We start from the raw sequence: 57,671 nt of genomic DNA, 5'->3' as shown, positions 1-57,671 counted from the left end.
GCTAGGGATCATGCCCTTTACCTGATTGATGGCTTTATCAACCGTGGCCACCAAGGCTTCGCCCTTTTCCATCAGGCTGCTCAATGCCCGATTGGGGTGGCGCCGTGGGGGGGTCGGCTGGGCATCCCACACGCCGTCTTCGGCTTCGGTGAAAGCGGCGATGACTTGGCCCGAAGGGTCACGCAGTTCGGCCGCTGGCTGGTCCGACGGCAGGTCGCTCAGTTGGGCAACATACAGGTCGCGGTTACGCGTGCGGATGATCTTCTTGCGCCTTGCCCCTGGCACGGGTGCGGGCGGCTTGGTCCGTGGCCTGGACTTGGCGGCCGGCTGCGACAGGTCGCTCAGTTGGCCCTCGATGTGCAGATGCAGCTGTGTCAGCAATGCCTGGAGTTTTTGCAGGTAATCCACGTTGAACTTGTCCGGCTCCATGGCCCGCCAGAATTCGATCTGATCGTCGGTTTGCGCGTAGACCTGGTCAATGCTCTCCAGCAATTCGACGCGCTCCTGGTCAGTGACCTGCACGTGACGCAAGTCCGCCATGGAACGGTTGGCCCGGCGCGCCCGGTTGATGGTTTCGCTGACGCTGTCGAAGAAGGCGTCCTCCAAAGGCGGGCCTGCCACATCGATGGCGATGCTCCACAACGTGGTGAACTGCAGGGCTTGCAGGTCCTGCACCGATGGCCGTGGGGGCAAGCCTGCCGTCAAGGCCTCGGCCTTGTCGCGGCCGAGCCTGGGGACACGCAGCAGTTGGTCAAGGTGACGGTCCTCCAGGGTGCGCCAGTGTATGGCGTTGTCATGCAGCGTCGCCAATTCGCGCAGGCCCTGCCCCAACTGCACGTGGGCCTGGCGGTTGATGTCCGACTGAGCCTCTCCCTCGGTTTCGTCCTCCAACAATTTGAACACCGGATCGAGCCGTGCATTGACTGCCACCATCTGCTCGCGGGTCAGGGAGCTGAGCAATTGCGTGCCCAGCACGACTGACTCCAGGGCGCCGCACAGTTCTTCTTCATAACGCGGTCGCGGCGCCAATTCGCGCAACGCGCGCAGGGTGCGCAGTTCCTTCTGGGCAAAATCAAGGGCGTGCTCGGCTTCCTGGTGATAACGCTGCCGGGCTTGCACCCGACGTGGCTCATCAATAGCGCCTTCCGGCTGTTCGACCAGTGCACGGGCGACCGCCATCGCCTGGCGGGCCCGCATCTGGTCCTGGCGCGCCTGCTGGTAATCGCGGTTCAGGCTTTCGCGCTGTGTACTCGCTGCCTGGCGAGCGTCCTGCAGGGCATAGTCGGCCGCACCGCCACGCAGGTGCAGGCCCAGGTCGATGTCCCAACGCCCGTTGCCCAGGTGTTTGAGCCAGGGCCCGAGGATTTCGCCCGTGGCACTGACCACCCGTACCCGGCCCTGTTGGATCTGAATGCGATAGACCCGCCCGCGTACCAGCGCCTGCCAGTACCCGCCGACAGCCGATGCGGGTTTCAACAACCCCTGCAAAGGGCCGCTGGCTTCAGCCTGTTTCAGATAGTCGGGCGTGGGCTGCGACTTGAGGCTCAAGGCCGTCAGCCGCGCCTGCATGGCCGGGGTCAGGGTATCCCGTGCATTGGCCCAGCCAAGCGGCGCACTGAATGATGCCGGAGGGCTCCCCCGCACTGGCGCGGCAGGCACCGGTTCGGCGCGGGCCAATGGCGCAAACGCCGGATGCTCCAGGTCCAGATCGCGCTGCACGTCATGGGGGGCAGCCTGATGCGCCATCACCGCCATCAGGTTGACCAGCATGTCCGTGACCGCGGCGGCTCGCGCCTGGGTGTCGCTGCTGTGCAGGCTCTGAAGATCCTCTCGCACGCTGTCGGTCAACTGCAGCAGCCAACCGGCCAACGCCGCCGGCCCACGCAGCAGCGGCAGCAGGTTGGTGAACAGCAGCCAACCGAGCTGTTTCAGGGAGGCCCAGCGCTGTTCGGTATTGGACTGCGACTGGCGGTCGGCCAGGGTTACCAGTGCCTCAGCGGTTGCAACGAAGACCTGTTGCGCCGGATCGCCGTCCGCCACCTGTTTGTGCAGGTGTGCCGGAGCTGGTTTGGTGTAGACCGTGAACTCATCCGACGGTAAAAAGTGCCGGATGTGCGGCTCGATGAAACCACCGTTGGCATAGATCGCCTGGCGCCGCGCATCTATCCAGCTCAGCACCTGATCTTGCAATTCGCCCGTAGCCCTGATCGCCTCTAACAACGCCGCCAGGCTTTCATACTCCTGCAGCGTTGGACTCAGCAGTGGCCGGTACAGCAGGTGCGGTCCTTCGTGCCCGGCCTGTGGCCCGATAATGAACTGGTTGGCAACCACGTCCGCCACCTGATCGGGCGCAGCCCGGAACGCCAGCGGCCACAGGGCCATGGCTTGTCCATCGAGCAGGCGTTGGACCGGGGTAGCCTGCAACGCGGCCTGCAAGCGCAGGAAACCGTTAAGAGTCAGGCCGTGCAGGCCCTGGATCTTGTATTCCAAAGCGAGCAGCGGCAATTGGCTACGCAGCTGCCGACTGAACAACCGCTGGCGTCGAGTGGCTTCAGATACGTCGTCCACCAGCTTGCGCTTGAGCAACAGCGGATAGGATTGCCCGATTTCGACCTGCTTGATGCAGGCGCTGAGCAGGTTATATGTCAGCCCTGGCGGGGCCTTTTCGCCCTTGAGGCTGATCGACTTGGGCGTATGGGGAAAGCCGGCGAGGTTTTCCAGGGCCAATTGCACCAGGGTCACGGTGACGGGTTCGACTTCTCCAGCGATGAAGCCGCCCGGCAGCGGTACGGCAGCGCCAATCACGCGATCGAACCGGATGCTGATCTCTTGTGCTTTCAGCTTGGCCGTCACCGGCTGCTGCTGCAAACACCCCTGCAATTGCTCGACGGCAAACTGCTCGATCGTCGGGATGCCTTCCAGGTAGTCGTGTGCGCCCTCGGCATGACCGGTCAGCACCCAGCCGCGCAGCAATTGAGCGCAGGCGGCACTGTCGGTGGCATCGGCCTGGCTCAGCCACAACGGCAAACCTACACGCAATTTCTGTTGGAGCGGACTCAGGCGCGCGACAAACCAATGAAGGGGGTCAGTGATGTCGTTCAGCAACTGTTGCCAAGCCTGGGCTGTTCGTGGCAACCGTCGGTCGATGCGGTCGAGGTCACGCAATTGCCGCTCCAGGTAACTGGCTGCCAAGGCGTCGAAGGGGTCACCCTCCACCGGCCGGGAAAACCAATGTGCGACTTGCCCTGCCGGTGACGGTTCCACCTCGGCAGCCAACACCCCCCCTATATCGTCTATGTCCTCAATGGGGGTGATTCCCAAGGCCGGGTTGTAAAGCAGCGAAGACGTCCCCCCCTGCGCCAGGGTCCGCTCAAACAGCAGCCAGGGCAGCGTGCGTAACTGGTTTTGCCACAGGTGCAGCGTTTGCACGCGCAATACCGCGCTGTGCAGGCTCCACTGACGGTCGGGCCGGGTCGGGCGCAGCAATGTTTTGGGAAACAGCTCGGCGAAGCGCGCCGGGCTCATGCCGGGCGGCATGGGGGTATCGTAGAACAGCGCCAGCAATTCGTCGGACAAATACCCCCAGCGCACCATGTCCATGGGCATTGCCTCGTGCCACCACGCCTGCAATCGCTGGGCAAAAGCCTCCAGCAGAAAGGTACCGCATTCGTTGATCACTACCTCCAGCTCGGCAAGGCTCGGCCCGCCGGGCTCAAACACCTCGCGTACGCGCCGAACCACCGTGTGATAGTCCTGCACCAACAACACGGGCCGGGCAGCCGCCAGGCGTTCCACCACCATCTGCGGTAACGAGGCATAGTGCCAGGCCCCCGCGTCGAGTTGATCTTCAGGGGTCGCGATATGGAGCAATCCGGCGTGCTCCTTACGCCCACTGAAATAGCGGTCCAGGTAGGCCTGGGCACTGTCCAGGGCCACGGTCAACAAGGACGGTGGGGCGTTGAACAAGGTTTCGATCTGTTCGATATGCGCTTGGCGCAGGGCACTGGCGGCGAGGGGCATCCGGGTATCTCCGTCGGGTTGATCCCCCACGCTAGCCCCTCGTACCGCCGCCAAGGCCCTAGACAGTTACCACGCACGCCCCAGAAAACCCGCAGCACCAGATTTATCTACTGCCCCGTCCTGACCTGAGGCGACATAGCCTGATGACCTTGTCTCCTTTCATCAGGTCATCCGTCATGCCCCACCTGCCTAACCCTGCACCCGGCGCCACTCCTCCCGAGGACAAAGGCCCGCACTACGAACTGATCAAGCACAAGATTCCTCCCTGGTTGCTGTCGACCTCGCCGGCCAGGGTCGAGGCACTGCGCAAGGCCCGCCTGGACCTCGCGCCCTGGTCTCATAGCGGGACACCTCAGGCTCACGCCAGCCTCAAGACGGCCAACGCCCAGGCATGGGTCACCCAGAATACGGTGGATGAGCGCCTCAAACAGGTCCAGGACGTATATGCCTTCGCCGAACCGCTGCTGACCCAGGCGCTCAAGACAGAGTACGGCGTGGACGCCAGCGTCCGGGACACCTTCCTGTTCCTGTACAGCGTCAAGGGCACGTTCATCCAGGGCGTCACCAGCCGCAGTGTGTCCTTGCTGGACGCTGCCCTGCAAAACTTTGCCAAGGATGAGCACTTCACCGACGACTCCAGCTACATCAGCCCACCCGACGCCCGCGGCCACTTCACCCTCAAGCCCCTCAAACAGCAGATGAGCATTGCGCAGTTCACCGCCCTGTGCCGACAATTGGACCTGGGCGCCCAGTATCAACGGCACCTGCAGCAGCATTTGTTGCCGCCTAAACAAGCGGACAAAGACAGCCTCAAGGCCCAGGTCGTCGCCAGCCAGCAGGCGCAGTTTGCTGCCGCGGTCCATATGGCTTTAGCCAGGAAGGACATCACGCAGGCCACCTTTCACCTGCTGATACGCGTTGCGCAGGGCCAGCGCGGGGTGATGCAGTCGTATCGATTGCAGATGATGGACAGCCTGCTCACCGGCATCCTGCTGATCGCTGTCGACCTCGACCGGGCCAGCGAAGTGGCGCGGGTGATCGTGTATATCCCCCACGACCCGCACAGCCCGGTCAAGGACTACCCCAACGCCCAGGCGTTCATGACCGAGCTGACCGACAAACTGCGCACACCCAGCTATCGCCAGTTTTTCAGCCATTTTGTCGACCACGGGCAACGCGGGGCGTTCTTTGCCAACCTCGAACAACGCTTGAGCCGCGTGCAGTGGCATCGTCGCCAGGACCCGCTCGACCCAAGCCCGAGCTGGCGCGACACACCCGTGACGCAACCACGCCTGCAGTATGCGGCGCTGCCAATCACGGGCGACCTGTGGGAACAGCTTTACCAACAAAAACTCAACAAGATCCTCAACGATGCGCGACAGCTCGCCGTCAGTACCAACGATGTCGACAGCCGCGCGCGCTGGGCCTGGTGGGACAATGTCAGCAAGATGGTGACGCAGATCTTCAACGCGGCGCTCATGGTGATCACCCCGTTCGTACCGTTCCTGGGGGAACTGATGATGGCCTATACCGCCTACCAATTGCTCGATGAAGTGGTGGAAGGCGTGGTTGAGTTGGCAGAGGGCCAGGCACTGGAAGCGGCCGGCCATTTTCTCGGGATACTCAGCGAAGGGGTGGAGCTGGCGACATTCGGCGCTGCCGGTAAACTGGTCGAGCTGATCCCTTCGCCCTTCGTCAACCAGCTCAAGCCAGTGCAGGTGCAAGGCAAGACCCGCCTGTGGCACCCAGACCTGCGCCCCTACGCACAAAAAAACCTGGCGCTGCCAGCCGATTCCTCACCCGACACGCTCGGCCTGCACACCCATGACGGCAAGCGCCTGCTGCCCCTCGATGGCGAGCACTACGCGGTGACGGTCGACCCGGCAAATGGCGCCCACCGCATCCGCCACCCCAGCCGCGAGGACGCCTATGCACCGCGGGTGCAACACAATGGTCACGGCGCCTGGACCCACGAGGCGGAAAATCCCAGAGCCTGGGACGCACCCAAGTTGATGCGGCGCCTGGGCCCTTGGACCGACGCGCTGGACGATCCGCAGCTGGAGCAAATCCGCTGCAACAGCGGCACTGAGCCTGGGGTGCTGCGTGGCCTGTATGTGGACAACAGCTCCCCGCCGCCACTGCTGCTCGACAGTGTGAAACGCTCTCGTCTCAACCGCGAAACCGAGCAATTGGCCCAGCGCCTGCGCACCGGCGAGGCTGTCGACTCCCCCACCTACTGGAGCCCCTACCTGGCCACCGAGTTGCCCGGCTGGCCGGCGAGCAAGGCCATCCGCGTATACGAAGACACCAGCCTGACGGGCGCGCACCTGCACTACGGCGAGGCCGATGCACCTGACACCCTGGCCATCAGCCGCCAGGCACTCAACCAAGGCCAACTGGCGGAGCAGATCGTGGACGTTCTTGACGAACCCCAGTTGCAGGCGCTGTTGGGCCCGCTACCGAGCACGCGCGCGGAGCGGGTGACGGCCCTGCGCAATCACCTGGCCGACCTGCTCACCCGCCGCCACCGTTCGGTATTCGAGTACCTGTACAACGCCAGCGAACACGCGGCCAGCGCACGCCAGGTGGTGGTGCGCCAAGCAGTGCCGACGCTGCCGAAAACCCTGGCTCACACGCTGTTGGAGCAGGCTCGGCCCTCAGAGCTAAAACGCATGGACGAGCACAGCCAATTGCCTTTGCGCATGAAAAACCTGGCCCGCGACCTGGCCATTGACGCACGTGCCAGCCATGCCCACGAAGGCCTTTACCACCCAGCCCACCTTACCCTCGACACCGAGCGCATGTTGCTCAACACCCTGAAGTTTCACAGCGATGCCTTCGCCGACTTGCGCATGGAGATACGCGAACACAGCGCCCTCGGCGAGCTTCGTTGTGCGGCCGGCCCGGATGACGCTCGGCAGGTGCGTGTCCTGGTGCGCGATCCCCAAGGCCACTACACGCTTTACGACAACGAGCGCCACCTGCTCAATCCCGCAAGCGATCTCTACGCGACCCTTTTGCATGCGCTGCCGAACCCTACGGCATGGAAGGACGCGCCCGCGTTGCAAACCTGGCTGACGGAGCGCCTGGCAACCCTGCAGGAACGTCGTACCGCCCTGGACATCCCGCCCACGCCACCCGCCGTGGCCCGTGCCACTGAGCAACTGCTGCAAAAACCCAGGTTCCGCTGGGCGAGCAAACTGCTGGGCATCGGGCCGCCGTCCCTGGAAGACCGTATCAAGGCGCTCTACCCCCGGATGCACGAAGAGGCCATCCAAGAGCGGGTGCAGGCCTACAATTCACCCGAAGGCGAGCAGGCCCTCAAAGACCTTGAACGTGAAAAAAAGGCGCTGCTGGCACACCTGGAAAACTGGGTGCAATCCCCCACGCGCTACAACGGCGGCGACCGCGAAGCCCAGGAAGGCGAACGGTTGATGCGCTCGCACCTGTCTCGGGCGATTCGCAGGAGTTGGGAAAATGTGTCCGGCGGCTTTACCGACACTTTTGGCGAAAGCCATACCGGTGGCATCCTCGACCTCGAAGGCTGGCCCCTGGGCCTGCACCTGCATGGGTCGCCCAACCCGCAGTTGCCATTTGAATTCATCACCGGCCTGAACCTGAACGAGAGCGGCCTGAACGACACCCATGACGGCTTCCTGGCCTTGTTCCCCAACCTGCGGGTACTTGACCTGAGCCAAAACCAATTGACCCGGCTGCCCAAGGCGGTGACCGGCATGCCACGCCTCAACCAACTGGGCCTGGGTGACAACCCGATGCAATGGAACAGCGCCAGCCTGGAGCAGCTCAAAAGCCTGCGTAACCTCAGGGCCCTGGACCTCAGCCATCACCGGCAGATGACCACCGCCCCCGACATCAGCGGCATGCCGCACCTGCGGGAGCTGCACCTGGCCGGAACCGGCATTGCCGAATGGCCCACCGGCCTGTTTGATCACCCACGGTCCGAGCACTTCGTACTCGACCTGCAAAATACTCAGGTCAGGCACGTGCCGCAGTTCCTGCCCTGGCAACCCGAGGCCGAGGTGGTGGCGCGTACCCGACTGGACCGTAACCACCTGCACCTGGACGACGAGGAGCGCATGGTCAGCTATCGCCTGGGGGCAGGCCTTGACCCCTATCGGACGTATCCACCGAGAGGCGAAAAAGACAGCCGCTTCTGGATTGACGAAATGACGAGCACTACCCAACAGCGCAGGCGCCAGGCGCTATGGGACGAGCTGGAACAGGAGCACGGTTCACAAGGCTTTTTCGAGGTGATCCGCAGCCTGCAGCCACCAGAAGCGTTCGAAACCCAGGAAGACGGCCTGGACTACATTCGCAACCTCCCGCAACTGACTGAAAACGTCTGGCGCATGCTCGAGGCCATGCACGCCGACGACGCCTTGCGCACGCGCTTTTTCAGCATGACCAGCACCCCCGGCAACTGTGCCGACGCCAGCGCGCAAATCTTCAATAACATGGGGATCCAGACGCTGGTGCACGAGCTGCACCGCGCTCGCCCACGATTGACGTCGGTAGAATTTGCCGGACGCCTGGCCCTACTGGCCCGCCAGACCGCACGTCTGGACTTGGTCAACGAAGCGGCCCGCAAGGAAGTCGCCCGCCGCCTTGCACCACCCGAGCGCGGGGGGCTGGGACTGCGCCTGACCACCGACGTGGTTGACGGCGTGCCGGGCAGCGTTGATGAAGTACAGGTGTACGCGGCCTTGCAGACCGCTCTCAAGCACGACCTGCATTTGCCCTGGCTGTCTTCACACATGGTCTATCGTCAAACCGCCGGTGTAGACGACGCGCTGATCGCCCGCGTGCACCAGAGCATCATCAATGCCGAACGGCGTGATGGCCTGGTCGACCGTACCCTTGCGGTGGGCTTTTGGGATAAGTACCTGGAGGATACTTACGGCGATGAGCTGACGCTCAATACCCGCCAGTTCCAGGATAAAGCCCTGCGCATCGAAGACCTGCGCGATGCACAAGACGCCTGGGCCCAGGCGCAGACCCAGTCGAATCTCAAGCAGACCCTCACCGACCTGGCCGATGAACTGGGCGTGCCTCACAGCGACGTGCTGACTGGGTCATCCATGACCCACAGCACTTACCGGCGCTTGTTCGACCAGTTGGCCCACCAAGAAAAAGAACTGCGCCGACAGCTCACATCGAACGCCTTGGTCATCCTACCGGAGGGGCTGGAACCCTAGACCTCAGAGTCCCACACGACCGTGGCCGTACCGGAATAGGCATTGCCGCTGTTCTGGTCGAGCATCTGTGACACGCCGTCGGCCTGTATCTCAAAGTGCAGGGTGCTGGGCTTGCGATCCACATAACGGCTCGGCCTGAACAGCTGTGTGCCGCTGCCATCCAGGCGCAGCGGGAGGCGACTGACCGGGCGCCCGGCGCTATCGCTCAGGCCTGCAGGCAAGGTCACGGCGATATCCAGCGGCACTTGGTGACCCGCGGCGTTGCGTACGCTGCAGGTGTTGCCCAACGGGTCGCCGCACTCCAGGCTCATCTTGAAGGCGGTGCTGGCCCACAGGTTGACGGTCTGGTCGTGGAACAGGCGCGTGGGTTTGCGCCCGCTCTGCAACCAGCCCTGCCAGCCACCCTGGGGTTCCAGTTGGATACGATGGCCGCCTGGGGGGACTTCGACCTTGAGGTGATGGTCGACGGTCAGGGTGAAGTTGAAGGTCAGCGCGTTGTCATTCGGGATAATCACATCGCCGAAGTCGAAATCGGCACCCGGGCCCACGCTGTAGGTAAGGCTGCCGGTGTATTCGCCGCTGGCCATGGCCAGAGGATTGGGGGTTCTCAGCGAATAGGCGTATTCCGTAGTCGAAAACCAAAACTGTGTGATGTCCTGCCCCGGCACACGATTACAAACGCCTGCGTTTTCGGGAACCAGCCAGAAGAACAACAAATAGCTGTTCGCATTGGCTAACCAATTGACCCCCTGACACGGGGGCGGTGCGTAGTACCACTGGCGGTACCAGTTCCAGACCGGATCATCCGGACGGCTCCACACAGTGACATTCGGCCGCACATCCCAACGATGGCCGATTCCGGCAATACGCATCTGCACGGTCTCGGTCTGCCCGGTTTCACTGTGCGTGACCTCGAGATCACGCCACTCCGAGGGCACCTTCCACATGGCGCCATCGCGAGGGTTTTCGTGGTTGGCGAGGATAGGTCGACTGGCCGTGGCAAGCAAATCGGAAGTCCGGATAGTAAAAAGCCCGTTAGCTTTGCAATAGGCCGGGATATGCCCCGGGCAAATCCCGCTTTGGGGCGTGGTATTGACGAACTCATTGACCATCGGATTGCTGGGGTCGGGGCGAAAACTGGCAGTGATGTCCTGCACCGCCCCATGGGCCGGCAATACCAGCAGCATCGAGACAGCAGCGGCCAGGCCAGGTCCGTACAGTACTCGCAAAAACGGCACGACTTTCATGACGACAGTTCCTTAAAAGCGCGAGGCAATGGCATCGAACACCATATGCACAGTGCCGAAATAACGCCCCGGACGGTAATCGTCCTGGGGCTTGATGGCGGCGATTTCCAGGTGAACCCGCTTACCGGGTTTGGCATCGAGGACGGAGACCACTTCGGTGTGGTCCAGGCTAAGCTCCTGGCCATTGAAAGTAACCCGCAGGTCGATCCGGTCATTGCCGTTGTAGAGGAAAGGCTCGGCTTCGAGGCGTGCACCAATGGCACCGCCGGTGTTCTTTACATCGAACGGCGCCCGCAGCGAGCTCAACTCGGAAATGACCGGGTTGTAGTTCAGCACTTGCTCGCGTTGCACCAATTGCGGGTCCACCGGCAGCACGTAGAACTGCGGCGTGGGGATGTTAACGTAAACCTCGAAGGTTTCCCGTTCGACCGCCGCCCACCCTGGGGCGGGCAGCAGGCCGACGATAATGAAAGCGAAAAGCGCCCGTGCGTTGAACATGGTATTCACCTGTGGTGATCGAGGCTGCATCAGCCTTTGACCTCGACTTTTTTAGTCTCGGTGCCTTCAATCACGCTGAAGTGGTATTCACGCCCCGGCTCCTTGTCGAAGCCGAACGAGCGACCCGCCATCACATGGTACTTAGTGGTCGGGCGGCAGTCCTGGTTGTTGGCGGCGCAATCCTTGAACTCATCGATCACCACCACGCTGTTGCCGTTGTTACGCAGGGCGTAGCGACGCGCGTCGTTCTGGATCTCGCTGTTGAAGCGGGTTTCGGTGGGCCGCACGAAAAACACCGTGCCGTAGCCGGCCAGGATCTGCACTCCCGCCGCCAGGCTATTCTTGTACTCGGCGCGTTCCTGTTCACTGATCGCAAATTCATCTTCGGTCTGCGGCACCACTGGCACAAAACGCACGCGAAAATAACGCTCTTTGTCGCGGTTGCCCATGAACAGCAAGCGCGTTCCCTGGGTGCCATTGGCGGGCACGATCAAGCGCGCCGGGCTGGCCATCAGGCCGTCGCGGGCAGTGGCGTCGGCCTGGTTCTTCAACGGCACTTCACGGAAGGTGCCGTCGTCGTTGTAGATCATCTCCAGGATGTTGACCTTGACGAACGCCGTGGACGTGCCGCCATTGAACACCCGCTTCATGTAGGTACTTTTGCCGGCGTCCATGTAGTCGTAGACCACGCCGACATGGATCTTCGGCGTCGCCTGGCCACCCAGGCAAAACAGGCACAACACCCCAAATAACCCTAAACGTTTCATTACTTGCTACCTCATGTAGTGCAGGGAGGCCGACTGCGGCCCGTGAGTCATACGCAACCGTCAACCCGCAGTTCCGGCGCGGGAAATGGCTTCGGCCAGGGAGTCCGGTGTACAGCGCAAGTCCCCGATCATCAGCACATCACTTTCGCGCCGGCCCTGGCTCGGGTCGAGACGGAACTGGCACAGCAACTGGTTGGCGTAGCGCACTTCCAGGGTCGGTGAATTGGCGCTCATTTCCATGGAGAAGAACCCGTCCACCTCGCTGACCCCACGGCTGGCGTGGTTGATTACGTGATGGCCCTTGAGCGGTTTGCCCTGGGCGTCGAGCAGGCGACCGAGCACAGTTACGGTTTTCATCACACGGATCTGGCGGTAGTCCACGCCACCTTTGTTCAAGTGGTAACTGCTGCGCGCCGGCTGGATGCTCGCGGCGGGCGGATGGTTGCCGTCGAAATCGAACGCGAGCGTGCTGCTTTTGTAGGCGGTGATCGGCACGAAATTACGGCCTGGACGCAAGACCGAACTGCCGCCGCTCAAGTCGTCGGCGCGCAGTTGGATGTCATCCAGGTCGGTCTCCACATCCACGATCATTCCAGCGCCGTGGCCCTGGGACTGGCTGCTCATGACTATTTTTGAACCGCCCACCGCCACCGTGCTGCTCAAGTTCAGGCCACCGGTGAGATTGCCGTTGAACGAGGAGCGCTGGACGAACCCATCGCCGTATAACGCATCGGTGGCGAAACTGCCGCGACCGGACAAGCCGAGCCCGTAGGTATCAGTCAGCACCGTGGCGGAAACGCTCTGCAGCAGGTGATCGTCCAGGGTGCGCTGGTAGGTCAGCGAGCCGTTGTTATCACGGCTGCCGTCGCGGGCAGTGCGGCTACCGATACTCGCTGACCACTGCTCGCCGGGGGCACCGAGGGCCACGCTGACACTCAAATCGACCCCGCGGTTGCGTTTGTCACCGGTGCTGGCGGTGGCTGCGCGATCGAACACCGAGAACCGCCAGTTGGCATCACTATTAAGAAACTTGCCGCGTTGGTTCCAACCCAGGTCCAGGCCCAGCCCTTCGACATTGCCTTCGCTGTAGGCCAGGCGCGAACTGATCGAACTCTTGTTGCTCAGGCGATGGTTGACCGACACCGAGGAATTGCTGGTGCGCCCATTGAACACGCGCGTGGGGCGCAGCCGGGTGCCGTCGGGCAAGGTCTCGTAGGTGCGACGGGTGTCGAGCCAACTGCGGTTATGGCTGACGACCACACTGCCATGGCCGTAACTGTGCATACCTTGCACGTCCATACCGGTGCCGTGGTCCTGGGTCTGGTAGACATTGGCGTACAGGCTGGAGTTGTTGGCCAGGCTCCAGTCGATGGAGCTGCCAAACTGCATCTTTTCGCGCACCTTGCGCGTGGACAGCCCGAGAATCACCCGAGGGTGGGCCAGGTAATTGATACCGGCGCCATAAGTGATGAACCCGGTGGACTGTTCTTCCCAGTTGCTCAACAGCTTGGTTTCACGCCCAACAAAGGTGCTGTAGCGCCAGCGTTCGTCGGCGTTGCGCCAGTTGTTGGGCTTGTAGACCAGCTCCTGAGTGGTGGAGGTCACCAACCCATCTTCGACCAGACGCACTTCCACGTCATAGATGCCGCCGGGCAGCGGCCGTGTGTCGATGGACTGCAAGCCGGCTGCGACCGGCTGGCTGTTGATCAGCAGGCCATTGCGGTAGATCTCCACCGAGGCCTGGCGACTGGCGGTGACGTAGATCGGGTAGACGCTGGGCTTGGGGTTGTTGATCAGCAAGCTGTCGGAGCTGCCGAACATCATCCCTACGGCCGTGTCGGGGTTGGCGCCGAAGGAGCGGATCTGGCGCGTGAGGCCATTGGAGCCGGGCATGAAATAGCCCAGCAGCAGGAAGCGACCTTCCATTTCGCGTTGTGTATACAGCTCATGCACGGCATGGCGCAGTGACGTGTCGCCACCGCCAAAACGTGAGACCTGCAAGTTCAGTGCCTGGGTCCAGTTACCCAGGCTGGCACTGGCTTCCAGGCCGTAACGGCCGCCGACATCTTCGTCCTGGCCACCGTTGAGATTGAGTTGGTTGTTGACGATCAAGCCCAGGCTGCCCGCCTCGGGTTGGTCGTAATAACGTTTGATCTGGGCGTTGCGCTCCACGTTTTCCGTGAGGATCGAGACCAGGGATTCCTGCAAGTTGTAATGCACCGCCAGTAACTGCGCAGGGCAACTACGCTCACAATTACCCAGTGGCATGCCCTGTTGTAATAGTTGCTCCCAACGGCCGCGTTCGGCAGCGGATACGGTACTTTCATCGGTCTCGGTAAACTCCAGCAGTGTAATACGGTCATCCCGGCCAAGCACAATCATGGCTTCACCCAGTGACTGCTGATCAAGTTCTACCCGAACTGCCAACGGCACATCGAAAAAGTGTTCTTCGAAATCTTTTGGCAACCCCTTGGACTGCGATAACAAACTTCCCGGCGTTGTGCCGGGCGCAGTGGTGGCCAACGCGCTGGCACTCACCATGAGCGCCAGCGCACCTGCAATTGACGTCTTCGAAAACATGAGCGCAATACTCGTTAATGCTGAAAGTTGGCACGAGATAAACAAGGCCGGCAGCCAGAACGGCTGGCCGGCCTTACACCAAGCGCCCCTGATCTTCGCGATCAAAGGCGGTGATTTACACGGTGGTGCTTAGGGCGCCGAACGTGGCTCGGAGTAGAACATCAGGGTGTAGGCCGCGGTAAACAGGCCGTTCTGGGTATCCAGCGGCTTGGCGGGAGTGACCACCAGGTCGGCCTGAGTGCCGGGGGTGGATTGAGGATCGTCGACCACTTCCTGCGGGGTGGCCGTCAGCACAACGCCATTGAAAGTGTTGGTCAGCGCGATGGTTTCGCTACCGTTATAGAGCGCGGCAGCCGTTGGACCCCCTTCGATAAAGGCATGCACCGAGCCTTCTGTGTTTTTCACATCGAAGGTCGCACGCAGGCCGCTCAGCTCACCGCTCACTGGGTTGTAGTTCATGACCTCGTTCTTACCGAAGTCCGGGTTGCGCGGCTTTACGTGGAACTGCTTGTTCGGGATGTCGGCGACGATGTTGACGGTGCTACGCGCATCATCCGCAGCGAGGGCTATGGAAGCATCCAGAACGACCGCAACCAACGATGCCGCTACGGCAATTTTTTTGAACATAGTTCAATACCTGTTTTGTTGATAATTCACGATTTCGGGTAACAACTAGAAAGTAGGGAGCTTGCACTTTCCAATTACTTGCATTGAGGCAAGCCGTTGCCCGCACTCAAACGCCCGACAAGTATCCAGCGATTGAAATGACAAGTAAGCAGGCAAACGCCTTGTATTGCGTAGCTTGGTGCCGATCAACTTAATAGGAATAAGATGGCATTTAGCCAAAACTTAAAATGCATCTGTAAGAAATGAACTACATTCACTTAATGAGAATGTTTTATTAACGAAGTTCTCTGAGGGAATGGTATTACACGCCGTTTAAATCAGGTAATAACACGCCGCTGAAAGTTGTGTAGGACACCGCCAAAGATCAACTTGAGTAGTTGCTCTAATAGGTATAGACCCTCCGTTGCAGACCACGCCCATAGCGACCGCACATAGCGTGCCGTTGGTCAGAAAAGCTTGCTCACGCCATAAGATATATCTTACGTTGTATCTAACCATGACGGAGAGCGAAGCAATGAGAGAGCACCACCCCCACCCTCCCCACAGCCACGACGGCTTCGACAAGCGGCCTGGCCGCGAGCGCGGCAGCCGTGGCCCACGGGTATTTGCCCCAGGCGACCTGAAACTGTTGCTGCCGGCGCTGATCGCCGAGCAGCCCTGCCACGGCTATGACTTGATCCGCCAGATCGAAAGCCTGTTCGACGGCGCCTACACCCCCAGCCCCGGCGTGATTTACCCGACCCTGACCTTCCTCGAAGAAAGTGAGTTGATCAGCGGCGACGCCGAAGGCGGAAAAAAACGCTACACAATCACCGACGCCGGTCGTCTCTTCTTAAGCGAACAGGCGGTTGCCCTCGAAGGCATCCGCGTGCGCATCGACGTGAGCAAGCGCTCATTGCGCGGCCAGGACCGCCCACCGGAAATCCACGAGGCGGTGCACAACCTGCGCCACGCCCTGCATTCGCACCACGGGCGCTGGAGCCCGGAAGAAATCGTTCGTGTCGCGGCGCTGCTCAACAGCACCGCCCAAGCCATTGCCGACGGGAAAGCCCAATGAATACTCAAGCCATCCATCGCGTTACCCACGAAATCAAACGTCGCCGCCTGCAAGTACTGCGGGTGGTGGACATCACCCCGCGCATGCGCCGCATCACCCTCGGCGGGCCGGAACTGGCAGGGTTTGTCAGCCTGGGCAGCGATGACCATATCAAGCTGCTGTTCCCGCAGAACGCGGCCGAACAGGCCGCGCTGGAAAGCCCGACCTTCACCATCAAGGGCGACGGTCCACAGCCGGCCATGCGCGACTACACGCCTCGACGTTTCGACCTGAGCATCGGCGAGCTGGATATTGACTTCGTGTTGCACGGCGATGGCCCTGCGTCGACCTGGGCCGAGCAAGTGCAGGTCGGCCAGCACCTGTACATCGGCGGGCCACGGGGCTCGATGATCGTGCCGGATATCTTCGACAGCTACTTGTTGATCGGTGATGAAACGGCGATCCCGGCCATCGCCCGCCGCCTGGAAGAATTACCCGCCGGGCGCACCGTGCTGGCGGTGATAGAAATCGCCGACGCAGCAGAACAGCAGGCCCTCAACAGTGCCGCCGATGTGCAAGTGAAATGGGTGGTGCGCGGCAAGGATGACTTGCTCGAAACCGTGCAAAACCTGACCCTGCCGAGCGGCTCGCTGTACAGTTTTGTGGCGACGGAAAGCAAGCGGTCGCGCCAGGTGCGGCGTGTGTTGCTGGACACGCACAAGGTCAACGAGGAATTCCTCAAGGCCGTCGGTTACTGGCAAGCCTAACCCAGACCTGGCAGGAGCCGGTTTGCCGGCTCCTTCGGTTTTACCGTGCCCGCTCGAGGTAACGGTCCATCCCCACCACCGCCAGCGCGATCACGACAAACCCCGCCAGAATCCCCCCGGCATTCACGAATACTTGTGGATAACCCAGGGTGCTCACGTCTATGAACGGGTACTGATACTGCCCGAGCAAGTCCCCGCGCAGCAGGGCATAGGCGAAGTACACCAGTGGGTAGATCACCCACGCGCCAATGTGCTTGAGCCGCAAACTGCCCTTGGGCACACACCGCCACCAGTAGATCAAGAACAGCACCGGCATCACATCGTGCAGCAACTCATCCGCGATGAACTGAAAACCCGTGGGCGTCCATAAATGCCGTAGCAGCAGGTTGTAGGCCAGGCTCACCACGACGATGCTCGTGGCAATCCCACTGCTGATCGAGGGCGCCAGGAAAAACCGCTTTGCCGCTGATTCGCGCTCGACCAGCGCATAACTCAGCACCACCACCGCCAAGGTGTTGGTGAGCACGGTGAAGAAACTGAAAAAGTTAATCAGCCCGCCGAGCAGGCTGGCGCCGGTCGACCAGCGCGAATAGAAAATCAGGTATTGCTGGATCGCCAAGCCCACCCAACCGGCCAACGCTGCCGCCGTAACAAACCGCTTCATGGGGTCAATCCAGCGGGCGTTTGGTGCGCATCAGCTTCACGTACAAGCCTTCGACTTTCTCCCGCGCCCACGGGGTTTTGCGCAAAAAGGTCAGGCTCGACTTGATGCTCGGGTCGCTCTTGAAGCAGCGGATATCAATGCGCTCGGCCAGGCCTTCCCATTCATAGTGCGCCACCAACGTGGTGAGAACGTGTTGCAGGGTCACGCCGTGGAGGGGGTCGTTGCTTGTCGCGGTCATGCCGGGCCTATCAAAAAAGGGTCACGAAGGTGCACACCTTATCACCCGCCTGCCGAGTTATAAAAAGTTCCCGTTCCCAGCGAAAAAGAGATGTTATATTGTAACTATAGTTAACCAATCTCTTTGCCCGATCTGCCAAGGAATGTCCGATGTCCCTCTCTTCTCTGTGGCGCCTGTCCCCGCTCGCTGCCGCCCTGCTGATCTGCTCCGAAGCCCACGCCCTTGAACTGCAACCCCAAGTCATCACCGGCAACCCGCTGGGCAGCGAACAACTCGCCTCGCCCACCACCGTGCTCGAAGGCGATGACCTGACCCTGCAACAAAAAGGCAGCCTCGGCGAAACCCTCAACAAGCAACCTGGCGTGTCGTCATCGTATTTCGGCCCTGGCGCCAGTCGGCCGATCATCCGGGGCCAGGATGGCGACCGCATTCGCATTCTGCGCAATGGCGTGGGTGCGCTGGATGCGTCGTCGCTGTCCTACGACCATGCGGTGCCACTGGACCCGGTCAACGTTGACCGCATCGAAATCGTGCGCGGCCCCGCCGCCCTGCTGTATGGCGGCAGCGCCATTGGCGGCGTGGTCAACACCTTTGACAACCGCATCCCCACCGAAGCCATCGAAGGCATCCACGGTGCCGGTGAACTGCGCTACGGCGGCGCTGACACCACACGCAGCAGCGCCGGCAAGCTGGAAGCCGGCAACGGCACCTTTGCCTTGCACCTGGACGCCAACGCGCGGGAATTCAACGACCTGAAAATCCCCGGCCAGGCCCGCAGCCGCCACGCCCCGGAAACCGAAGACGCACCCGGCAAAAACGGCCGCCTGGGCAATAGCGACGGGCGCCAGGACGGCGGCGCCGTGGGTGGTTCCTACACCTGGGACGACGGTTACGCTGGGCTGTCCTACAGCAATTACGACGCCAATTACGGCTCGCCCGCCGAGCAGGACGTGCGCATCCGCATGAAGCAGGATCACTACGCGTTTGCGTCCGAGATCCGCAACCTGCAAGGCCCGTTCACCTCGGTGAAACTCGATGCCGGCTACACCGACTACGAGCACCGCGAGATCGAAGGTGGCGAAACCGGCACGATCTTCAAGAACAAAGGCTACGAAGCCCGCGTTGAAGCCCGTCACCAGCCGATCGGCCCATTCGATGGCGTGGTCGGTGCCCAGGTGACCCGCAACGAGTTCTCGGCCCTTGGTGAAGAAGCCTTCGTGCCACAGACCGACACTAACGCCGGCGCGCTGTTTATCCTCGAAGAGATGCAGGCCACCGAGCGCCTGAAACTCAGCCTCGGCGGGCGGGTGGAGCACACCAGCGTGGACCCGGACGCCAAGGGCAACGCGCGTTTTGCCGGTGCGGACAAATCCAACGATTTCACCGCCGGCAGCCTGTCGTCGGGGGCGGTCTACACCCTCACGCCCATCTGGTCCCTGGCCGCGACCCTGGGCTACACCGAGCGCGCGCCGACCTTCTACGAGCTGTATGCCAACGGTGCCCACGTCGCCACCGGCACCTATGAACTGGGCAACGCCAACTTGAAGAAAGAAAAAGCCGTGTCCAGCGACCTGGCCCTGCGCTTTGACAATGGCACCCACAAGGGCAGCTTCGGTGTGTTCTACAGCCGCTTCTCCAATTACATCGGCTTGCTGGGCACCGGTCGTACCTTGAACGACGAAGGTGAAGAGGACGCCGCCGGCATCCCTGAGTACGAATACTCCGGCGTGCGTGCCCGTTTCGCCGGCTTCGAAGCCCAGGATCACTGGAAGCTGGGTGAAGGCGCCTACGGCAAGTTCGCCCTGGAGCTGTCGGGTGACTACACCCGCGCCACCAACCTCGACACCGGCGAAGCCCTGCCGCGCATTGCACCGCTGCGTTTGAACAGCGGCTTGCTGTGGGAGCTGGATCGCTGGCAGGCGCGCATCGATGTGGAACATGCCGCAGGGCAAGGACGTGTGCCAGATAACGAAAGCGGCACCGACGGCTACACCACCCTGGGGGCAAGCGCGGGGTATCGGTTCAATGTCGGTGGCAGCCAATGGCTGGCGTTTGTGAACGGCGAAAACCTCACCAACCAGACGGTGCGCTATGCCAGCTCGATCCTGCGTGACATTGCGCCGGCACCGGGTAGAAGTGTGCAGTTCGGCGTTCGAACCACCTTTTGAAAACACCGCAACTCTAACCTGTAGGAGCCGGCTTGCCGGCGATGGCGTCCTTGAAATCGCCATCGCCGGCGAGCCGGCTCCTACGGGTTTTGCAGTGCCCTTTGCAGCGACGTTCTGTCACTGTTACCAAATCGGAAATGATGCATCTTGCGATTTGCGCTTTCTCTTGGCGCGTCAGCACCTTATCCTTGCCGCAACAAACTGAAACGTTTCACGTCCGCGGTCGACCCCATCTTGCCGAATTCCCCACTTTTCAAAGACAGCGCTGTCTGACACCGACCTGCGCGTGGGGATAACTCGCCCGCCTGTGGATAACCCTGCTATCCCCAGAAAAACCGAATTAACGCTGAACCAAGCCCGCGCCGAATCGTCATCTACAGTGAAGCACGGGGTTACATAATTCCAACGTAACGGAGAAACACAACTATGAGCACTGACGGTGCCTCAACGCCAAGCCGCCTGCTGCCCAGGCTGCTCGGAGTCTTGCTGCTGATCATGGGCCTGGCCTTGCTGGCCGGGGGTATCAAGCTGACGATGCTCGGCGGGTCGCTGTACTACCTGCTGGCCGGTATCGGCATCACCCTGACCGGCATCCTCTTGCTGGCCACCCGCCGCGCCGCACTCGGCCTGTACGCACTGGTACTGTTCGCCAGTACGGTGTGGGCTTTGTGGGAAGTCGGCCTGGACTGGTGGCAGTTGGTGCCGCGCCTGGCGCTGCTGTTCGCCCTGGGCATCGTCATGTTGCTCCCGTGGTTCCGCCGTCCGTTGCTGCGTGGCCAGCCGGCCCCGCTGGGCACTGGCGCGCTGAGCGTGGCTGTGGTGCTCGCCGGTGCTGCCGCCGTTGCCAGCCAATTCACCAACCCGGGTGAGATCAAAGGCCAACTGGACCGCGACGCGGTACCCGGCATGGCCAGCGCTGCACCGTCCCAGGCCGATGGCGACTGGAACTCCTACGGCCGTTCGGCCTTTGGCGATCGCTACTCGCCGCTGGCACAGATCACCCCGGAAAATGCTCACAAGCTGGTCCCGGCGTGGACCTTCCGTACCGGTGACATCCCTGGCCCGAACGACCCAGGTGAGACCACCGCGGAAAACACCCCGCTGAAAGTCAACGGCATGCTCTACGTGTGCACGCCGCACAGCCAAGTGATTGCACTGGACCCGGACACCGGCAAGGAAATCTGGCGCTTCGATCCGAAGATCAGCAGCCAGGGTGCCGAAAACTTCAAGGGTTGGGCACACATGACCTGCCGTGGCGTGTCGTATCACGATGACGCTGCCTACGCTTCCGAGCAGAGCCCGACCGGCAGCGCCAGCCCCGCCGCTGCACCGAATGCCTGCCCGAAACGGATTTTCGTACCGACTGCCGACACCCGTCTGATCGCCCTCAACGCCGACACCGGCAAGATGTGTGAAGACTTCGGTGACAAAGGCCAGGTCGACCTGCGTGCCAATATCGGCAGCTTCGCCCCAGGCGGTTACTACTCCACGTCGCCACCGGCCGTGACTAAAAACCTGGTGGTGATCGGCGGCCACGTCACCGACAACGTGTCCACCGACGAGCCAAGCGGCGTGATCCGCGCATTCGACGTGCACACCGGCAAGCTGGTGTGGAACTGGGACAGCGGCAACCCGGACGACACCACCCCGTTGGCCGAGGGCAAGACCTACACCCGCAACTCGCCGAACATGTGGTCCATGTTCGCCGTGGATGAAAAACTCGGCATGCTGTACCTGCCGATGGGCAACCAGATGCCCGACCAATACGGCGGCGACCGTACCGAAGACTCGGAAAAATACAGCGCCGGCCTGACCGCTCTGGACATCGACAGCGGCCATGTGAAGTGGACCTTCCAGTTCACCCACCATGACCTGTGGGACATGGACGTGGGCGGCCAGCCTTCGCTGATCGACATCAAGACCGCTGATGGCGTGAAGCAAGCAGTCATGGCGTCGACCAAGCAAGGCAGCATCTACGTGCTGGACCGTGCCACCGGCCAACCCGTGGTGCCGATCCACGAAGTGGCGGTGCCGCAAGGTGCAGTCGCTGGCGACCACACGTCGCCAACCCAACCGAAGTCCGACCTGAACTTCATGCCGCCGCCGCTCAAAGAGCGCGACATGTGGGGCGTGACGCCGTTCGACCAGATGCTGTGCCGGATTGATTTCAAATCCATGCGCTACGACGGTGCTTTCACCCCGCCTTCGCTGCAAGGCTCGATCGTTTACCCAGGCAACTTCGGCGTGTTCGACTGGGGCGGCATTTCCGTCGACCCGGTTCGCCAGATTGCCTTCGTGAACCCAAGCTACATGGCGTTCAAATCGAAACTGATCCCGGCCGCTGACATCGCCAAGCAAGGTCCACGCGTCAGCGAAACCGAAGGCGTGCAGCCGAACAAAGGCGCGCCGTACGGCGTGATCCTCGAAGCCATGCTGTCGCCAATGGGCCTGCCGTGCCAGGCACCGGCGTGGGGTTACGTGGCGGCGGTCGACCTGACCACCCACAAGACCCTTTGGATGCACAAGAACGGCACCGTGCGTGACAGCTCGCCGGTTCCGATCCCGCTGACCATGGGCGTGCCTAGCCTGGGCGGCACCTTCACCACCGCCGGTGGCGTGTCGTTCCTCAGCGGTACCCTGGACCAGTACCTGCGTGCCTACGACGTGAAAAACGGCAAGCAACTGTGGGAAGGCCGCCTGCCTGCAGGCGCGCAAACCACCCCGATGACCTACACCGGCAAGGACGGCAAGCAGTACGTGCTGGTCATGGCCGGCGGTCACGGTTCCCTGGGTACTAAACAGGGTGACTACGTGATGGCGTTCAAACTGCCGGATTAAGATCGACTGGCAGCCAAACAAAGGCGGCTACCCTCACAGGTAGCCGCCTTTTTCATACCCGTCGGAGCCGGCTTGCCGGCTCCTACAAGTGGGGGGGGTCAGACGGGGGAGCGTTCGCGGCGCATCCACATTTCGAACGCCATCGCATTTAACGGCCGGCTGATGAGGTAGCCCTGCGCGGTGTCGCAATTCCACTGCTTGAGCAGCTTGAGGCTGGGGGCAAATTCGACGCCTTCGGCCACCACCTTGAGCCCCAGGTTGTGGCTCATCTCAATGGTGGAACGCACGATCACCCCGTCACTGCTGGTGCTGTTGAGGTTACGCACGAAGGACTGATCGATCTTCAACTCCTGCACCGGCAGCCGCTGCAATTGCGCGAGCGAGGAATAGCCGGTGCCGAAGTCATCCACCGACAGGCTGATGCCACAGTCGCGCAGTTGCTCCAGCACGCTGAGCGCCTGTTGCGGGTTGTGCATGATCGCGCTTTCGGTGATCTCGAAGATCAGTTGCTCGGCCTCCACCTGATACTGCATCAACAGCGCGGTGACGCGGATCGCCAGGTCATCATCGGCCAGGTCGTCCACCGAGATATTCACCGACAGCTGGATCAGCATGCCGCGCTGCGCCCACTCGGCGATTTGGCGGATGGCTTCCTCAATGACCCACAGGGTCAGGCTGCTCATGCTGCCGGTGCGTTCGGCCAGCGGGATGAATTCGGCGGGCGACACCTGGCCCAGGGTCGGGTGCTGCCAGCGCAACAGGGCTTCGGCCTGGCGGACATGGCCGTGCTTGAGGTCGAGTTTGGGCTGGTAGCACAGGAACAACTCGCCCTCGATGGCGGCACGCCGCAAGTCACGGATAAGCGTGATCTGGCGTTGATGGGCGAGGTCGCGGTCCTGCTGGTAGATCTGCAAATGCCCCGGCAGGCTCGCGGCGTCATGCCGGGCGATGGCTGCGCGGCTGATCAACTCTTCCACCTGTTGACCGTCGGCGGGGTAAGCGGCGATGCCGATGCTGACTTCGTGGCGCAGCTCATCATTGCCGATGCGCTGGGGCTCGGTGAGCAGTGCGTAGAGGCGGTCGGCGCGGGCCACGGCGCGGTCGATCTCGGTGTTCTCCAGCAACAACAGGAACTCGCTGCCGGTAATGCGCGCCGCCGTGTCGCTGGCCAACAGGCTCATCGACAAGCAGCGACTGGCTTCGCGCAACATTTCTTCCACGCCCTGGGGACCAAAACCTTCGTTGATCACCCGGTAATTCTCGATCCCCAGGTACAGCAACACCACCGGCCGCCGCGCACTGATCGCACTGCCCAGGCGTTCCATGGCCAGGGCACGATTGGGCAGGCCGGTGAGCGGGTCGTGCAGCGCGTTGTGGGCCAATTGCCGCTCGCGCACGGCGATGCCGCTTTGCATGGCGTTGAACGCGCGGGCCAGCAGCCCGAATTCATCATGGCTGCGCACGCGCACCGGCGTGCGGTAGTCGCCGGCACCAATACGCTCAGCCGCCTGCACCAAGGCATTGAGCGGGCGCGATACCCGTCGCGCCAGGAACAACGCACCGGCCAGCGACACCAGCAGCACCGCCAGGGCGATCCCGAGGAACTGCCGGTCCAGCGGCGCGAAGGATTCCAGGGCGTGGTCAAGCGGGCTTTGCAGTAACACCCGCACTTCATCGCCATCGCCGGTATTGGCCAGCGGCAAAACCTGGCTGAGCACACGTTCGCCATAGAACAGGTGGATCTTTGGTTCGGGGTCGACGTGCCCTTCGCGCAACAGGCTGAGCGTAGCGGCCTGGTAGGCATCCGGCTGCGTACTGAACAGCGGGCCGGGCTCGCCGTTTTGCACGCTGAGGAACGACACCTCCAGGTTGCTCATGGAGCGCAGTTCATTGGCGAACAGTTTGTCCATGGGAAAGCCCATGACGACACGGGCGATGGGCAGCGGGTTGAGCACTTCATCCTGCACCAGCAGATAGGGGCGCCCGTCCATGGCCACGATCAGCATTTGCAACCCCGTGCGCCGCGCGTGGCGCAGGGCATCGTCGTAGGGGAAGAACTGACCGCGCATGAGGATGGGCAAGGTGCTGACCATGACCTTGCCATCCAGGCCCAGTACGAACACTTCGCTGGAGCGGATACCCGTGCCGTGGCGACGCAGGGCGGCGAGGATCGGCGCGGTCTTGCCTTCGACCACGGCCTGTTTGAAGGGGAGATCGGCGGTCAGCCAGTCCAGGCCGTATTGCAGGCGACGTCCGCGCAGGTCGAGCAGACGTTCGAACACTTGGCTGCCGGTTTTGAGTTGGAATTGCGCCTGGTTTTCAACGGCGCGGGAGGTGGCGGTCTTGACGGCGAAATAGGTGGCGGCGACGACGACCAGCAGCAACAGCGCGAGCACCCCCGCGATACGGGTTTGAAACGTGTGGCGCCACCTCATTGCAGTGCCCTCTGGCGGCGTGCGCCTCTCTCTGCCACTGCGTCCTTTTGTCATGTGCATTCCTTGCGACAGCTGACCTGGCGTCAAAAAAACATCAATTTTAATGGAGTATTGGGTCTGAGGAGATTAGCTGGGAGTAGGGTTAAGTGCACCCAATAAAACCGGGGAATTTGGTGGTGGTTTTTTGGCGACAGAGGGTTGGCTTGATGGATCGGGCGTTGGTTACATATCCAGTATTTGGGTGATGGCTGACAGGGGCTCCGCCCTGATTGGATCAAAAGCAGGTAGGTGTAGGAGCTGGCTTGCCAGCGATGCAGGCGATTCGGTACATCAGGCCCACCCAGGTGATGCCATCGCCGGCAAGCCGGCTCCTACACGTTGACCGAGATCGGCTTTCAATATCGGTCGGCTACAAGGCCGCCGCGTTTGCTTTTGATCCTAGGCGCCCCGTTAAACACGCTGGCCGAACGCAGCAACGGATATGCACTCAATCAAACACAACGAGCCCGCATAAAATCCCCCCACCGCCGCACCAAATAGTTATGCTCATCCATCACCGAATTCCACACCGCAATATGCCCCATACGCTGCTCATAAGACCCCCCATCCCGCACTTCCCCCACATCAATCAACGGCAACCCATCACTGCCCAACAACTCCTCCCGCGCCGGCTTGCCCGCGTACCAGTAATCCCACTCCGCACTGCTCAAGTGGTCACGGCTACGCGCCGGGTTACCAATGTAATACCCCTGCCGCGCCATCACCGCCCCCGGCCAACCGGACAGCCACCAATTCAGATACGCATAGGCCGCATCCAGCACCGGCCCCTTGGCATGCCGCGACAACGACAACCCACCAAACCACGCCCGATACCCCTCGCGCGGCACCGCCAGGCGGTATTTCACCCCGGCGCGATGCAGGCGCATCAAGGTCGGTGACCATAGGCTCTGGATATCGATACTCGGGCTCAGCATCAACTGCGCCGCCTCTTCATCGTCGGACCAGAACGCTGCGAAGTGTCCTTCTTTCTGTTTACGCACTAGGATGTCAGCGAGTACATCGATCTCTTCGATGCTCATGTTGCCGATGTCCCTGAAGCTGGCCAGCCCCGCGCCCTGCACCGCCAGCGCGGCATCCAGGGCGCCGATGGCGGCGTCGCTCTGCAAGGCGGTGCGCGCACGCCACGCGGGGTCGAGCAGCCAGCCCCAGCTTTCGTTGCCGTGGCAAAAACCTTCGGGCAGGCGCTCGGGGCGATAGGCGAAGCTGTCGGCGTTGTGGGTCAGGGGCAGCATGCTGATGCGCTCGGTGACCGTGCTGCCGAGGCTGCCATCGTGCTGCACGAATAGCCGCTCGCTGGGCACGCTGCCACTGCCCAAACGGTCGTCGGCCGACAGGCGCCCGCGCTTGGGCAGGTCATTGATTTCGTGCCACAGCGCGATGCGCCGCGTGTCGATGGGCTGGATCGCCCGAGCCGGCCACACGAAGTCAACGTTGTGAAACCACTGGTCGTACAGGTCATAGCTCTCGGGCTGCATCACCGCGATACGCTGGGCCTGTTCGACGTCGTGCACCTGGTAGACCAAGCGAATGCCCAGCTCCTCTTCAGCGCGCACGCGCAGGCATTCAAGCAGGGTGACCGACGTACCGAGAACGCGGAGTGTGATCATGCCGCGAACCGCCGCGAGAACGCTTCAAACGAACGCTTGAGCAGCGCAGGCTCGAGGCCACGTAGGATAAACACCAGGCGTGATTGGCGGTCAGTGCCCGGCCACGCGGGCAAATGCACCGGCGCATGCAGGCAATGCTGCACGCCATGAATGACGATGGGGGCGTTACTGGCGTTCACGTTGAGCAGCCCTTTGACGCGGAGAATTCGTTCGCCGTGGCATCTTAACAGCATCGACAACCATACCCCGAAACCCACCCAATCCAGGGGCTGGTCGAAGGTCAGGCTGCACACTTGCGCGGCGCCGTGGGTGGCCGTGGTGGTTTGATGCAGCTGCCAGCGGCTGACTTCCATGGCGGGTTCGGCACTGCGCAGGCCTTCGCCCAGCAGCAGTTGGTCGCCGCTGTGGATGTCATGGGTATCGAGGATCGGCGTGCCGGCATTGAGCGCTTGCAGATGTGCGCGCAGTGCAGCGCAGTCACCCGCCAGATCAGTCTTGCTCAGCAGCAAGCGATCCGCCGCCGCCACCTGGGCCAGCCATTCCGGGTGCAGGCGTTCTTGCAGGACGGCATGGCTGGCGTCCACCAGGGTGATCACCAAGCCAATATGAAAACGCCCGCGTAACTGCACGTCGTTGTTCAGGGTGGCCAGGATCGGCGCCGGGTCGGCCAGGCCGGTGGTCTCCAGGATGACCCGCTTGAACGCCGGGATCTCACCGCGCTCACGGCGTTGCAACAAGGTCAGCAAAGCCTCTTTCAACTCGCCACGGATCGAGCAACACACGCAGCCGCTGGGCAGCAGCACCGTATCCGGCGCCACTTCTTCCACCAGCAGATGGTCGATACCGACATCACCGAATTCGTTGATCAGCAACGCGGTGTCGCCCAGGCTTTCACCCTGCAGCAGGCGCTTGAGCAAGGTGGTTTTACCGCTGCCGAGAAAGCCGGTGATGACGTTGAGGGCAATACTCATGAGGCTGACTCCAAGTGGTCCAACAAGCGCGGATCAAGGGGATCCAACGGGCGGCCGAGCATGGTTTCGGCCGCCTGCCAGAGTTGATCCAGACCGCTGGCCAATGCCTGCTTGCCAGTGGCGCCGAGCAGCAGATACGACGCGCCCTGGAAGTCTTCGACCTTGAGCCGGAACACCGCCAGCACCTGATTGATCGCCGCGATCCGGCGCAGGCGTTCGCGGCGCCGGGGTAATTCATCGCCCAGGGGATCGCTCCAGTGCAGGTCTTCGCCGAGCAGTCCGCAGAGTCCGCACATGGCTACACCTCACTCATGGCATGACATCGCCGGAGTTCGGGCCCAGTGTCTGGCCAACGAACAGATTGCCGCCGGGCTCGCTGGCCAGCAGCACCGCAACCGGCGCCACTTCATCGGCCAGGCCGAAGCGGCCCAGGGGCAACTCCTTGGCCTTGGCGCGTTTCCATTCTTCGCTGATACCGCCCACCAATGGCGTTTCAATCGGGCCCGGTGCGATGGCGTTGACCAGCACGTTGTCCTTGGCCACTTCCAGCGCCAGGGACTTGGTAAAGCCGATCATCCCAGCCTTGGCAGCCGCATAGTGAGTCAGTTCGGCGCCACCCTTGATGCCCAGTTGCGAGGCGACGTTGATGATCCGGCCCCAACGCTGCGCAAGCATGTGCGGCAAGGCGCGTTGGCTGGCGACGAACACACTGGTGAGGTCGACGCGCAGCATGTCGTTCCACATCTCGATGGTCAGGTCGACACAGCGCGCCTGGGTGAGCATGCCGGCGTTGTTGACCAGGATATCGATACCGCCGAACTGTTCGACGCAACGGTCGACGCTGGCCTGGGCGCCTTCGACGGTGCCGACGTCGGCCAGGCATTCGAACACCTCGGCGCCAAGGTTGCGGCAGGTGATCGCGGTTTCGGCGAGGCTGGCGGCGTTGCGGTCGGCCAATACCAGCCGCGCGCCTTCGGCGGCGTAGGCACGGGCGATGGCGGCGCCGATGCCGCTGCCGGCGCCGGTGATGACGGCGCGGCGGTGAGTCAGTTGAGGCATGTAAATTCTCCCGAGACAAACACGGTTCTAATGTGGGAGCTGGCTTGCCTGCGATGGCGGCGGGTCAGCCACACATGTGTTCACTGATACACCGTTATCGCAGGCAAGCCAGCTCCCACCTTTTTAAATGGGGTGCAGTCAGTCGGGCCAGCGTACGGTCAGGCCGCCGTCGATGACGATGCTCTGCCCGGTCAGGTAACTCGACGCTTCACTGGTCAAAAACTGCACCAGCGACGCGACTTCATCCGCCCGCCCTACCCGCCCCAGCGGAATCGCGCGCGCCGCCTTGGCCAAACCTTCCGGTCCCAGCGAGTTCTTTGCATCCAGCGACTGCGGCGTTTCAATCAACCCCGGGATCACCGCATTGCAACGAATCCCCAGTGGCGCCAACTCCACCGCCAGCGACCGGCACAACCCCGGCACACCCGCCTTGGCGGCTGCGTAATGGCTGTGTTCCTGCCAGCCATACACACCACCGGCAATCGATGAAATCGCCACCAGCGCACCGCCTTCGCTCATGTGTCGGGTCGCTGCGCGGAAGGTGCGCATCACCCCCGTGAGGTCGACATTGAGCATCTCGTCCCACAGCGCGTCGGTCATCTCCAGCAAGGGTGCGCGGCGCAGCAAACCGGCGTTGGCCACTGCGTAATCCAGCCGGCCAAAATGCTGAATAGCTTGTTCGGCCAGGGCGTCCACCGAGGCGGTGTTGCCCACGTCCAACGGCAGCATCAGGCATTCGCCACCCGCCTCTTCCACCCGGCTGACGGTGGTCTGCGGGTCATGGGGATCGGCCGGGAAATACCCGCCCACCACCGCCACGCCATGACGGGCATAGGCCACGGCGAGGGCTTGGCCGATGCCACTGGCGGCACCGGTAATCAACGCAACTTTACGGCTCATCGATCACTCCTTACTGAACGGTTTCCGGACGCACATGGCGTGCGGCAAACATCAACGCGCCGGAAAGGAAGCACGGCAGCGCGCCGAACCACAGCGCGGCGGTCTGCCAGTCGCTGCCGGCGGACAACACTTGGGTCGCACCAAAGCCTGCGACCACCGCACCAATCGGGCCCATGGCATGGATGATCGCGCCGCCGGTGGCGCGGATGCTGGTGGGGAAGCTTTCACTGATAAAGAACAGCGCCGCCGAGTACGGCCCGATCAGGAAGAACAGGCCCAGGCTGTACAGCCCGACCACCATCGGCATATTGCTGGGGCCAAACAGCATCCCGGCGAACGACAGGCCGCCAAGCATCCAGCCCAGGCCGATCACGTTGCGGCGGCCGATCTTGTCGCCCATCCAGCCGTGGCTGAGGTAACCGCAGTAACCAACCAGGTTCGACAGCACAAGGATGATCAGCGAGTTCTCGAACGAGATGTGGTGCACGCTGACGATCACCGAAGTCCCCAGCACGCTGAATACTTGGATCGCGGCCCAGTTGAGCAACAGTGCCGCGCCGATCACCAGGGTGGCGCGCCGCGCCGGGCCACGGAATGCCGCTTTCAGGCCGGCCTTGCTGTGTTCGTCGTAGTCCACGCCGTAGGTCACGGCGACGTTCTGCGCTTCCTTCACCGCGCCGCTTTTACGCAGCTCGCTGATGCGCTGGTGAATCTGGAACTGCGGGCTCTCCTTGAGCTTGCGCGCCATGATCGCGATCACCACTGCCGGGATGGCGGCAAAGATGAAGCACCCCTGCCAGCCGATGATCGGCAGCAACAGCGCGGTCAACCCGGCAGCGATCAACGCACCGACCGGCCAGCCACCCTGCACCAGGCTGTAGATAAACCCACGGCGCTTGGTCAGGCGCGGGTCTTCCGAGGCGCCGTACAGCTCGCTCAGGTAAGTGGCGTTGACGGTTTCCTCGGCATAACCCAGGCCGCCCAGCGAACGGATCAGAATCAGCGGCGACTTGCCCCACGCGCCGCCAATCGCCGTCAGCGCCGAACACAGCGCAGAGCCGGCCACGGTGAAGATAATGCCTTTGCGCCGGCCCAATTTATCGACGACGGGGCCAATGGCAAAGGCGACCACCGCCGTACCCACCGCCACCCAGGTCGCGATTTCAGCTTGCTCCACTTCACCCCAGCCAAAGTGCCGGCCAATCTCCGGCAGCAAAGTGCCGAAGAGGATGAAGTCATACACCGCAAACACCCAGGCGAAAAACGCGATCCAAGTGGCGAAACGCACCTCCTTGGACGTCAGTTGCCGGGGTTTCCAACCAGTCAGGTCAAGCTTGTTGTAGATGGACATGGGTCGCGCCTCAGGGGGGGCTGTGTTTTAAGGGTCAGGTACGGGGTTGGCGGCGGATGAAATCGTCGGCGATTTCGTCGAAGGTGACGAAGCGCACGCCGGCATGGCTCTGGATGTGTTCGATCAGGCGCTCCAGCATCAGCAGCACTTGCGGGCGGCCGGAAACGTCGGGGTGGATGGTCATGGTGAACACCGCGTGTTCGTGTTCGCGGTAGACCCAGTCGAACTGGTCGCGCCACATTTCTTCGAGGTGACGCGGGTTGACGAAGCCATGGCTGTTGGGGGCTTTCTTGATGAACATCATCGGCGGCAGGTCGTCCAGGTACCAGTTGGCCGGGATCTCCACCAGGTCGGTTTCTTCGCCGCGTACCAGCGGTTTCATCCAGGTGTCGGGATGCTGGCTGTAGTCGATCTTGGTCCAGCTGTCGCCCTTGCGCACGTAGTAGGGGTGGAAGTCGTTGTGCATCAGGCTGTGGTCGTACTTGATGCCTTTTTTCAGCAGCAGTTCGTTGGTGACCTTGCTGAATTCCCACCACGGCGCCACATAGCCCGTCGGGCGCTTGCCGGTGACCTGGGTGATCAACTCGATGGATTTATCGAGGACGATTTCTTCCTGCTCGGCGGTCATGGCGATGGGGTTTTCGTGGCTGTAGCCGTGCACACCAATTTCGTGACCGGCGTCGGCCACGGCCTTCATCTGCTCGGGGAAGGTTTCCATCGAATGGCCGGGGATAAACCAGGTGGTGCGCAGGCCGTAGCGTTCGAACAACTTGAGCAGGCGTGGCGCGCCGATTTCACCGGCGAACAGGCCACGGGAGATGTCGTCCGGCGAATCTTCGCCGCCGTAGGAACCGAGCCAGCCGGCGACGGCGTCAACGTCGACGCCAAATGCACAGAGGATGTCTTTAGCCATGGTGTGTCTCCTTAAACGTTAAGTACGGTTTCGACGGACAACGCGGCGCGCAGCAGGCGTGCGTCTTCTCCCGTCGGGGCGCTGAGCAGCAACCCGGTGGGCAGGCCCTGGGCATCGCGGCCGCTGGGCAGGTTTACGCCGGGCATGTCGAGCAGACTGCCGGGCATGGTCAGGCGCAGGGTGGCGAGGTTGGTGTTGACGAACAGGTCGTCGTCGCCCGCCAGAGGCGCCAATGGGGGCGCGACGTGGGCGACGGTGGGTGTGATGAGGATGGCGCCGTCGAGGTCGTCGACCAGTTGCTGTTGCAGGCGGCGACGTGCATCAGTCAGGTGGATGAGCTGGCTGGCTGGCAGTGAACGCGCAGTTTCGAGGCGGCGGCGCACGCGCGGGTCGAGCAGCTCGGCGTCGGGGCTGTCGAGCAGCGCTTCGTGCAGGGCGAAGGCTTCAAAGGCGCCGAGCCAACCGTGGTGTTTGATCAGGTCCAGGGTCGCCTGGAACGTTGGGCATTCGCGTTCTTCGACCAGCGCGCCCTGGGCCTTGAGTTGCTCCACCGCGCGCAGCAGATTGTTGCGCACAGCGGGTTCAGCGTCCTGTTGCGCCAACACAAAGCGCTGGCCCTTGAGGCTGCGGGCCGTGTGGGTTTGGGTGCGGCCATGCAACAGGTCGTCGATGGCCAGTGCATCGCGCACGCTGCGGGTCAACGGGCCAAGGCTGTCGAGGGTGTGGGCCAGGGGGAAAACCCCATCGCGGCTGTAGCGTCGGCTGCTGCTGCGGTAACCCACCAGGCCATTGAACGCCGACGGGATACGGATGGAACCGGCCGTGTCGGTGCCCATGGCGATAGGCACGATGCCGGCAGCGACGGCGACCGCCGAGCCGGACGACGAACCGCCCGGAATACGCGGTTGGTCAGTGCCATGGGGATTGTGCGGCGTGCCGAAATGCGGGTTCAGCCCCAAGCCAGAATAGGCCAGTTCGCTGAGGTTGGTCTTGCCGACACTGACCATCCCGGCGCGGCACAACAGGCCGACAGTGGGGGCATCGAGCAAGGCCGCGGGCGCGTTGCGGCGGTAGGCGGCGCCCGCCGTGGTGACGCTGCCGGCCACATCAAACAGGTCCTTCCAGGCCAACGGCACGCCATCGAACACGCTCACTGGCTGGCCGGCGCGCCAACGGGCGGCGGCGGCTTCGGCTTCACGGCGGGCGCGTTCGCCCGTCAGGCTGATAAAGACGGCAGGCACCTGGCTGGCTTTCTCGAGTGCCTGTTCGAGGGCTTGCACCGGGTCGCTGCGACCGCTGGCGAAATCCTCGGCCATTGAAGTGGCATCTGACATCAGAATGACCCTCACAAAACGTACATATTAATAAAATGTACATTTTACGAAGGCAGCTTTCGTGCCAGTCTTAGCCGGGATCTTGGTTCGCAAAGAGTGAATCCCGCCTAGAGCATCGGGATAGATAGCTTTAAAGAGTAGGAAAAATGCTTGCAGGTGGGCGGGAAAGCACCTTCAATGAAATAATGTATCTTTTATTAATAAGTACATTTTGGTGCAGAAAAGTAACATTCCTACCTACAAGGCCCCAAAAAAGTGCCCGCGACGTGGCGCAGAGTGACAGGCGCAACTTATGAGAGAATCCCCGGCCACCGTCCTACAGCCTCCAGAGAAAGCGATGAAAGCAGTGTCCGCCTCGGCCTCCCGTTACGCGATGATTCATCAGGTGTTGCGTGACGCGATCGTCAACGGTACTGCGCGCCACGGCCTGGTCTTGCTGGAAGCACCGCTGGCCGAATTGTTCGGCACCAGCCGCGTGCCGGTGCGCAAGGCCTTGGACCTGCTGCACGCAGAGGGCCTGATCTGCCGCTTCAACGGCCGGGGTTACCTGATCAACCCCGAAGGCCTGGCGATGGAGCCGCTGCGCCTGCCCTTGAGCCACGCTCACCTGGGCCTTAACGGTGAAGATGAGCTGGTGGACACGCGACCACTGGGCGAACGCATCGTCGAAGAGATCGGCGCGGCGTTGTCCACCTGTATTGCTTTCGGCCATTACCGCCTGGATGAGCAAGCTGCTGCCGACCACTACGGCGTCAGCCGCGCCGTGGTGCGCGAAGCGCTGATGCGCCTGCGCGACCGTGGCCTGGTGGAAAAGGAGCCCTACTCCCAATGGCTGGCGGGGCCGTTGACTGCACGAGAAGTCACCGAAGACTACGAACTGCGCGCCTGCCTGGAGCCCGAAGCCCTGCGCCAAAGTGCCCCCCACCTCGACCGCGAATTGCTGGAGGCCATGCTGCAGCGCGTGCTGGATGCCCAGGAGAGCGCGCATTGCAGCCTGGAGGCCATCGAACAGATCGAGGAAGACTTGCACCAGCGCTGCCTGGCCGGCCTGCAGAACCGCAAAATTGCGGCGTTGATTCGCCAGGGCCAGAGCCCGATGATCATCAGCCGGATTTTCTACCGTTTGCTGGGGATCGGTGCTGATCCGGCCATGTTGGCTGAGCATCGCCTGATTCTGGAGCTGTTGCTGCATGGCGCGGTGGACGCGGCGGCGCTGAACCTGCGCGAGCACCTGCAGCGGGCTCGGCAGCGGATGTTGCAGCGCTTGAAAGTGCTCTCAGTGCTGCCCGAACAGCCGCTTCCCGCCTACCTGCACAAAATCAGCTGACCGCACATAATTCCAAATGTGGAAGCGGGCTTGCTCGCGAATGCGGTGGGTCAGTCAAAGATATATTCACTGATCCACCGCTTTCGCGAGCAAGCCCGCTCCCACACTGGCCCTGCGGCGTAGTCGAGAATTTCATGCAATATGTTGCTATCTCGCCGCGACCATTGAAACCACCGCCGCCCCGCCCCATCTAAGCACCATACTTCCTTATGCAGGTGCCCCATGAGCGACCAGCAAGATTTCCCTGATTACGACTTGAACGACTACGCTGACCCCGAAAACGCTGAAACCCCGTCTTCCAATACCGGCCTGGCTCTGCCTGGGCAAAACCTGCCGGACAAGGTCTATATCATCCCGATCCACAACCGGCCCTTCTTCCCGGCGCAAGTGCTGCCGGTGATCGTCAATGAAGAGCCGTGGGCCGAGACGCTTGAGCTGGTGAGCAAATCCGAGCACCACTCCCTGGCGCTGTTCTTCATGGACACCCCGCCGGAAGACCCGCGCCACTTCGACACCTCCAGCCTGCCGCTGTACGGCACCCTGGTGAAGGTACACCACGCCAGCCGCGAGAACGGCAAGCTGCAGTTCGTCGCCCAGGGCCTGACCCGTGTGCGCATCAAGACCTGGCTCAAGCACCACCGCCCACCGTATCTGGTGGAAGTCGAGTACCCGCACCAGCCGAGCGAACCGACCGACGAGGTGAAGGCCTACGGCATGGCGCTGATCAATGCGATCAAGGAGCTGCTGCCGCTCAACCCGCTGTACAGCGAAGAGCTGAAAAACTACCTCAACCGCTTCAGCCCCAACGACCCGTCGCCACTCACCGACTTCGCCGCCGCGCTGACCTCGGCCACCGGTAACGAGTTGCAGGAAGTGCTCGATTGCGTGCCCATGCTCAAGCGCATGGAAAAAGTCCTGCCGATGCTGCGCAAAGAAGTCGAAGTCGCGCGCCTGCAAAAAGAACTCTCCGCCGAGGTGAACCGCAAGATCGGCGAGCACCAGCGCGAGTTCTTTCTCAAGGAACAGCTCAAGGTCATCCAGCAGGAGCTGGGCCTGACCAAGGACGACCGCAGCGCGGATGTCGAGCAGTTCGAGCAACGCCTGGAAGGCAAAGTGCTGCCGGCCCAAGCGAAGAAACGCATAGATGAAGAACTGAACAAACTGTCGATCCTCGAGACCGGTTCGCCGGAATACGCGGTGACGCGCAACTACCTAGACTGGGCCACTTCAGTGCCGTGGGGCGTGTACGGCGAGGACAAACTCGACCTCAAACACGCGCGCAAGGTGTTGGACAAGCATCACGCGGGCCTGGATGACATCAAGAGTCGCATCCTCGAATTTCTCGCGGTGGGCGCCTATAAAGGCGAAGTCGCCGGCTCCATCGTGCTGCTGGTGGGCCCGCCGGGCGTGGGCAAGACCAGTGTGGGCAAATCCATCGCCGAGTCCCTGGGCCGGCCGTTCTACCGTTTCAGCGTGGGCGGCATGCGTGACGAGGCCGAGATCAAAGGCCATCGCCGCACCTACATCGGCGCGCTGCCAGGCAAGCTGGTGCAAGCGCTCAAGGATGTGGAGGTGATGAACCCGGTGATCATGCTCGACGAGATCGACAAGATGGGCCAAAGCTTCCAGGGCGACCCGGCCTCGGCGCTGCTGGAAACCCTCGACCCGGAACAGAACGTCGAATTCCTCGATCACTACCTGGACCTGCGCCTGGACCTGTCCAAGGTGCTGTTCGTGTGCACCGCCAACACCCTGGATTCCATCCCCGGCCCGCTGCTGGACCGTATGGAAGTGATTCGCCTGTCGGGCTATATCACCGAAGAAAAAGTCGCCATCGCCAAGCGCCACCTGTGGCCCAAACAGCTGGAAAAAGCCGGCGTGTCGAAAAACAGCCTGACCATCAGCGACGGTGCCCTGCGTGCCTTGATCGACGGTTATGCCCGCGAAGCCGGGGTGCGACAGTTGGAGAAACAACTGGGCAAGCTGGTGCGCAAGGCGGTGGTCAAGCTGCTGGATGAGCCGGATTCGGTGATCAAGATCGGCAACAAGGACCTGGAAAGCTCGCTGGGCATGCCGGTATTCCGCAATGAACAAGTGCTGTCCGGCACCGGTGTGATCACCGGCCTGGCCTGGACCAGCATGGGCGGCGCGACCTTGCCGATCGAAGCGACGCGCATCCATACGCTCAATCGCGGCTTCAAGCTCACCGGTCAGTTGGGCGAAGTGATGAAGGAATCCGCCGAAATCGCCTACAGCTACATCAGCTCCAATCTGAAGTCGTTTGGCGGTGATCCGAAATTCTTCGACGAAGCCTTCGTGCACTTGCATGTGCCGGAAGGTGCCACGCCAAAAGATGGCCCGAGCGCCGGTGTGACCATGGCCAGTGCGCTGCTGTCCCTGGCGCGTAACCAGCCGCCGAAAAAAGGCGTGGCCATGACTGGCGAGCTGACCTTGACCGGGCATGTGCTGCCGATTGGCGGGGTGCGCGAGAAAGTGATCGCGGCGCGGCGCCAGAAGATTCATGAACTGATCCTGCCGGAGCCGAATCGGGGCAGTTTTGAGGAATTGCCGGAGTACCTGAAGGAAGGCATGACGGTGCACTTTGCCAAGCGCTTTGCGGATGTGGCGAAAGTGCTCTTCTGATAGTTATGTAGTGCCTGGTCTGGCCTCATCGCAGGCAAGCCCGGCTCCCACAGGGATCGGTGTTGTTGATGACAAATCGGTCAAGTGTGGGAGCGGGCTTGCCCGCGATGGCGTCTGTCGCAACAACACAAATCCCTCTTGTCACACCTCGTCTCATCTTCGGTTATGCTCGCCCTTCGTCGTGAATGAACGGAGCCCCCATGACCGCTGCCCGCCTGCTTCTCCCCTTGAGCCTTGCCCTACTGGCCGCGTGTGCCAGCGCACCGAAGCAAAACATCAGCGTGGACAACCAGAGCGCCTGCCCGCTTCAACTTAAAACCGGGCAAAACCTGATCCTCACCCTGCCAAGCAACCCCACCACCGGTTACCGCTGGGCCATCCAGGACTCCGCGGGCGGCGTGCTGCGCGCACTCAGCCCAGAGGTGTACAGCAGCACAGAATCCGGCGTGATCGGCGGCGGTGGCCAGTCGACCTGGCGCTTCCAGGCCTTCGCGGCAGGCCAAGGCCGTTTACGCTTGACCTCCCAGCAGCCCTGGGAACCGGAAGCCGAACCCGCCGAAACCTTCGACTGCGCCTTTACGGTGAACTGATATGCCATGGCTGATTCTTGCGTTGATGGGCGCCGGCACTTTTATCTACGGCCTTGCCACCCATGCCACCTTGTTGTGCCTGCTGGTCAAACCGTTGCCGGTACTGGCACTGCTGGGCTGGCTGCATGACGCGCCGCCCACCGACTATCGACGCTGGATCAGCCTGGGGCTTATTTTTTCCCTGGTGGGCGATGTACTGCTGGCCTGGCCGGGCGACCTGTTCATCTTCGGCTTGGGTGCCTTCCTGTTTGCGCATTTGGCGTACCTCAAAGCCTATTTCAGTGACTGTCGCCGCTTGGCGCTGCTGCCGCTGGTATTGGCGCTGGGCGTGGGCGCGATCCTGCTGAGCATCCTGATCTCCCATGGCCTGGGTGACTTGCTGATTCCAGTGGTGGTTTATGCAACCGTGATCAGTGTCATGCTCTGGCGTGCGTTGGCGCGACTGGGCAGCGACGTGCCGAAACGCTCGGCATGGCTGGCGGCGGCAGGTGCGGTGTCGTTTGTGTTTTCTGACACGCTGATTGGTATCAATCGGTTTGTGGTGGCGTTCGATGCAGCACCTTATTTGCTGATCACCACGTATTGGCTGGGCCAGTGGGGCATCACTGCCTCGGCTTTCCATCAGACAACCCGCGCACATGAGGGCCAACTTGGCTAAAATGCCGGCCTTTCCCCAATCGTCGCCGGAACAACCGTGAGCAAAGAACCCGATCGCCTTTTCGCCCAGCCCCTGCCCCAGGTGCCGGACTTCGCCTTTAACGAGGACGTGGTGCGGGTGTTCCCGGACATGATCAAGCGCTCGGTGCCCGGCTACCCGACCATCGTCGAGAACCTCGGCGTACTCGCCGCGCAGTTCGCCCAACCCAACAGCATGCTGTATGACCTGGGATCCTCGCTTGGCGCGGTGACCCAGGCCCTGCGCCGCCATGTGCGCACCGACGGTTGCCGGGTGATCGCTGTGGATAACTCGGCGGCGATGGTCGAGCGTTGCCGTGAATACCTCAATGGCCAGGACTCGATGTTCCAGGAGCTGCTGCCGGTCGAGGTCATCGAGGGCGATATCCTCGCGCTGCAGTTCCAGCCGGCCTCGGTGGTGGCGTTGAACTTCACCCTGCAATTCATCGCGCCCGATGAGCGCCTGGCGCTGCTCTCGCGCATCCGCCAATCATTGTTGCCGGGCGGTGCATTGATCCTTTCGGAAAAGCTGCGCTTCAATGATCCCGAAGAACACGCGCTGCTCACCGACCTGCACATCGCGTTCAAACGCGCCAACGGCTACAGCGAACTGGAAATCGCCCAGAAGCGCAGCGCCATCGAAAACGTCATGAAGCCCGACAGCCTCGAAGAACACCGCGAACGCCTGCTGGCGGCCGGGTTCTCTAAAGTCGTGCCGTGGTTCCAGTGTCTTAACTTTGCCTCGTTGATTGCCTTGCCATGATTGATCTGTCCCCCCTCGCCCGCCACTTGGTCGGCACTCCCCTGGCCGTGTGGGCCCAGGGCCTGCAAGCGCAACTCGATAGCAAGATGGAAAAGGGTCATGGCGACCTAGAGCGTTGGCAGAGTGCGTTGGATGCGCTGCCTGCGATCCAGCCCAGCGAAGTGGATTTGCTCAATGGCCTGACACTCGACACCGACTGCGACGACGATACCCGCGCGCAAATGCGCACCGCGTTGATGGGCCTGAGCCCTTGGCGCAAAGGCCCGTTCCACCTGTTCGGCGTGCATGTGGACACCGAATGGCGTTCGGACTGGAAGTGGTCGCGCGTGGCCCCACACTTGGACTTGAAGGGCAAGCGCATCCTCGATGTCGGCTGCGGCAACGGCTACTACATGTGGCGCATGCTCGGCGCCGGTGCCGACAGCGTAATTGGCGTGGACCCGAACTGGCTGTTCTTCTGCCAATTCCAGGCGGTGCAGCGCTACCTGTCCGAGCCCAAGGCCTGGCATCTGCCGTTCCCGTTCGAAGACCTGCCAGCGAACCTCGAAGGCTTCGACACGGTGTTTTCCATGGGCGTGTTCTACCACCGCCGCTCGCCGATCGAGCATTTGCTGGCACTGAAGGACACCTTGGTCAAAGGCGGCGAACTGGTGCTGGAAACCCTGGTTGTCGAAGGCGATCAGCAGCAAGTGCTGGTGCCGGAAGATCGTTACGCGCAGATGCGCAACGTGTGGTTCCTGCCGTCGGTGCCAGCTTTGATGCTGTGGCTGCGGCGTGCCGGGTTCAGTGATGTGCGCTGTGTGGATGTGAGCGTCACCACCGTCGAGGAACAGCGTGGGACAGAGTGGATGAAGTACCAGTCGCTGAGTGATTTCCTTGATCCGGAAGATCACAGCAAAACCATCGAAGGGCTGCCGGCGCCGATGCGAGCGGTAATCATCGCTCGCAAGTAACCCCCACCTCCCTAAATGTAGGAGCGGGCTTGCTCGCGAATGCAGTGGATCAGCCATGTATAGAGTGACTGACCCACCGCATTCGCGAGCAAGCCCGCTCCCACATTGGTTTTCGAGTGTTCTTTAAAGGGTGGCTTTTGCCCGGCGCGCCTTGAAGAATTCGCTCAAGACCGTCCCGCACTCTTCTGCCAATACCCCGCCTTCAAACAACACCCGATGATTCAAAAAGCCTTGGGTAAAAAACTGCCCCTGGCTTTGCACGATCCCGGCCTTGGGCTCCAGCGCGCCATACACCACCCGCGCAATCCGTGAATGCACGATCAAACCGGCGCACATGCTGCACGGCTCCAGGGTCACATACAGGGTGCTGCCCACCAGGCGGTAGTTGCTGATGGCTTGCGCGGCGGCGCGGATGGCGACCATTTCGGCATGGGCGCTGGGGTCGTTGCCGCTGATGGGGCAGTTGAAGCCACGGCCGATGATTTCTCCGTCCTGCACCAACACAGCGCCTACGGGGACTTCACCCAATGCAGCGCCTTGGGCGGCAAGGGCCAGGGCTTCGCGCATGAAGTCCTGGTCGCGGCTGCGGTCGATGATCGCGGTGGGGCGAAACTGACGCATCACGCCACCTCGATGGCGGCCATCAGGCCGGTTTCCATATGGTCGATCACGTGGCAATGGAACATCCACACCCCGGGGTTATCCGCCACCAACGCCACGCGAGCACGCTCGTTCTTGCCCAGCAGGTACGTGTCGGTGAAGTACGGAATCACCTTGTGGCGGTTCGAAGCGATCACCTTGAAACTCATGCCGTGCAGGTGGATCGGGTGCTGGTACTGGGTCATGTTCTTCAATTCGAAAATGTAGCTCTTGCCCTTTTCCAGCTTGGCAATCGGGCGGTCGGCGCAGGTCTTGTCGGTGATGTCCCAGGCCTGGCCGTTGATCTGCCACAGGCTCGGCGGCTTGCCGTTGTCGACATTGACCGAAACGGAGCCCACCCACTCGAAATTGAAGTTGAGTTTCTCGGCATTCGCCAGGTCCGGCTCGCTGATCGGGTTGGCGGGCAACGCCGGCGGCCACTCGGTCGGCGCATCGGTGTTGGCCACCGAACGAAACGTGCCGAGGCGCACCGGGCCGTTGCGGATCGACAGCTCTTCGCCAGCCGGTGGCGCCTTGATCGCCAGGCAGATACGCATGCCCGGGCCCAGCCAGTATTCCTTGCCCAACGGGCGCGGCTCGATAGGGTTGCCGTCCAGCGCGTAGATATGCGCTTCAACGTCGGGAATATTGATGCGATAGGTCAAAGTGTTGTCGAGGTTGAGCAGCCGCACGCGGGTAATCTGCCCGGCCGGCAGATCGATCACTGCCTGGGACACGCCGTTGATCGTCGACAACCGCCCCGCCGTGCCGCCACGCGCCGCTTCACGGGGAATGCTGAAGGCCACGAAAGCGCCCTCTTCGTCCACGTGCCAGCTTTTCAGGCTGAGGGTGCGCTCGTGCTTGAAACCGGTGGGTTCGCGTTCCTCGATGATCAGCGGGCCGACCAGGCCACGGCCGAGCTCTTCGCTGCTGTTCACATGGGGGTGATACCAGTAGCTGCCGGCGTCGGGCACGCGGAATTTGTAATCGAAATATTCGCCGGGTAGCACCGGCAATTGCGAGACGTAGGGCACGCCGTCCATTTCCAGTGGCAGGCGGATGCCATGCCAGTGAATGGTGGTGGCGACCGGCAGGTGGTTGATAAAGCGCACCCGCAGCCATTCACCCTGGCGCACGCGCAATTCGGTGCCCGGCGCGGATGGGCCGAATGCCCAGGCCTCAGTCTTGTGCCCCGGTACCAGTTCCACGTCCAGCGGTGCGGCGATCAGTTCGTAATCGTGCCCGGCCTCGGCCTCGGCGACTTTCCCCAGCCAGTAGCGGTAGGCGCCACCGGCCCCCACACCCACTACGGCCAGGCCTGCGAGACCACCCAGGATTTGTCGACGGGAAAAGGATCGGGACACAACAACCTCACGTATCTGCCGCAGGCCCGGGGCCTGCAAAGGGCAGATACGATACACCTGCATCGGCTAAACAGTAAGGCTTCGCATTGCCGCATGGCTGAAACGCGGGGAAAAACACCAGAGATCAAAAGATGGAATACGCCTATGTGAGAGCGGGCTTGCTCGTGAATGCAGTGGGTCAGCCATACATGAATCGACTGACACACCGTATTCGCGAGCAAGCCCGCTCCCACACAGCCCATTTCCACAGGGGGATTGCGGTGTTATTTAGTGCTTGGCAGCAGCGCTCAGGATCAGGGCTTTCATCTCGGCGACGGCGCCCTTGAAGCCGACGAACAGCGCATGAGCCACCAGCGCATGGCCGATGTTCAGCTCGTTGATGCCCTTGATCGCGGCCACGGCTTCGACGTTGTGGTAGTGCAGGCCATGCCCGGCGTTGACGATCAGGCCTTCCTTGAGGCCGCAGCTCACGCCGTCAATGATGCGTTGCAGCTCGTCGGCCACTTCGGTGGGCGTGGTGGCATCGGCGTATCGGCCGGTGTGCAGTTCGATGGCCGGCGCACCGACACGACGCGACGCTTCGATCTGGCGCTCGTCGGCGTCGATGAACAGCGAGACTTCACTGCCGATTTTCGACAAGCGCTCCACGGCGGCCTTGATTCGCGCTTCCTGGCCGGCCACGTCGAGACCGCCTTCGGTGGTCAGTTCCTGGCGGGTTTCCGGGACCAGGCAGATGTGCGCCGGGCGGATGCGCTCGGCGAAGGCCATCATTTCTTCAGTGACGCCCATCTCGAAGTTCATACGGGTTTGCAGCACGTCCTTGAGCAGCAGCACGTCGCGCTCCTGGATGTGCCGGCGGTCTTCGCGCAGGTGCACGGTGATGCCGTCGGCGCCCGCTTCTTCGGCGTCCAGCGCGGCCTTGACCGGGTCAGGGTAACGGGTGCCCCGGGCCTGGCGCAGGGTAGCGACGTGGTCGATGTTGACGCCAAGGAGAATGCGATTGCTGGTGGTCACGGAAGCGCTCCTGAAAAGGGAAAGAATCGGTGCACAGCATACACGGGGATGTCAGGGCTTTCGAAACAACTCGCGACTGACCAGCGGCCGTCCGCCCAGGTGCACGGCCAGCGCCTGGCGCATCAGGCGCTTGGCGGCGGACAAGGCGCCGGGCGCCGTCCAATCCGCTTCGCTCATGGCCAACAGCTCGGTGCCCTGGAACAGGCCGGGTTGCAGCAGGTACACGCGCTCAAGGCCGGCGTCGACTTGCAGGCGGTAGAGGCCGTCGGCGGCGATGGGGTCGCCGTGCAGGTCGTTGGCGAGTTCGAAGCCGTAGCCCAGGTCGTCCAGCAGGCGCCATTCAAACGCGCGCAGCAGTGGTTCCAGCGGGCGGCCTTCGGCCAGGGCCAACAGCGTGGCGGCGTAGTGATCAAAGACCGCAGGGTGCGGGTCTTCGGCGGGGAGCAGGCGGATCAACAGTTCATTGAGGTAGAGGCCGCTGAACAGCGCCTCGCCATTGAGCCAGGCAGAAGTGCCGACGCTTTCCATGCGACCGACGTTTTTCAACTCGCCTTTGCCGCGAAACTCCACGTCCAGGGCCACGAAAGGCCGCGCCAACGTGCCCGCCTTGCCCCGCGCGCTGCGCAACACCGCGCGCAGGCGGCCTTGGGGCGTGAGGAAGTCCACCAAGGCGCTGGTCTCGCGGTAGGCGCGGCTGTGCAGGACGTAGGCGAGTTGGCTGGGGGGTGGGGATTGGGACATGAAAGTCTCTTCGCGGAACTTAAGAACAGCGATAAACCAATGTGGGAGCGGGCTTGCCCGCGATGCAGGCACCTCGGTTTTTCAGTTGCACCGAGGTGATGCTATCGCAGGCAAGCCAGCTCCCACACAAGCCGGCTCCTACAGCGGAGCGATCTTACAGGTCGCCGTAGCCCAGGGAGCGCAGTGCACGCTCATCATCGGACCAGCCACCCTTCACCTTCACCCACAGGTTGAGCATGATCTTGGAATCGAACAGCAATTCCATGTCCTTGCGCGCCTCGGTGCCGATGCGCTTGATGCGCTCGCCCTTGTCGCCAATGATGATCTTCTTCTGGCCGTCACGTTCGACGAGGATCAGCGCATGGATGTGCAAGGTCTTGCCCTGCTGCTTGAACTCTTCGATCTCGACGGTGATCTGGTACGGCAGCTCGGCGCCCATCTGGCGCATGATTTTCTCGCGCACCAGTTCGGCGGCAAGGAAACGGCTGCTGCGGTCGGTGATCTGGTCTTCCGGGAAGAAGTGCTCGTTCTCCGGCAAGTGCTCGGCGATCACGCGCTCAAGGGCATCGAGGTTGTGGCCGTGCTGGGCGGAGATCGGCATGATCTGCGCGTTCGGCAGTTGTTCTTGCAGCCAGCTGAGGTGCGGCATCAGCTCGGCTTTGTCCTCGATACGGTCGGTCTTGTTCAGCGCGACGATCAACGGGCCGGTGACGTACTGCACACGCTCGAGAACCATCTGGTCTTCGTCGGTCCACTTGGTGCGGTCGACCACGAAGATCACCACGTCAACGTCTTTCAACGCCGCCGACGCGGTCTTGTTCATGTAGCGGTTGAGGGCTTTCTCGCCGCCTTTGTGCATGCCCGGGGTGTCGACGTAGACCGCTTGCACGGTGCCTTCGGTCTTGATGCCCAGCATGTTGTGGCGAGTGGTCTGCGGCTTGCGCGAGGTGATCGCGAGCTTCTGGCCGAGGATGTGGTTAAGCAACGTGGACTTGCCCACGTTCGGGCGGCCGACGATGGCAACATAGCCACAGCGTGTTGCGGTTGAATCAGTCATGGCCATTCTCCACGCCCAGGGCAATCAGTGCTGCAGCGGCCGCTACCTGTTCGGCAATACGACGGCTCACACCCTGACCTCGGCTTTTTTCATTCAGTAAGGTGATTTCACATTCCACGAAGAACACGCGGCAATGGGGCTCACCCTGGATATCCACCACTTCGTAGCGTGGCAGTTCGCAACCGCGGGACTGCAGGAATTCCTGCAGGCGGGTCTTGGGATCTTTGTTGGTGTCGACCAGCGTGAGGCTTTCGATCTCGGACGTCAGCCACGCGGTGACACGTTCCTTGGCCGCTTCCATGCCGGCATCGAGGTAGATCGCACCGATCAGCGCTTCGAGAGCGTCAGCCAGGATCGATTCACGCCGGAAACCGCCGCTCTTCAATTCGCCAGAGCCCAGGCGCAGGTACTCGCCCAGGCCGAAGCCACGGGCCAGCACGGCCAGGGTCTCGCCCTTCACCAGGCGCGCGCGCAAGCGCGACAGCTGGCCTTCACGGGCTTGGGGGAAGCGCTCGAACAGGGCTTCACCGGCGACGAAGTTGAGGATGGCATCACCGAGGAATTCCAGGCGCTCGTTATTGCGCCCTGCAAAGCTGCGGTGTGTAAGGGCAAGGACCATCAATTCCTGGTCCTTGAAGGTGTAGCCGAGCTGGCGCTCGAGACGGCTTAAAGAAACGCTCACGGTTTACCCATATCTGTTTGGTGGCACCGGCGGCCATCGACGATTGACGCAGTGTTCAAATTCAAATCCTGATTGGTGCTGCATGAGGCGGGACCGATTTGTCCCAACCCCAGAAAAGCATTCGGCGCTGTGTTCACAGCGCCGCCTGTATTACTTGATCAGCCCGACCCGCGAGAAGTTCGGCAGGTGGCTGAGTTTGGGTTCCGGCCAGCTCATCCAGACCGCGAAGGCCTTGCCGACGATATTCTGGTCGGGAACCATGCCCAGCAGGTCCTTGGGAATGTTGGGGTCATCCCAGTACCGGCTGTCATTGGAGTTGTCGCGGTTGTCGCCCATCATGAAGTAGTGCCCGGCCGGCACTGTCCACTGGCCGTCAGGCTGGGCACGGTAGCGGCTCATTTCCTTGCGGATTTCGTGCTCCACCGCACCGATTTTTTCCTGATACAACTCGGCGCTGCCCAGGCTGTTCGGCTCGGAGCCGATCAGTTTCTCGGCCACCGACTCGCCGTTGATGAACAGGCGCTTGTCGCTGGTGTAGCGGATCACGTCGCCCGGCAAGCCGACAACACGCTTGATGTAGTTGACGTTAGGGTCGCTCGGGTAGCGAAAAACCATCACGTCGCCGCGCTGCGGGTCACCGATCTCGATGACCTTCTTGTCGATCACCGGCAGGCGGATCCCGTAGGAAAACTTGTTCACCAGGATGAAGTCGCCCACGTCCAGGGTAGGTTTCATCGACCCCGAGGGGATCTGAAACGGTTCCACTAGGAACGAACGCAGCACCAGCACGATGAACAACACCGGGAAGAACGACTTGCCGTATTCAACCAGCAAGGGCTCTTTGTTCAGCTTCTCGATCACCACGCCATCGGGCTGGCTGACGCTGCCCTGATAGGACGCGATAGCCGCCCGCCGACGCGGGGCGAAGAACACCAGATCGAGCAACGCCAAGAGACCGCAAACGGCAACGGCGATGACCAGCAACAGCGGGAAATTTAGCGACATAGGACCTAACTATCCAACCTGAGCACCGCAAGGAAGGCTTCTTGTGGAACTTCCACGTTACCTACTTGCTTCATGCGTTTTTTACCGGCCTTTTGCTTCTCAAGCAGCTTGCGCTTACGGCTTACGTCACCGCCGTAGCATTTGGCCAGTACGTTCTTTCTGAGTGCCTTGACGGAGGTCCGCGCAATGATCTGCCCGCCGATGGCGGCCTGGATCGCGACGTCGAACATCTGGCGCGGAATCAGTTCTTTCATCTTCTCGGTCAACTGGCGACCTTTATAGTGCGCGTTGTCCTTGTGCACGATCAGTGCCAGGGCATCGACCTTGTCGCCGTTGATCAACACATCCAGTTTCACCAGATTAGCCGATTGGTAACGGTCGAAATGGTAATCCAGCGAAGCATAGCCGCGGCTGGTGGATTTGAGGCGGTCGAAGAAGTCCAATACCACTTCGTTCATCGGCATGTCGTAGGTCACTTGGACCTGGGTGCCGAGGAACAGCATGTCGCGCTGCACGCCACGCTTTTCAATACACAGGGTAATAACGTTGCCCAAGTGCTCCTGCGGGACCAGGATATTGGCCCGCACGATAGGCTCGCGCATGTCTTCGATCGCCGAGAGATCCGGGAGCTTGGACGGGTTGTCGACGTAAATCGTTTCACCGGTTTTCAGCAACAACTCGAAAATAACCGTTGGCGCGGTGGTGATCAGGTCCAGGTCGTACTCGCGCTCAAGGCGCTCCTGGATGATTTCCATGTGCAGCATGCCCAGGAAGCCACAGCGGAAGCCGAAGCCCAGGGCGTCGGAGCTTTCCGGGGTGTACTGCAACGACGAGTCGTTGAGGGTCAGCTTTTGCAGGGCCTCGCGGAAGTCTTCGAAGTCATCGGAGCTGACCGGGAACAGACCCGCGTAGACCTGCGGCTGGATGCGCTTGAAGCCTGGCAGCACGTCGACATCCGGCGTGGAGCTCAGGGTCAGGGTGTCACCCACCGGCGCGCCGTGGATGTCCTTGATACCGGCGATGATGAAACCCACTTCACCGGCTTTCAGATCAACGGTCGCGGTGTGCTTGGGGTTGAAGACACCGACGCTGTCCACCAGGTGGATCTTGCCGGTGGATTTGACCAGGATCTTGTCGCCCTTCTTCACACGGCCGTGGCGCACGCGTACCAGGGAGACAACGCCAAGGTAGTTGTCGAACCAGGAGTCGATGATCAACGCTTGCAGCGGATCTTCGTAGTTGCCGGTCGGGGCTGGAATGGTCTGCACCAGGCGTTCGAGCACTTCGTCGACACCCAGGCCGGTCTTGGCGCTGCAGGTGACGGCGTCGGTGGCGTCGATGCCGATGATCTTCTCGATCTCTTCCTTGACGCGCTCAGGCTCGGCCTGAGGCAGGTCGATCTTGTTCAGCACGGGCATGACTTCCAGGCCCTGCTCGATCGCGGTGTAGCAGTTGGCAACCGACTGCGCTTCCACACCCTGCCCTGCGTCAACCACCAGCAAGGCACCTTCACAGGCCGCCAGGGACCGGCTGACTTCGTAGGTGAAGTCGACGTGGCCTGGGGTGTCAATGAAGTTCAGTTGGTAGGTGATGCCGTCTTTGGCTTTGTAATACAGCGTAACGCTGTGGGCCTTGATGGTGATCCCGCGCTCGCGTTCGAGGTCCATGGAGTCCAGTACCTGGGCTTCCATTTCACGCTCGGCAAGGCCGCCGCACATCTGGATGAATCGATCGGCCAGCGTCGACTTACCATGGTCAATGTGGGCGATGATGGAGAAATTGCGGATATGACTCAAATCACTCACGGATCAACACTCAAAAAGGCTGCAGGCAGATTGCCCGCTGAAAAATAGCCGGGAATTGTACCTGATGCTCAGGCCAGACGTCATCTTTGCTGACCAGAACAAAAATGCCCCGATCTCTCGACCGGGGCATTTTTTGTTCATAAGCGAGGCATCAACCGGCTCGACGAAGTAGCCAGAAGCCAGCCAAGGCGCAGATGGCCGTGGGCACCAGCACCGCAAACAGCGGCGAGAAGCCGAACACCAGGCTCGACGGGCCAAGCAGGTCCTGGGCGATACGGAAGGTGAAGCCCACCAGTACGCCGGTAAACACGCGCTGGCCGAGGGTAACCGAGCGCAACGGGCCGAAGATGAACGAAATCGCCATCAACACCAACGCTGCCGTCACCACCGGCTGCAATACCTTGACCCAAAATGCCAGCCAGTAACGGCCATTGTTCAGGCCTTGGTCCTTGAGGTAGTGGATGTAACCCCACAGCCCGGAGATCGGCAGGCTTTCCGGGATCATCACCACGGTATTGAGCAATTGCGGCTTGAGGGCGATGTCCCACTCCTGGCTCGGCACATTGATCACTTCGGTGCTGGCCTTGGTGCCTTGCCCGATATTGCGGAAGTAGGTGGTGGTAACGTCGCTCAGTTGCCATTTTTCGCCACTGTATTGCGCACGTTTGGCGAAACTGGACTCCAGCAGGTGACGTTCTTTGTCAAAGGTGTAGCGGGTCACACCAATCAACAGGCCGCCTGGCTGCACGGCGTTGATGTGGATGAACTCATCGCCCTGGCGGTGCCACAGGCCATGCTTGGAACTCTGCGCATCACCCGAACCCTGGGCCAGGGCGCGATTGGCCTGGGCAGTGGTTTCGGCCGGTGGCGCCACGTATTCGCCGATCAACACACTGCACGCCATCAGCAGCAGCATCGGCTTCATCACGGCCCAGACGATTCGACCGATGGACACGCCGGCGGCGCGCATGATGGTCAGTTCACTGTTGCTGGCCAGGCCGCCCAGGCCGATCAGGCAGCCGATCAGTGCGGCCATCGGCATCATGTCGTAGAGACGACGCGGCGCGGTGAGGGCCACGTAGCTCAGCACGTCCCACACGGTGTAGGTGTCGCTGACGTTGCCGACTTCATCGATGAAGGCGAACAACGACGCCAGGCCCAGGATGATGCCCAATACCGCCAGGATGGCGATCAGTACGCTGCTACCAATGTAGCGATCGAGCTTAGCCACGAGCCAACTCCTTCTGGCCACGACGGCTCATCATTTTCAAACGGATCGGTTCCCAATAGAGCAGGCCCAGGCCAATCACCAGGAAGATCCCGTGCACCCACCACAGGCCGAGGGTCGGCGACAGCTTGCCTTTCTCCAGGGAGCCACGGGCGGAAATCAGGATGGTGAGGTAAGCCATGTACAGCAGGATCGCCGGCAACAGCTTGAGGAAACGGCCCTGGCGCGGGTTGACGCGTGACAGCGGCACTGCCATCAAGGTCACGATGAACACCAGCAGCGGCAGGGAAATCCGCCATTGCAGCTCGGCGATGGAGCGCAGTTCCTTGCTGCCGAACAGCTCGGTGGTCGGGATGGCGTCGCGGTCGGTGACTTCGTCACTGATATCCGGGCGGGCGAGCATCACGCCGTAGGTGTCGTACTTGATCGCACGATAATCGGCCATGCCCGGGCTGCCGTCATACCGGTAGCCATTTTCCAGGATCAGGTAGCGGCTGCCGTCGGGACGCACTTCCTGGCGACCGGAATCCGCCACCAGCACGGAAATACCACGGTCTTTCTTGTCCTGGCCCAGACGCTTCTCGGAGATGAACACACCGCCCAGGTTGGCGCGGTCGTCGGTCAAGGTCTCGGTGTAGGTTACCCGCGACCCATCATTGAGCGCCTGGAAGCGGCCGGGCTCGAGGGTGTCGAACTCGGTCATCGCGTCCTGCTTGTTCAACACCAGTTGAAACTGCATGGCGCCTTGGGGCGCCAGGCTCAGGCTCAGCCAGGCGACGATCAAGGCGACGCCGGCGGCCGGGATCATGGTCATGCCCAGCAGGCGTTGCTGGCTCATGCCGGTAGCCGAGAGCACGGTCATTTCGCTTTCGAGGTACAGCCGGCCATACGCCAGCAGGATCCCGAGGAACAGGCCCAACGGCAGGATCAGCTGCAGGAAGCCCGGCAGTCGGAACCCCATGATCAGGAACAACGAGCCTGGGTCGAGGGCGCCGGAGGCAGCCTGGGCCAGGTATTTGACGAAACGACCACTCATGATGATGACCAGCAATACCGCACTCACGGCACTCAGGGTCAACAGGACTTCGCGGGACAGATAACGGAAGACGATCAAACCAGACACTCCAGGGTTGTCAGGCTAAGGCGGCCAAACAAGCAAGCATACCGAGTCAGCCCCATTACACAGGGCCGGCTAAAAAGATGGCGCATTATCCTGTGATTGGCCGCGCCTGTCACTGCGCAACCTCATGCACGCGCACAAAGCATGCGCCAAGGGTTGTCAGGCTCCGCCGGCGGGGTTCAAACTGCGGCCTTTGTCGCCGGCGGTTTACACAGCTGCCTGGTATTAAAGCCGGAGTACAGACTCCTGGCTAACCGACCTTTATAAGGGACCCGAAAATGGAATTGGTTGTAAAAAGCGTTAGCCCCGAAACGTTGAAAACCGCCACCCTCGTGGTCGCCATCGGCGAAGGCCGCAAGCTCGGCGTTGCCGCCAAGCAACTCGACGAACTCAGCGGCGGCGCCATCAGCGCAGTGCTCAAGCGCGGCGACCTGGCCGGCAAAGTCGGCCAGAGCCTGCTACTGCAAAGCCTGCCCAACCTCAAGGCCGACCGCGTATTGCTGGTGGGCGTGGGCAAGGATGCTGAACTGGGCGACCGTCCGTTCCGCAAAATCATCAGCGGCATCCTCACCACCCTCAAGGGCCTGGGCGGCAGCGATGCAGCGCTGGCACTCGACGAAATTGTTGTAAAAGGCCGTGACAGCTACGGCAAGACCCGCCTACTGGCCGAGAGCCTGGTAGACGGCGGTTACATTTTCGACCAGTTCAAGAGCACCAAGGCCGAACCCCGCGCCCTGAAGAAAATCACCCTGCTGACCATCAAGGCGGCCCAGGCTGAAGTCGAGCGCGCCGTGACCCACGCGACAGCGATCGCCAACGGCATGTCCTTCACCCGCGACCTGGGCAACCTGCCACCTAACATCTGCCACCCGACGTTCCTGGGCGAACAGGCCAAGGCACTGGGCAAAGAGTTCAAGGGCCTGAAGGTTGAAGTGCTGGACGAGAAGAAGATCAAGGATCTGGGCATGGGCTCGTTCTATGCCGTAGGCCAGGGCAGCGACCAGCCGCCACGCCTGATCGTGATGCAATACAACGGCGGCAAGAAGTCCGAGAAGCCTTACGCCCTGGTAGGTAAAGGCATCACCTTCGACACCGGCGGCATCAGCCTCAAGCCGGGCCTGGGCATGGACGAGATGAAGTACGACATGGGCGGCGCCGCCAGCGTGTTCGGCACCCTGCGTGCCGTGCTGGAACTCAAGCTGCCGATCAACCTGGTGTGCATCCTGGCCTGCGCCGAGAACATGCCGAGTGGTGGCGCGACCCGTCCGGGCGACATCGTTACCACCCTGAGCGGCCAGACTGTCGAAATCCTCAACACCGACGCCGAAGGCCGCCTGGTGCTGTGCGATGCCCTGACCTACGCCGAACGCTTCAAGCCACAGGCCGTGATCGACATCGCCACCCTGACCGGCGCCTGCATCGTCGCCCTGGGTTCGCACACCTCGGGCCTGCTGGGCAACAGCGACGAGCTGATCGAGCAACTGCTCAGCGCCGGCAAGGCGGCCGACGATCGCGCCTGGCAACTGCCGCTGTTCGATGAGTACCAGGAACAACTGGACAGCCCGTTCGCCGACATCGCCAACATCGGCGGCCCGAAAGCCGGCACCATCACCGCTGCCTGCTTCCTGTCGCGCTTTGCCAAGAACTTCAACTGGGCCCACCTGGACATCGCCGGCACAGCCTGGACCAGCGGCGGCAAGGACAAAGGCGCCACTGGCCGTCCGGTGCCACTGCTGACCCAGTACCTGCTGGATCGCGCCAAGGCCTAAGCGCCCCCCCCTGCGTAGGCGCCGGCTTGCCGGCTCCTACAAGGGGGATGCGCATGCCCAGGAACTGCAATGACCCAAGTCGACTTCTATATATTGCCCAGCGCCGACCCGCTCGCGCGCTTGGACTTTGCCTGCAAACTCACCGAAAAAGCCTGGCGCATGGGCCACCGCATCTACCTGCATTGCAGCGACGCCGCCCAGCGCGACGAGCTGGATGCCCGCCTGTGGCGTTTCAAGGGCGAAAGCTTCGTGCCCCACGGCCCCGCCGAATCTGAACCCGAAGGCCTGGTGGTACTGGGTTTGGGCGACAGTTGCGGCGACCACCATGACCTGCTGGTCAACCTGGACCTGAAAGTGCCGCCGTTCGCCAAGGCATTCGCCCGCGTGGCGGAAGTCGTGGTGGAGGACCCGGCTATTCGTCAGGCCGCGCGGGAGAGTTTCCGTTTCTACCGCGAACAGGGCTATCCTCTGCAAGATCACCGGCTACAACGACTTTGAGTAAATGATGGACACGCCAAACCCTCTAAAAAAAGACGACCACCTGCTGGACGACCTTGAATCGATCCGCCAGTTGCTGGGTGATGATGACTTGCAACCGCCGCTGTTGACCGATTCGGTCGAGGGCGAGGTACAGATTCCGCTGTTGTTCGACATGGTCGGCGCCAAGCCCGTCGCGCCGGTACCGGTGGTCGAGGCCGCCGCGCCTGCCCCTGTCGAAAAAAGTCCCGACGCCCTGCTGCTGCACCTGGACAACGAACTGCGCGCCGCCGCGCAACTGATCATGCAAGACGTGATCGACGACTTTGCCCCGCACATCGAAACCGAGATCAAGCGCCGGCTCGATGCACGGATGGAGCGGTTGCTGAGCCAGTACCAGAATTGAAGCCAACGCAGATCCCCTGTGGGAGCGGGCTTGCTCGCGAAAGCGGTGTGACCGTCAGCACATGCATTGGCTGATCCACCGCTTTCGCGAGCAAGCCCGCTCCCACATTTGCCGCCCATACATTTCAAGCCCGTCTTCGCCTCGCCCTGCGCCCTATCCCCCGTTATACTTGCCGGCTTTCCTGAATAAATGCCAACTAGGGTCCCGCCGCGCATGGATAAGACCTACCAGCCGCACGCTATTGAAACTTCCTGGTACGAGACCTGGGAGTCCGAGAATTATTTCGCCCCGCAAGGCGCGGGCGATTCCTACACCATCATGATCCCGCCACCGAACGTCACTGGCAGCCTGCACATGGGCCATGGCTTCAACAATGCGATCATGGATGCGTTGATCCGTTTCCGCCGCATGCAGGGCCGCAACACCCTGTGGCAGCCGGGCACCGACCACGCCGGTATCGCCACCCAGATGCTGGTGGAACGCCAACTGGAAGCCACCGGCCAGAACCGTCATGACCTGGGTCGCGAGAAATTCCTGGAAAAGATCTGGGAATGGAAAGACCAGTCCGGCGGCAATATCAGCCGTCAGATCCGTCGCCTGGGCTCGTCCGTAGACTGGAGCCGCGAGCGCTTCACCATGGACGACGGCCTGTCGGAAGCCGTGAAAGAGGCGTTCGTGCGCCTGCATGAAGACGGCCTGATCTACCGCGGCAAGCGTCTGGTCAACTGGGACACCAAGCTGCACACAGCGATTTCCGACCTCGAAGTGGAAAACCACGACGAGAAAGGCTTCCTGTGGAACCTCAAGTACCCGCTGGCCGACGGCGCCAAGACCGCTGAAGGCAACGACTACCTGATCGTCGCCACCACCCGTCCGGAAACCATGCTCGGCGATGCCGCCGTGGCTGTTAACCCGAACGATGAACGCTACCAGGCGCTGATCGGCAAGTTTGTCGAGCTGCCGCTGGTGGGCCGTCGTATCCCGATCATCGCGGACGACTACTGCGACCCTGAATTCGGCACCGGCTGCGTAAAAATCACCCCGGCCCACGATTTCAACGACTATGAAGTCGGCAAGCGCCACAACCTGCCGCTGCTGAACATCTTCGACAAGAATGCCGCCGTTCTGCCGGCGTGCCAGGTGTTCAACCTGGACGGCACGCTGAACGAGAGCATCGACGGTAAGATCCCGGCCGAATACGCAGGCCTCGACCGTTTTGAAGCGCGCAAGCAGATCGTTGCTGCCTTCGACGCCGCCGGCCTGTTGGTGAGCGTTGACGACCACGGCCTCAAAGTGCCGAAGGGCGACCGTTCCGGCACCGTGATCGAGCCGTGGCTGACCGACCAGTGGTACGTGTCCACCAAGCCATTGGCAGAACCTGCCATTGCCGCCGTGGAAGACGGCCGTATCCAGTTCGTGCCCAAGCAGTACGAAAACATGTATTTCTCGTGGATGCGCGACATCCAGGATTGGTGCATCAGCCGTCAGCTGTGGTGGGGCCACCGCATTCCGGCCTGGTACGACGAGTCGGGCAAGGTTTACGTCGGCCGCGACGAAGCCGAAGTGCGTGCGAAGAACAACCTCGGTGCGGACGTTGCGCTGCAACAGGACAACGACGTGCTGGACACCTGGTTCAGCTCCGGCCTGTGGACCTTCTCCACCCTGGGCTGGCCGCAACAAACCGAGTTCCTGAAGAAATTCCACTCCACCGACGTGCTGGTCACCGGTTTCGACATCATTTTCTTCTGGGTTGCCCGGATGATCATGCTGACCATGCACTTGGTGAAGAACGAGGACGGCACCCCGCAGGTACCGTTCAAGACCGTGTACGTGCACGGCCTGGTGCGTGATGGCCAGGGCCAGAAGATGTCCAAGTCCAAGGGCAACGTCCTGGACCCGCTGGACATCATCGACGGCATCGACCTGGAAACCCTGGTGCAGAAACGCACCTCGGGCCTGATGCAGCCGAAGCTGGCGAAGAAGATCGAGAAGCAGACCCGCGACGAGTTCGCCGACGGTATCGCCAGCTATGGCACCGACGCCCTGCGCTTTACCTTCTGCTCGCTGGCGTCCACCGGTCGCGACATCAAGTTCGACATGGGCCGCGTCGAAGGCTATCGCAACTTCTGCAACAAGATCTGGAACGCCGCGCGCTACGTGCTGGATAAAGGCGAAGACTGCGGCCAGAACGGCGAAGCCTATGAACTGAGCCTGGCCGACCGCTGGATCATTTCGCAGCTGCAACGCACCGAAGCCGAAGTGACCCGCCAACTCGACCAGTTCCGGTTCGACCTGGCCGCACAGGCCTTGTACGAGTTCATCTGGAACCAGTATTGCGACTGGTACCTGGAACTGTCCAAGCCGGTACTGTGGGACGAGAACGCGCCGGTTGAACGCCAGCGCGGCACGCGTCGTACCCTGGTACGCGTGCTGGAAGTGGCGCTGCGCCTGGCGCACCCGTTCATGCCGTTCATCACCGAAGAAATCTGGCAGCGCCTGGCGCCGCTGGCCGGTATCGAAGGCAAGACCATCATGCTGCAACCTTGGCCAGTGGCCAACGAAGCACGCATCGATGAGGCGGCCGAAAGCGATATCGAATGGCTCAAGACCCTGATGCTCGGCACGCGCAACATCCGCGCCGAGATGAACATCGGGCCGGGCAAGCCACTGGCGGTGTTCGTGAAGAACGCCAGCGCCGAAGACCAACGTCGCCTCACCGAAAACGATGCGCTGCTCAAGAAGCTGGCAAAGCTGGAGTCGATCACCGTATTGGCGGCCGATGCAGAAGCGCCACTCTCCGCCACCGCACTGGTCGGCGACATGGAAGTGCTGGTGCCAATGGCCGGCCTGATCGACAAGGGCGCGGAACTGGCCCGTCTCGACAAGGAAATCGCGCGCCTGCAAGGCGAAGTGCAACGAGTGGGCGGCAAGCTGTCCAACGCGGCCTTCGTCGACAAGGCGCCGGCTGAAGTGATCGACAAAGAACGCGCCAAACTGGCCGAGGCTGAACAGGCCCTGGGCAAGCTGGCGGAGCAACATGCGCGGATTTCCAGCCTGTAAGGTGGACCGCGTGTCAGAAAGAGGCCTTCGGGCCTCTTTTTTTTGGGTGTGAAAACCCAGTCAATGTGGGAGCAGGCCTGCTCGCGAATGCGGTGTATCAGACACACACCCAATGACTGACCCACCGTATTCGCGAGCAAGCCCGCCCCCACATTTAACCGAGGTCAACTTCGGAATGTGTGACAATACCCACCACTTTTGAAGCAACCCCAGAATCGACGTAGCCCATGACCGCCCCCAGCACGCCAAAACCTCCGCGCAAGAAGCCTAAAACCGCAGCCACGGCCAAGCCCGTTGTGCCGCGCAAAGAGGCCACCCTGCATCCGCGCAACCGCCACACAGGCCGCTACGACTTCCCGGCGCTGATCAAGACCACGCCGGAACTGGCGCAATTCGTGATCATCAATCCGTACGGCAAGGAAAGTATCGACTTCGCCAGCCCGGATGCGGTGCGCGTGTTCAACCGTGCGTTGCTCAAAGCCTTCTATGGCATCCAGCACTGGGACATTCCGGCCGATTACCTGTGCCCACCGGTGCCAGGGCGTGCCGACTACGTGCACTTCCTCGCCGACCTGCTGGCCAGCGTCAATGACGGCAAGATCCCGCGCGGTTCGATCGTCAAGGTGCTGGACATCGGCATGGGCGCCAACTGCGTCTACCCGCTGATTGGCTACATGGAGTACCGGTGGAACTTCCTCGGCTCGGAGGTAGACCCTATCGCCGTGGCGGCGGCCAAGGCCATCGTGCAGTCCAACGACCTGAGCAAGGTCATCCAGCTGCGCCAGCAGAACAATCCCAAGCAGATCCTGCTGGGCTTGCTGGAGCCGGGTGAACGCTTCGACCTGACCATGTGCAACCCGCCGTTCCATGCGTCCATGGACGAAGCCACCAAGGGCAGCGAGCGCAAATGGCGCGCCTTGGGCAAGGCCGATCCCAAGCGCAAGTTGCCGGTACTGAACTTCGGTGGCCAGTCGGCTGAGCTGTGGTGTGAAGGCGGTGAAGCGCGCTTTGTGACCCAGTTGATCGCCGAGAGCGCGCACTTTGCCCACAAGGTGTT

General features: G+C 61.8%; 44 protein-coding genes (2 of these 44 running past the window's edge). 17 read left to right on the top strand and 27 right to left on the bottom strand.

All coding sequences use genetic code 11. The features are described from left to right. On the bottom strand, positions 1–4,020 hold the 5' portion of the coding sequence (locus tag KUA23_RS05695; RefSeq protein ID WP_346356379.1) for a dermonecrotic toxin domain-containing protein. The gene continues 606 nt to the left of window position 1, outside the view; the window shows 4,020 of its 4,626 coding nt (coding positions 1–4,020); it begins with the start codon at positions 4,018–4,020; its stop codon lies beyond the left edge, outside the window. A 176-nt stretch (positions 4,021–4,196) separates the two neighbouring features. Here KUA23_RS05695 and KUA23_RS05690 point away from each other — a divergent pair, with 176 nt between their 5' ends. After that, positions 4,197–9,236: a dermonecrotic toxin domain-containing protein gene (locus KUA23_RS05690; RefSeq protein ID WP_252993557.1), complete on the top strand. Its 5,040-nt coding sequence runs from the start codon at positions 4,197–4,199 to the stop codon at positions 9,234–9,236. Here the strand turns inward: KUA23_RS05690 and KUA23_RS05685 are convergent. The 4 genes from KUA23_RS05685 to KUA23_RS05670 are packed head-to-tail and all read right to left on the bottom strand — an operon-like array spanning position 9,233 to position 14,328. Then, on the bottom strand, positions 9,233–10,483 hold the full coding sequence (locus KUA23_RS05685) for a hypothetical protein (RefSeq protein WP_252993556.1): 1,251 nt from the start codon (positions 10,481–10,483) through the stop codon (positions 9,233–9,235). The two genes, KUA23_RS05690 and KUA23_RS05685, sit on opposite strands and share 4 nt — an antisense overlap. 12 nt (positions 10,484–10,495) lie before the next feature. Beyond that, on the bottom strand, positions 10,496–10,981 hold the full coding sequence (locus KUA23_RS05680; RefSeq protein ID WP_252993555.1) for a CS1 type fimbrial major subunit: 486 nt from the start codon (positions 10,979–10,981) through the stop codon (positions 10,496–10,498). Between the two features lie 29 nt (positions 10,982–11,010). Continuing rightward, positions 11,011–11,748, bottom strand: coding sequence for a molecular chaperone (locus KUA23_RS05675; protein ID WP_252993554.1), 738 nt, complete (start codon positions 11,746–11,748; stop codon positions 11,011–11,013). 60 nt (positions 11,749–11,808) lie between these two features. Continuing rightward, the gene (locus KUA23_RS05670; RefSeq protein WP_252993553.1) at positions 11,809–14,328 is read right to left on the bottom strand and encodes a TcfC E-set like domain-containing protein; all 2,520 of its coding nucleotides are present in this window, start codon (positions 14,326–14,328) and stop codon (positions 11,809–11,811) included. On the opposite strand from KUA23_RS05670, the gene KUA23_RS05665 reads away from it, so the two are divergent. Continuing rightward, entirely contained in the window at positions 14,288–14,461 is a 174-nt protein-coding gene (locus KUA23_RS05665) for a hypothetical protein (RefSeq protein WP_177409442.1), read from the top strand. The two genes, KUA23_RS05670 and KUA23_RS05665, sit on opposite strands and share 41 nt — an antisense overlap. Here KUA23_RS05665 and KUA23_RS05660 read toward each other — a convergent pair. Next, complete coding sequence (locus KUA23_RS05660) at positions 14,458–14,955, bottom strand: CS1 type fimbrial major subunit (protein WP_078047077.1); 498 nt, start codon at positions 14,953–14,955, stop codon at positions 14,458–14,460. The genes KUA23_RS05665 and KUA23_RS05660 overlap by 4 nt on opposite strands. Positions 14,956–15,469: 514 nt before the next feature. Here KUA23_RS05660 and KUA23_RS05655 point away from each other — a divergent pair. Together KUA23_RS05655 and KUA23_RS05650 are read left to right on the top strand one after the other, a co-directional pair. Next, the gene (locus KUA23_RS05655; protein ID WP_078047076.1) at positions 15,470–16,012 is read left to right on the top strand and encodes a PadR family transcriptional regulator; all 543 of its coding nucleotides are present in this window, start codon (positions 15,470–15,472) and stop codon (positions 16,010–16,012) included. Further along, positions 16,009–16,758: a siderophore-interacting protein gene (locus tag KUA23_RS05650; RefSeq protein ID WP_099494143.1), complete on the top strand. Its 750-nt coding sequence runs from the start codon at positions 16,009–16,011 to the stop codon at positions 16,756–16,758. Before KUA23_RS05655 ends, KUA23_RS05650 begins: the two co-directional genes overlap by 4 nt. 40 nt (positions 16,759–16,798) lie before the next feature. Here the strand turns inward: KUA23_RS05650 and KUA23_RS05645 are convergent, their stop codons facing one another. Both KUA23_RS05645 and KUA23_RS05640 read right to left on the bottom strand, forming a co-directional pair. Then, the gene (locus KUA23_RS05645; protein WP_346356378.1) at positions 16,799–17,422 is read right to left on the bottom strand and encodes a Pr6Pr family membrane protein; all 624 of its coding nucleotides are present in this window, start codon (positions 17,420–17,422) and stop codon (positions 16,799–16,801) included. A gap of 4 nt (positions 17,423–17,426) precedes the next feature. Then, entirely contained in the window at positions 17,427–17,660 is a 234-nt protein-coding gene (locus KUA23_RS05640; RefSeq protein ID WP_078047073.1) for a VF530 family protein, read from the bottom strand. 149 nt (positions 17,661–17,809) lie between these two features. Here KUA23_RS05640 and KUA23_RS05635 point away from each other — a divergent pair, with 149 nt between their 5' ends. Both KUA23_RS05635 and KUA23_RS05630 read left to right on the top strand, forming a co-directional pair. Then, entirely contained in the window at positions 17,810–19,828 is a 2,019-nt protein-coding gene (locus tag KUA23_RS05635; RefSeq protein WP_214496573.1) for a TonB-dependent receptor, read from the top strand. 426 nt (positions 19,829–20,254) lie between these two features. Next, complete coding sequence (locus tag KUA23_RS05630) at positions 20,255–22,666, top strand: glucose/quinate/shikimate family membrane-bound PQQ-dependent dehydrogenase (protein WP_099494140.1); 2,412 nt, start codon at positions 20,255–20,257, stop codon at positions 22,664–22,666. Between the two features lie 98 nt (positions 22,667–22,764). Here the strand turns inward: KUA23_RS05630 and KUA23_RS05625 are convergent, their stop codons facing one another. The 9 genes from KUA23_RS05625 to KUA23_RS05585 all read right to left on the bottom strand — a co-directional run bounded on the left by KUA23_RS05625 (position 22,765) and on the right by KUA23_RS05585 (position 33,296). Next, the gene (locus KUA23_RS05625) at positions 22,765–25,101 is read right to left on the bottom strand and encodes a putative bifunctional diguanylate cyclase/phosphodiesterase (RefSeq protein WP_252993552.1); all 2,337 of its coding nucleotides are present in this window, start codon (positions 25,099–25,101) and stop codon (positions 22,765–22,767) included. A gap of 491 nt (positions 25,102–25,592) precedes the next feature. After that, positions 25,593–26,768: an ABC transporter substrate-binding protein gene (locus KUA23_RS05620; protein ID WP_078047069.1), complete on the bottom strand. Its 1,176-nt coding sequence runs from the start codon at positions 26,766–26,768 to the stop codon at positions 25,593–25,595. Then, positions 26,765–27,739: a CobW family GTP-binding protein gene (locus KUA23_RS05615; RefSeq protein WP_078047068.1), complete on the bottom strand. Its 975-nt coding sequence runs from the start codon at positions 27,737–27,739 to the stop codon at positions 26,765–26,767. The genes KUA23_RS05620 and KUA23_RS05615 overlap by 4 nt, the downstream gene beginning before the upstream one ends. Beyond that, positions 27,736–28,035: a hypothetical protein gene (locus KUA23_RS05610; RefSeq protein WP_078047067.1), complete on the bottom strand. Its 300-nt coding sequence runs from the start codon at positions 28,033–28,035 to the stop codon at positions 27,736–27,738. The genes KUA23_RS05615 and KUA23_RS05610 overlap by 4 nt, the downstream gene beginning before the upstream one ends. Before the next feature lie 13 nt (positions 28,036–28,048). Beyond that, positions 28,049–28,798, bottom strand: a complete 750-nt coding sequence (locus KUA23_RS05605) for an SDR family NAD(P)-dependent oxidoreductase (RefSeq protein ID WP_252993551.1) — start codon at positions 28,796–28,798, stop codon at positions 28,049–28,051. 138 nt (positions 28,799–28,936) lie between these two features. Next, entirely contained in the window at positions 28,937–29,698 is a 762-nt protein-coding gene (locus KUA23_RS05600) for an SDR family NAD(P)-dependent oxidoreductase (RefSeq protein WP_078047065.1), read from the bottom strand. 10 nt (positions 29,699–29,708) lie between these two features. Continuing rightward, positions 29,709–31,049, bottom strand: coding sequence for an MFS transporter (locus tag KUA23_RS05595; protein WP_099494135.1), 1,341 nt, complete (start codon positions 31,047–31,049; stop codon positions 29,709–29,711). Between the two features lie 34 nt (positions 31,050–31,083). After that, positions 31,084–31,962: a polysaccharide deacetylase family protein gene (locus KUA23_RS05590; protein WP_003234086.1), complete on the bottom strand. Its 879-nt coding sequence runs from the start codon at positions 31,960–31,962 to the stop codon at positions 31,084–31,086. Between the two features lie 11 nt (positions 31,963–31,973). Continuing rightward, positions 31,974–33,296 carry an amidase gene (locus KUA23_RS05585; protein ID WP_099494134.1) on the bottom strand — a complete coding sequence of 441 codons (1,323 nt, stop codon included), beginning with the start codon at positions 33,294–33,296 and terminating at the stop codon, positions 31,974–31,976. 337 nt (positions 33,297–33,633) lie between these two features. Between KUA23_RS05585 and KUA23_RS05580 the strand changes: the two genes are divergently transcribed. The 6 genes from KUA23_RS05580 (at position 33,634) to cmoB (ending at position 40,247) form a co-directional block, all read left to right on the top strand. Further along, on the top strand, positions 33,634–34,623 hold the full coding sequence (locus KUA23_RS05580) for a GntR family transcriptional regulator (RefSeq protein WP_100491426.1): 990 nt from the start codon (positions 33,634–33,636) through the stop codon (positions 34,621–34,623). A gap of 222 nt (positions 34,624–34,845) precedes the next feature. Further along, entirely contained in the window at positions 34,846–37,266 is a 2,421-nt protein-coding gene (lon, locus tag KUA23_RS05575) for an endopeptidase La (protein WP_078047061.1), read from the top strand. A 200-nt stretch (positions 37,267–37,466) separates the two neighbouring features. Next, positions 37,467–37,856: a protease inhibitor I42 family protein gene (locus tag KUA23_RS05570; protein WP_252993550.1), complete on the top strand. Its 390-nt coding sequence runs from the start codon at positions 37,467–37,469 to the stop codon at positions 37,854–37,856. A 1-nt stretch (position 37,857) separates the two neighbouring features. Further along, positions 37,858–38,514, top strand: a complete 657-nt coding sequence (locus KUA23_RS05565; RefSeq protein ID WP_100491427.1) for a lysoplasmalogenase — start codon at positions 37,858–37,860, stop codon at positions 38,512–38,514. Positions 38,515–38,550: 36 nt separating this feature from the next. Beyond that, a complete protein-coding gene (gene cmoA, locus KUA23_RS05560) occupies positions 38,551–39,294 on the top strand; it encodes a carboxy-S-adenosyl-L-methionine synthase CmoA (protein WP_078047058.1) in 744 nt (247 codons plus the stop codon). Then, positions 39,291–40,247, top strand: a complete 957-nt coding sequence (gene cmoB / locus KUA23_RS05555; RefSeq protein WP_078047057.1) for a tRNA 5-methoxyuridine(34)/uridine 5-oxyacetic acid(34) synthase CmoB — start codon at positions 39,291–39,293, stop codon at positions 40,245–40,247. Before cmoA ends, cmoB begins: the two co-directional genes overlap by 4 nt. Before the next feature lie 123 nt (positions 40,248–40,370). On the opposite strand, the gene tadA is transcribed toward cmoB, so the two are convergent. The 10 genes from tadA to lptF form a co-directional block, all read right to left on the bottom strand. Then, positions 40,371–40,868, bottom strand: coding sequence for a tRNA adenosine(34) deaminase TadA (gene tadA / locus KUA23_RS05550; protein ID WP_078047056.1), 498 nt, complete (start codon positions 40,866–40,868; stop codon positions 40,371–40,373). Then, on the bottom strand, positions 40,868–42,250 hold the full coding sequence (locus KUA23_RS05545) for a multicopper oxidase family protein (RefSeq protein WP_252993549.1): 1,383 nt from the start codon (positions 42,248–42,250) through the stop codon (positions 40,868–40,870). The genes tadA and KUA23_RS05545 overlap by 1 nt, the downstream gene beginning before the upstream one ends. 267 nt (positions 42,251–42,517) lie before the next feature. Next, positions 42,518–43,264, bottom strand: a complete 747-nt coding sequence (gene pdxJ / locus KUA23_RS05540; protein WP_078047054.1) for a pyridoxine 5'-phosphate synthase — start codon at positions 43,262–43,264, stop codon at positions 42,518–42,520. A 51-nt stretch (positions 43,265–43,315) separates the two neighbouring features. Then, on the bottom strand, positions 43,316–44,005 hold the full coding sequence (recO, locus tag KUA23_RS05535; protein ID WP_099494129.1) for a DNA repair protein RecO: 690 nt from the start codon (positions 44,003–44,005) through the stop codon (positions 43,316–43,318). Between the two features lie 154 nt (positions 44,006–44,159). Then, positions 44,160–45,062 carry a GTPase Era gene (era, locus tag KUA23_RS05530; protein WP_034102340.1) on the bottom strand — a complete coding sequence of 301 codons (903 nt, stop codon included), beginning with the start codon at positions 45,060–45,062 and terminating at the stop codon, positions 44,160–44,162. Further along, positions 45,055–45,744 (bottom strand): ribonuclease III, encoded by a 690-nt coding sequence (gene rnc / locus KUA23_RS05525; protein WP_016978270.1) that lies wholly within the window; start codon positions 45,742–45,744, stop codon positions 45,055–45,057. The genes era and rnc overlap by 8 nt, the downstream gene beginning before the upstream one ends. 150 nt (positions 45,745–45,894) lie before the next feature. After that, the gene (gene lepB / locus KUA23_RS05520) at positions 45,895–46,749 is read right to left on the bottom strand and encodes a signal peptidase I (protein WP_252993548.1); all 855 of its coding nucleotides are present in this window, start codon (positions 46,747–46,749) and stop codon (positions 45,895–45,897) included. Between the two features lie 5 nt (positions 46,750–46,754). Then, complete coding sequence (gene lepA, locus KUA23_RS05515; RefSeq protein ID WP_028618986.1) at positions 46,755–48,554, bottom strand: translation elongation factor 4; 1,800 nt, start codon at positions 48,552–48,554, stop codon at positions 46,755–46,757. A 151-nt stretch (positions 48,555–48,705) separates the two neighbouring features. After that, complete coding sequence (gene lptG, locus KUA23_RS05510; RefSeq protein ID WP_252993547.1) at positions 48,706–49,785, bottom strand: LPS export ABC transporter permease LptG; 1,080 nt, start codon at positions 49,783–49,785, stop codon at positions 48,706–48,708. After that, positions 49,778–50,896: an LPS export ABC transporter permease LptF gene (gene lptF, locus KUA23_RS05505; RefSeq protein ID WP_028618984.1), complete on the bottom strand. Its 1,119-nt coding sequence runs from the start codon at positions 50,894–50,896 to the stop codon at positions 49,778–49,780. Before lptF ends, lptG begins: the two co-directional genes overlap by 8 nt. A gap of 284 nt (positions 50,897–51,180) precedes the next feature. Between lptF and KUA23_RS05500 the strand changes: the two genes are divergently transcribed. The 5 genes from KUA23_RS05500 to rlmF all read left to right on the top strand — a co-directional run. Beyond that, positions 51,181–52,671 carry a leucyl aminopeptidase gene (locus KUA23_RS05500; protein ID WP_078047050.1) on the top strand — a complete coding sequence of 497 codons (1,491 nt, stop codon included), beginning with the start codon at positions 51,181–51,183 and terminating at the stop codon, positions 52,669–52,671. Between the two features lie 69 nt (positions 52,672–52,740). Beyond that, on the top strand, positions 52,741–53,169 hold the full coding sequence (locus KUA23_RS05495) for a DNA polymerase III subunit chi (RefSeq protein WP_012722396.1): 429 nt from the start codon (positions 52,741–52,743) through the stop codon (positions 53,167–53,169). A 7-nt stretch (positions 53,170–53,176) separates the two neighbouring features. Further along, positions 53,177–53,554, top strand: coding sequence for a DNA polymerase III subunit chi (locus KUA23_RS05490; RefSeq protein WP_078047049.1), 378 nt, complete (start codon positions 53,177–53,179; stop codon positions 53,552–53,554). 213 nt (positions 53,555–53,767) lie between these two features. Next, positions 53,768–56,614 (top strand): valine--tRNA ligase, encoded by a 2,847-nt coding sequence (locus KUA23_RS05485; protein ID WP_078047048.1) that lies wholly within the window; start codon positions 53,768–53,770, stop codon positions 56,612–56,614. Between the two features lie 227 nt (positions 56,615–56,841). Then, a protein-coding gene (gene rlmF, locus KUA23_RS05480; protein ID WP_078047047.1) for a 23S rRNA (adenine(1618)-N(6))-methyltransferase RlmF crosses the window boundary here: on the top strand, positions 56,842–57,671 show its 5' portion. The gene runs 190 nt beyond the window's last position; 830 of the gene's 1,020 nt are visible here — the first part of the coding sequence; the start codon lies at positions 56,842–56,844; the stop codon falls past the right edge of the window.

The sequence above is a fragment of the Pseudomonas pergaminensis genome, assembly GCF_024112395.2.
In the GTDB taxonomy this organism is placed as follows: Bacteria; Pseudomonadota; Gammaproteobacteria; order Pseudomonadales; family Pseudomonadaceae; genus Aquipseudomonas; species Aquipseudomonas pergaminensis.
The sequence above is the reverse complement of the archived record's forward strand: the minus strand, read 5'-3'. Positions and strand labels throughout refer to the sequence as shown.

Bases quoted from the DNA above. Each gene is read 5' to 3' on its own strand.
- KUA23_RS05660 (WP_078047077.1), bottom strand. From the start codon at position 14,955: ATGTTCAAAAAAATTGCCGTAGCGGCATCGTTGGTTGCGGTCGTTCTG.
- KUA23_RS05655 (WP_078047076.1), top strand. From the start codon at position 15,470: ATGAGAGAGCACCACCCCCACCCTCCCCACAGCCACGACGGCTTCGAC.
- KUA23_RS05590 (WP_003234086.1), bottom strand. From the start codon at position 31,962: ATGGCTAAAGACATCCTCTGTGCATTTGGCGTCGACGTTGACGCCGTC.
- KUA23_RS05650 (WP_099494143.1), top strand. From the start codon at position 16,009: ATGAATACTCAAGCCATCCATCGCGTTACCCACGAAATCAAACGTCGC.
- era (WP_034102340.1), bottom strand. From the start codon at position 45,062: ATGACTGATTCAACCGCAACACGCTGTGGCTATGTTGCCATCGTCGGC.
- KUA23_RS05495 (WP_012722396.1), top strand. From the start codon at position 52,741: ATGACCCAAGTCGACTTCTATATATTGCCCAGCGCCGACCCGCTCGCG.
- KUA23_RS05625 (WP_252993552.1), bottom strand. From the start codon at position 25,101: ATGAGGTGGCGCCACACGTTTCAAACCCGTATCGCGGGGGTGCTCGCG.
- KUA23_RS05595 (WP_099494135.1), bottom strand. From the start codon at position 31,049: ATGTCCATCTACAACAAGCTTGACCTGACTGGTTGGAAACCCCGGCAA.
- KUA23_RS05605 (WP_252993551.1), bottom strand. From the start codon at position 28,798: ATGCCTCAACTGACTCACCGCCGCGCCGTCATCACCGGCGCCGGCAGC.
- KUA23_RS05570 (WP_252993550.1), top strand. From the start codon at position 37,467: ATGACCGCTGCCCGCCTGCTTCTCCCCTTGAGCCTTGCCCTACTGGCC.
- KUA23_RS05490 (WP_078047049.1), top strand. From the start codon at position 53,177: ATGGACACGCCAAACCCTCTAAAAAAAGACGACCACCTGCTGGACGAC.
- KUA23_RS05585 (WP_099494134.1), bottom strand. From the start codon at position 33,296: ATGTCAGATGCCACTTCAATGGCCGAGGATTTCGCCAGCGGTCGCAGC.
- KUA23_RS05500 (WP_078047050.1), top strand. From the start codon at position 51,181: ATGGAATTGGTTGTAAAAAGCGTTAGCCCCGAAACGTTGAAAACCGCC.
- KUA23_RS05675 (WP_252993554.1), bottom strand. From the start codon at position 11,748: ATGAAACGTTTAGGGTTATTTGGGGTGTTGTGCCTGTTTTGCCTGGGT.
- KUA23_RS05690 (WP_252993557.1), top strand. From the start codon at position 4,197: ATGCCCCACCTGCCTAACCCTGCACCCGGCGCCACTCCTCCCGAGGAC.
- KUA23_RS05640 (WP_078047073.1), bottom strand. From the start codon at position 17,660: ATGACCGCGACAAGCAACGACCCCCTCCACGGCGTGACCCTGCAACAC.
- KUA23_RS05620 (WP_078047069.1), bottom strand. From the start codon at position 26,768: ATGATCACACTCCGCGTTCTCGGTACGTCGGTCACCCTGCTTGAATGC.
- KUA23_RS05665 (WP_177409442.1), top strand. From the start codon at position 14,288: ATGAGCGCCAGCGCACCTGCAATTGACGTCTTCGAAAACATGAGCGCA.
- KUA23_RS05565 (WP_100491427.1), top strand. From the start codon at position 37,858: ATGCCATGGCTGATTCTTGCGTTGATGGGCGCCGGCACTTTTATCTAC.
- KUA23_RS05685 (WP_252993556.1), bottom strand. From the start codon at position 10,483: ATGAAAGTCGTGCCGTTTTTGCGAGTACTGTACGGACCTGGCCTGGCC.
- KUA23_RS05630 (WP_099494140.1), top strand. From the start codon at position 20,255: ATGAGCACTGACGGTGCCTCAACGCCAAGCCGCCTGCTGCCCAGGCTG.
- KUA23_RS05600 (WP_078047065.1), bottom strand. From the start codon at position 29,698: ATGAGCCGTAAAGTTGCGTTGATTACCGGTGCCGCCAGTGGCATCGGC.
- KUA23_RS05680 (WP_252993555.1), bottom strand. From the start codon at position 10,981: ATGTTCAACGCACGGGCGCTTTTCGCTTTCATTATCGTCGGCCTGCTG.
- lepB (WP_252993548.1), bottom strand. From the start codon at position 46,749: ATGTCGCTAAATTTCCCGCTGTTGCTGGTCATCGCCGTTGCCGTTTGC.
- KUA23_RS05580 (WP_100491426.1), top strand. From the start codon at position 33,634: ATGAAAGCAGTGTCCGCCTCGGCCTCCCGTTACGCGATGATTCATCAG.
- KUA23_RS05635 (WP_214496573.1), top strand. From the start codon at position 17,810: ATGTCCCTCTCTTCTCTGTGGCGCCTGTCCCCGCTCGCTGCCGCCCTG.
- tadA (WP_078047056.1), bottom strand. From the start codon at position 40,868: ATGCGTCAGTTTCGCCCCACCGCGATCATCGACCGCAGCCGCGACCAG.
- lon (WP_078047061.1), top strand. From the start codon at position 34,846: ATGAGCGACCAGCAAGATTTCCCTGATTACGACTTGAACGACTACGCT.
- KUA23_RS05645 (WP_346356378.1), bottom strand. From the start codon at position 17,422: ATGAAGCGGTTTGTTACGGCGGCAGCGTTGGCCGGTTGGGTGGGCTTG.
- KUA23_RS05485 (WP_078047048.1), top strand. From the start codon at position 53,768: ATGGATAAGACCTACCAGCCGCACGCTATTGAAACTTCCTGGTACGAG.
- recO (WP_099494129.1), bottom strand. From the start codon at position 44,005: ATGTCCCAATCCCCACCCCCCAGCCAACTCGCCTACGTCCTGCACAGC.
- cmoB (WP_078047057.1), top strand. From the start codon at position 39,291: ATGATTGATCTGTCCCCCCTCGCCCGCCACTTGGTCGGCACTCCCCTG.
- KUA23_RS05670 (WP_252993553.1), bottom strand. From the start codon at position 14,328: ATGTTTTCGAAGACGTCAATTGCAGGTGCGCTGGCGCTCATGGTGAGT.
- KUA23_RS05615 (WP_078047068.1), bottom strand. From the start codon at position 27,739: ATGAGTATTGCCCTCAACGTCATCACCGGCTTTCTCGGCAGCGGTAAA.
- KUA23_RS05610 (WP_078047067.1), bottom strand. From the start codon at position 28,035: ATGTGCGGACTCTGCGGACTGCTCGGCGAAGACCTGCACTGGAGCGAT.